General features: G+C 65.7%; 55 protein-coding genes and 1 tRNA gene (2 of these 56 running past the window's edge). 13 read left to right on the top strand and 43 right to left on the bottom strand.

What is annotated here, in order from left to right; genetic code table 11:
- The 12 genes from IFE19_RS08240 to lipA form a co-directional block, all read right to left on the bottom strand.
- Window positions 1-1,261 carry the 5' portion of a pyruvate dehydrogenase complex dihydrolipoamide acetyltransferase gene (locus tag IFE19_RS08240; RefSeq protein ID WP_207827146.1) on the bottom strand. It extends 20 nt beyond the left edge of the window, so the window shows 1,261 of its 1,281 coding nt (coding positions 1-1,261); its start codon is at window positions 1,259-1,261; its stop codon lies beyond the left edge, outside the window.
- Entirely contained in the window at window positions 1,258-2,595 is a 1,338-nt protein-coding gene (locus IFE19_RS08235; protein ID WP_207827144.1) for a pyruvate dehydrogenase complex E1 component subunit beta, read from the bottom strand. The genes IFE19_RS08240 and IFE19_RS08235 overlap by 4 nt, the downstream gene beginning before the upstream one ends.
- Window positions 2,596-2,598: 3 nt before the next feature.
- The gene (gene pdhA, locus IFE19_RS08230) at window positions 2,599-3,630 is read right to left on the bottom strand and encodes a pyruvate dehydrogenase (acetyl-transferring) E1 component subunit alpha (RefSeq protein WP_207827142.1); all 1,032 of its coding nucleotides are present in this window, start codon (window positions 3,628-3,630) and stop codon (window positions 2,599-2,601) included.
- 114 nt (window positions 3,631-3,744) lie between these two features.
- A complete protein-coding gene (locus tag IFE19_RS08225; protein ID WP_207827483.1) occupies window positions 3,745-4,065 on the bottom strand; it encodes an FtsB family cell division protein in 321 nt (106 codons plus the stop codon).
- Window positions 4,066-4,213: 148 nt separating this feature from the next.
- Window positions 4,214-5,491, bottom strand: a complete 1,278-nt coding sequence (eno, locus tag IFE19_RS08220; protein WP_207827140.1) for a phosphopyruvate hydratase — start codon at window positions 5,489-5,491, stop codon at window positions 4,214-4,216.
- 98 nt (window positions 5,492-5,589) lie between these two features.
- On the bottom strand, window positions 5,590-6,204 hold the full coding sequence (locus IFE19_RS08215; RefSeq protein WP_207827138.1) for a hypothetical protein: 615 nt from the start codon (window positions 6,202-6,204) through the stop codon (window positions 5,590-5,592).
- Between the two features lie 116 nt (window positions 6,205-6,320).
- Window positions 6,321-6,503, bottom strand: a complete 183-nt coding sequence (rpmF, locus tag IFE19_RS08210) for a 50S ribosomal protein L32 (protein ID WP_105564516.1) — start codon at window positions 6,501-6,503, stop codon at window positions 6,321-6,323.
- Between the two features lie 122 nt (window positions 6,504-6,625).
- Window positions 6,626-7,186, bottom strand: a complete 561-nt coding sequence (locus IFE19_RS08205; RefSeq protein WP_225910457.1) for a sugar O-acetyltransferase — start codon at window positions 7,184-7,186, stop codon at window positions 6,626-6,628.
- Window positions 7,183-8,298, bottom strand: a complete 1,116-nt coding sequence (locus tag IFE19_RS08200; RefSeq protein ID WP_207827478.1) for an NAD(P)/FAD-dependent oxidoreductase — start codon at window positions 8,296-8,298, stop codon at window positions 7,183-7,185. The genes IFE19_RS08205 and IFE19_RS08200 overlap by 4 nt, the downstream gene beginning before the upstream one ends.
- Window positions 8,295-8,531, bottom strand: coding sequence for a hypothetical protein (locus IFE19_RS08195; protein WP_207827136.1), 237 nt, complete (start codon window positions 8,529-8,531; stop codon window positions 8,295-8,297). The genes IFE19_RS08200 and IFE19_RS08195 overlap by 4 nt, the downstream gene beginning before the upstream one ends.
- Window positions 8,532-8,636: 105 nt before the next feature.
- Window positions 8,637-9,083 carry a type II toxin-antitoxin system RatA family toxin gene (locus tag IFE19_RS08190; RefSeq protein ID WP_207827134.1) on the bottom strand — a complete coding sequence of 149 codons (447 nt, stop codon included), beginning with the start codon at window positions 9,081-9,083 and terminating at the stop codon, window positions 8,637-8,639.
- A 7-nt stretch (window positions 9,084-9,090) separates the two neighbouring features.
- On the bottom strand, window positions 9,091-10,062 hold the full coding sequence (gene lipA, locus IFE19_RS08185) for a lipoyl synthase (RefSeq protein WP_207827132.1): 972 nt from the start codon (window positions 10,060-10,062) through the stop codon (window positions 9,091-9,093).
- A gap of 198 nt (window positions 10,063-10,260) precedes the next feature.
- Here lipA and IFE19_RS08180 point away from each other — a divergent pair, with 198 nt between their 5' ends.
- Together IFE19_RS08180 and IFE19_RS08175 are read left to right on the top strand one after the other, a co-directional pair.
- Window positions 10,261-11,817: an AMP-binding protein gene (locus tag IFE19_RS08180; protein WP_207827130.1), complete on the top strand. Its 1,557-nt coding sequence runs from the start codon at window positions 10,261-10,263 to the stop codon at window positions 11,815-11,817.
- 106 nt (window positions 11,818-11,923) lie between these two features.
- Window positions 11,924-12,334 (top strand): DoxX family protein, encoded by a 411-nt coding sequence (locus IFE19_RS08175; protein ID WP_207827128.1) that lies wholly within the window; start codon window positions 11,924-11,926, stop codon window positions 12,332-12,334.
- Between the two features lie 21 nt (window positions 12,335-12,355).
- Here the strand turns inward: IFE19_RS08175 and ygiD are convergent, their stop codons facing one another.
- From ygiD to IFE19_RS08155, 4 genes are all read right to left on the bottom strand, one after another.
- Complete coding sequence (gene ygiD, locus IFE19_RS08170; protein ID WP_207827126.1) at window positions 12,356-13,111, bottom strand: 4,5-DOPA-extradiol-dioxygenase; 756 nt, start codon at window positions 13,109-13,111, stop codon at window positions 12,356-12,358.
- A gap of 4 nt (window positions 13,112-13,115) precedes the next feature.
- The gene (gene wrbA / locus IFE19_RS08165) at window positions 13,116-13,718 is read right to left on the bottom strand and encodes an NAD(P)H:quinone oxidoreductase (RefSeq protein ID WP_207827124.1); all 603 of its coding nucleotides are present in this window, start codon (window positions 13,716-13,718) and stop codon (window positions 13,116-13,118) included.
- 88 nt (window positions 13,719-13,806) lie between these two features.
- The gene (locus IFE19_RS08160; RefSeq protein ID WP_207827122.1) at window positions 13,807-14,274 is read right to left on the bottom strand and encodes a hypothetical protein; all 468 of its coding nucleotides are present in this window, start codon (window positions 14,272-14,274) and stop codon (window positions 13,807-13,809) included.
- Window positions 14,249-15,082, bottom strand: coding sequence for a M15 family metallopeptidase (locus IFE19_RS08155; RefSeq protein WP_225910456.1), 834 nt, complete (start codon window positions 15,080-15,082; stop codon window positions 14,249-14,251). The genes IFE19_RS08160 and IFE19_RS08155 overlap by 26 nt, the downstream gene beginning before the upstream one ends.
- Before the next feature lie 145 nt (window positions 15,083-15,227).
- On the opposite strand from IFE19_RS08155, the gene IFE19_RS08150 reads away from it, so the two are divergent.
- Entirely contained in the window at window positions 15,228-16,592 is a 1,365-nt protein-coding gene (locus IFE19_RS08150; RefSeq protein WP_207827117.1) for an MFS transporter, read from the top strand.
- Window positions 16,593-17,387: a nucleoside triphosphate pyrophosphohydrolase gene (gene mazG / locus IFE19_RS08145; RefSeq protein WP_207827115.1), complete on the top strand. Its 795-nt coding sequence runs from the start codon at window positions 16,593-16,595 to the stop codon at window positions 17,385-17,387.
- Here mazG and IFE19_RS08140 read toward each other — a convergent pair.
- The 8 genes from IFE19_RS08140 to dusB all read right to left on the bottom strand — a co-directional run bounded on the left by IFE19_RS08140 (window position 17,378) and on the right by dusB (window position 27,055).
- Entirely contained in the window at window positions 17,378-19,006 is a 1,629-nt protein-coding gene (locus IFE19_RS08140) for a Na+/H+ antiporter (protein WP_207827113.1), read from the bottom strand. The genes mazG and IFE19_RS08140 overlap by 10 nt on opposite strands.
- 4 nt (window positions 19,007-19,010) lie before the next feature.
- Window positions 19,011-20,324, bottom strand: coding sequence for a GTPase HflX (hflX, locus tag IFE19_RS08135; RefSeq protein WP_207827111.1), 1,314 nt, complete (start codon window positions 20,322-20,324; stop codon window positions 19,011-19,013).
- Window positions 20,325-20,570 carry an RNA chaperone Hfq gene (gene hfq / locus IFE19_RS08130; RefSeq protein WP_105563529.1) on the bottom strand — a complete coding sequence of 82 codons (246 nt, stop codon included), beginning with the start codon at window positions 20,568-20,570 and terminating at the stop codon, window positions 20,325-20,327.
- A 128-nt stretch (window positions 20,571-20,698) separates the two neighbouring features.
- Window positions 20,699-21,463, bottom strand: a complete 765-nt coding sequence (locus IFE19_RS08125; protein WP_207827109.1) for a class I SAM-dependent methyltransferase — start codon at window positions 21,461-21,463, stop codon at window positions 20,699-20,701.
- Between the two features lie 7 nt (window positions 21,464-21,470).
- The gene (locus IFE19_RS08120) at window positions 21,471-22,331 is read right to left on the bottom strand and encodes a D-amino-acid transaminase (RefSeq protein ID WP_207827107.1); all 861 of its coding nucleotides are present in this window, start codon (window positions 22,329-22,331) and stop codon (window positions 21,471-21,473) included.
- A complete protein-coding gene (gene ntrX / locus IFE19_RS08115) occupies window positions 22,331-23,740 on the bottom strand; it encodes a nitrogen assimilation response regulator NtrX (RefSeq protein WP_207827105.1) in 1,410 nt (469 codons plus the stop codon). The genes IFE19_RS08120 and ntrX overlap by 1 nt, the downstream gene beginning before the upstream one ends.
- A 10-nt stretch (window positions 23,741-23,750) precedes the next feature.
- Complete coding sequence (locus IFE19_RS08110; protein ID WP_207827103.1) at window positions 23,751-26,003, bottom strand: sensor histidine kinase NtrY-like; 2,253 nt, start codon at window positions 26,001-26,003, stop codon at window positions 23,751-23,753.
- Window positions 26,003-27,055 carry a tRNA dihydrouridine synthase DusB gene (gene dusB, locus IFE19_RS08105; protein ID WP_207827102.1) on the bottom strand — a complete coding sequence of 351 codons (1,053 nt, stop codon included), beginning with the start codon at window positions 27,053-27,055 and terminating at the stop codon, window positions 26,003-26,005. Before dusB ends, IFE19_RS08110 begins: the two co-directional genes overlap by 1 nt.
- A gap of 64 nt (window positions 27,056-27,119) precedes the next feature.
- On the opposite strand from dusB, the gene IFE19_RS08100 reads away from it, so the two are divergent.
- Complete coding sequence (locus IFE19_RS08100) at window positions 27,120-28,256, top strand: bifunctional 2-C-methyl-D-erythritol 4-phosphate cytidylyltransferase/2-C-methyl-D-erythritol 2,4-cyclodiphosphate synthase (protein WP_207827100.1); 1,137 nt, start codon at window positions 27,120-27,122, stop codon at window positions 28,254-28,256.
- Here the strand turns inward: IFE19_RS08100 and IFE19_RS08095 are convergent.
- Window positions 28,253-29,557 (bottom strand): diguanylate cyclase domain-containing protein, encoded by a 1,305-nt coding sequence (locus IFE19_RS08095; protein ID WP_207827098.1) that lies wholly within the window; start codon window positions 29,555-29,557, stop codon window positions 28,253-28,255. The two genes, IFE19_RS08100 and IFE19_RS08095, sit on opposite strands and share 4 nt — an antisense overlap.
- Before the next feature lie 282 nt (window positions 29,558-29,839).
- Between IFE19_RS08095 and IFE19_RS08090 the strand changes: the two genes are divergently transcribed.
- Window positions 29,840-30,670, top strand: a complete 831-nt coding sequence (locus tag IFE19_RS08090) for a YihY/virulence factor BrkB family protein (protein WP_207827476.1) — start codon at window positions 29,840-29,842, stop codon at window positions 30,668-30,670.
- Here the strand turns inward: IFE19_RS08090 and IFE19_RS08085 are convergent.
- Together IFE19_RS08085 and IFE19_RS08080 are read right to left on the bottom strand one after the other, a co-directional pair.
- Window positions 30,636-30,878 carry a sulfurtransferase TusA family protein gene (locus tag IFE19_RS08085; protein WP_207827096.1) on the bottom strand — a complete coding sequence of 81 codons (243 nt, stop codon included), beginning with the start codon at window positions 30,876-30,878 and terminating at the stop codon, window positions 30,636-30,638. The genes IFE19_RS08090 and IFE19_RS08085 overlap by 35 nt on opposite strands.
- Window positions 30,875-31,369: a CinA family protein gene (locus IFE19_RS08080; protein ID WP_207827095.1), complete on the bottom strand. Its 495-nt coding sequence runs from the start codon at window positions 31,367-31,369 to the stop codon at window positions 30,875-30,877. Before IFE19_RS08080 ends, IFE19_RS08085 begins: the two co-directional genes overlap by 4 nt.
- An 85-nt stretch (window positions 31,370-31,454) precedes the next feature.
- Here IFE19_RS08080 and IFE19_RS08075 point away from each other — a divergent pair, with 85 nt between their 5' ends.
- Entirely contained in the window at window positions 31,455-33,731 is a 2,277-nt protein-coding gene (locus tag IFE19_RS08075; RefSeq protein WP_207827094.1) for a spermidine synthase, read from the top strand.
- Between the two features lie 90 nt (window positions 33,732-33,821).
- Here IFE19_RS08075 and mfd read toward each other — a convergent pair whose 3' ends face one another.
- Together mfd and IFE19_RS08065 are read right to left on the bottom strand one after the other, a co-directional pair.
- Window positions 33,822-37,271 (bottom strand): transcription-repair coupling factor, encoded by a 3,450-nt coding sequence (mfd, locus tag IFE19_RS08070; RefSeq protein ID WP_207827093.1) that lies wholly within the window; start codon window positions 37,269-37,271, stop codon window positions 33,822-33,824.
- Complete coding sequence (locus IFE19_RS08065) at window positions 37,271-37,585, bottom strand: FAD assembly factor SdhE (protein ID WP_207827092.1); 315 nt, start codon at window positions 37,583-37,585, stop codon at window positions 37,271-37,273. The genes mfd and IFE19_RS08065 overlap by 1 nt, the downstream gene beginning before the upstream one ends.
- An 83-nt stretch (window positions 37,586-37,668) precedes the next feature.
- On the opposite strand from IFE19_RS08065, the gene recG reads away from it, so the two are divergent.
- The gene (gene recG / locus IFE19_RS08060) at window positions 37,669-39,759 is read left to right on the top strand and encodes an ATP-dependent DNA helicase RecG (RefSeq protein WP_207827091.1); all 2,091 of its coding nucleotides are present in this window, start codon (window positions 37,669-37,671) and stop codon (window positions 39,757-39,759) included.
- Here recG and IFE19_RS08055 read toward each other — a convergent pair.
- From IFE19_RS08055 to kdsA, 5 genes are read right to left on the bottom strand one after another with little or no spacing between them, the layout of a single operon-like run.
- Complete coding sequence (locus tag IFE19_RS08055) at window positions 39,756-40,544, bottom strand: glycosyltransferase family 25 protein (protein WP_207827090.1); 789 nt, start codon at window positions 40,542-40,544, stop codon at window positions 39,756-39,758. The two genes, recG and IFE19_RS08055, sit on opposite strands and share 4 nt — an antisense overlap.
- Window positions 40,534-41,637, bottom strand: coding sequence for a DUF3089 domain-containing protein (locus IFE19_RS08050; protein ID WP_318780470.1), 1,104 nt, complete (start codon window positions 41,635-41,637; stop codon window positions 40,534-40,536). Before IFE19_RS08050 ends, IFE19_RS08055 begins: the two co-directional genes overlap by 11 nt.
- The gene (rfaD, locus tag IFE19_RS08045) at window positions 41,634-42,635 is read right to left on the bottom strand and encodes an ADP-glyceromanno-heptose 6-epimerase (RefSeq protein ID WP_225910454.1); all 1,002 of its coding nucleotides are present in this window, start codon (window positions 42,633-42,635) and stop codon (window positions 41,634-41,636) included. Before rfaD ends, IFE19_RS08050 begins: the two co-directional genes overlap by 4 nt.
- Window positions 42,632-44,092 (bottom strand): D-glycero-beta-D-manno-heptose 1-phosphate adenylyltransferase, encoded by a 1,461-nt coding sequence (gene rfaE2, locus IFE19_RS08040; RefSeq protein WP_207827089.1) that lies wholly within the window; start codon window positions 44,090-44,092, stop codon window positions 42,632-42,634. The genes rfaD and rfaE2 overlap by 4 nt, the downstream gene beginning before the upstream one ends.
- Before the next feature lie 18 nt (window positions 44,093-44,110).
- Window positions 44,111-45,013 carry a 3-deoxy-8-phosphooctulonate synthase gene (kdsA, locus tag IFE19_RS08035; protein ID WP_404822160.1) on the bottom strand — a complete coding sequence of 301 codons (903 nt, stop codon included), beginning with the start codon at window positions 45,011-45,013 and terminating at the stop codon, window positions 44,111-44,113.
- A 124-nt stretch (window positions 45,014-45,137) separates the two neighbouring features.
- Here kdsA and sseA point away from each other — a divergent pair, with 124 nt between their 5' ends.
- Window positions 45,138-45,989 (top strand): 3-mercaptopyruvate sulfurtransferase, encoded by an 852-nt coding sequence (gene sseA / locus IFE19_RS08030; protein ID WP_207827086.1) that lies wholly within the window; start codon window positions 45,138-45,140, stop codon window positions 45,987-45,989.
- A 4-nt stretch (window positions 45,990-45,993) separates the two neighbouring features.
- Here sseA and IFE19_RS08025 read toward each other — a convergent pair whose 3' ends face one another.
- Both IFE19_RS08025 and IFE19_RS08020 read right to left on the bottom strand, forming a co-directional pair.
- Window positions 45,994-47,298 carry a dicarboxylate/amino acid:cation symporter gene (locus IFE19_RS08025; RefSeq protein ID WP_207827084.1) on the bottom strand — a complete coding sequence of 435 codons (1,305 nt, stop codon included), beginning with the start codon at window positions 47,296-47,298 and terminating at the stop codon, window positions 45,994-45,996.
- Between the two features lie 31 nt (window positions 47,299-47,329).
- Window positions 47,330-48,433 (bottom strand): amino acid ABC transporter substrate-binding protein, encoded by a 1,104-nt coding sequence (locus tag IFE19_RS08020; protein ID WP_207827082.1) that lies wholly within the window; start codon window positions 48,431-48,433, stop codon window positions 47,330-47,332.
- Between the two features lie 78 nt (window positions 48,434-48,511).
- Between IFE19_RS08020 and metC the strand changes: the two genes are divergently transcribed.
- Window positions 48,512-49,705, top strand: coding sequence for a cystathionine beta-lyase (gene metC / locus IFE19_RS08015; RefSeq protein ID WP_207827470.1), 1,194 nt, complete (start codon window positions 48,512-48,514; stop codon window positions 49,703-49,705).
- Here metC and IFE19_RS08010 read toward each other — a convergent pair.
- From IFE19_RS08010 to IFE19_RS08000, 3 genes are all read right to left on the bottom strand, one after another.
- Window positions 49,664-49,740, bottom strand: a tRNA-Arg gene (locus IFE19_RS08010). The genes metC and IFE19_RS08010 overlap by 42 nt on opposite strands.
- A gap of 26 nt (window positions 49,741-49,766) precedes the next feature.
- Window positions 49,767-50,072: an ETC complex I subunit gene (locus IFE19_RS08005; RefSeq protein WP_207827081.1), complete on the bottom strand. Its 306-nt coding sequence runs from the start codon at window positions 50,070-50,072 to the stop codon at window positions 49,767-49,769.
- A 79-nt stretch (window positions 50,073-50,151) separates the two neighbouring features.
- Entirely contained in the window at window positions 50,152-50,454 is a 303-nt protein-coding gene (locus IFE19_RS08000) for a sel1 repeat family protein (protein WP_207827079.1), read from the bottom strand.
- 222 nt (window positions 50,455-50,676) lie between these two features.
- Here IFE19_RS08000 and IFE19_RS07995 point away from each other — a divergent pair, with 222 nt between their 5' ends.
- The gene (locus IFE19_RS07995) at window positions 50,677-51,231 is read left to right on the top strand and encodes an RcnB family protein (RefSeq protein ID WP_207827077.1); all 555 of its coding nucleotides are present in this window, start codon (window positions 50,677-50,679) and stop codon (window positions 51,229-51,231) included.
- 163 nt (window positions 51,232-51,394) lie between these two features.
- Window positions 51,395-52,324, top strand: coding sequence for an RcnB family protein (locus tag IFE19_RS17605; protein ID WP_225910453.1), 930 nt, complete (start codon window positions 51,395-51,397; stop codon window positions 52,322-52,324).
- Between the two features lie 77 nt (window positions 52,325-52,401).
- Here the strand turns inward: IFE19_RS17605 and gatB are convergent, their stop codons facing one another.
- Genes gatB through IFE19_RS18095 form a run of 4 tightly spaced genes read right to left on the bottom strand, consistent with a single transcriptional unit; the run spans window position 52,402 to window position 55,769 of the window.
- Entirely contained in the window at window positions 52,402-53,895 is a 1,494-nt protein-coding gene (gene gatB, locus IFE19_RS07985) for an Asp-tRNA(Asn)/Glu-tRNA(Gln) amidotransferase subunit GatB (protein WP_207827075.1), read from the bottom strand.
- Window positions 53,896-53,897: 2 nt separating this feature from the next.
- Window positions 53,898-55,376 (bottom strand): Asp-tRNA(Asn)/Glu-tRNA(Gln) amidotransferase subunit GatA, encoded by a 1,479-nt coding sequence (gene gatA, locus IFE19_RS07980; RefSeq protein WP_207827073.1) that lies wholly within the window; start codon window positions 55,374-55,376, stop codon window positions 53,898-53,900.
- Window positions 55,377-55,379: 3 nt separating this feature from the next.
- The gene (gene gatC, locus IFE19_RS07975) at window positions 55,380-55,667 is read right to left on the bottom strand and encodes an Asp-tRNA(Asn)/Glu-tRNA(Gln) amidotransferase subunit GatC (protein WP_207827071.1); all 288 of its coding nucleotides are present in this window, start codon (window positions 55,665-55,667) and stop codon (window positions 55,380-55,382) included.
- A gap of 15 nt (window positions 55,668-55,682) precedes the next feature.
- Complete coding sequence (locus tag IFE19_RS18095; RefSeq protein ID WP_404822166.1) at window positions 55,683-55,769, bottom strand: hypothetical protein; 87 nt, start codon at window positions 55,767-55,769, stop codon at window positions 55,683-55,685.
- Between the two features lie 17 nt (window positions 55,770-55,786).
- Here IFE19_RS18095 and ruvX point away from each other — a divergent pair, with 17 nt between their 5' ends.
- A protein-coding gene (gene ruvX / locus IFE19_RS07970; RefSeq protein WP_207827069.1) for a Holliday junction resolvase RuvX crosses the window boundary here: on the top strand, window positions 55,787-55,911 show its start. Its footprint extends 340 nt past the window's final position; only the first 125 of its 465 coding nucleotides appear in the window; the start codon lies at window positions 55,787-55,789; its stop codon lies off the right edge, out of view.

Raw genomic sequence — 55,911 nt, 5'->3', positions numbered from 1 at the left:
GATCTTCGATCAGCGGCTTGAACGCCTGCAGGAAGCGGGCGCCCGTCGCGCCGTCGACCACCCGGTGATCGCAGGTCAGGGTCACGGTCATGACCGTGGCCACGCCCAGTTGCCCGTCCTTGACGACAGCTCGTTGCTCGCCGGCGCCCACGCTCATGATGCAGCCCTGCGGCTCATTAATGATCGAGCTGAACGACTTGATGCCGAACATGCCCAGGTTGGACACCGAGAAGGTGCCGCCCTGGAACTCTTCGGGCTTCAGTTTGCGTTCGCGGGCGCGCTTGGCCAGGTCCTTGGACTCGGTCGCGATCTGGGCCAGGCCCTTGGTCTCGGCCTTCTTGATGATCGGGGTGATCAGGCCGCCGTCGATCGCCACCGCCATCGAGACGTCGGCGTTGTGGTGCATGGCGATGCCTTCGGGGGTGTAGGAGGCGTTCGCCTCCGGCACCATCTTCAGGGCCAGAGCGGCGGCCTTGATGACGAAGTCGTTCACCGAGACCTTGATGCCCTGCGGCTCCAGCATCTTGTTCACCTTCGCGCGGACGGCCATCAGCTGGTCGATCTCGACGTCGATGAAGAGCGGGAAGTGTGGAACGTTCTGGATGCTGTCGACCATGCGACGCGCCACGGCCTTCTTCATCCCGTCCAGCGGGATCAGGTCGTAGCTGCCGTCCGGGATGCCCATCTGGGCCAGCGACTGAACCTGACGCGGGGCGATGCCCGGGGTCGCAGCGGCGGTCGCCGTCGAGGCGGCGGGTTGAGCAGCGCCCTTCGGCGCGCCCTCGACGTCGCGCTTGACGATACGGCCATGCGGGCCGGTGCCCTTGATCGACTTCAGATCGACGCCGTTCTGGGCGGCGATGCGACGGGCCAGGGGCGAAGCGAAGATACGTTCGCCGCTATCCGACTTCGGCGCCGCCGGAGCCGGGACAACAGGCGCCGCAGCCTTCGACGCTTCAGCCTTGACCGGAGCAGCTTCAACCTTCGGAGTTTCTGCCTTGGAGGCAGGCGCAGCGGCGCCGCCCTCGTCCTTCAGGCGGGCGATAGGGGTGTTGACCTTCACGCCTTCGGTGCCTTCGGCGACCAGGATGTCGGTGACTTCACCCTCATCGACGGCTTCGACTTCCATCGTCGCCTTGTCGGTTTCGATCTCGGCGATGACGTCGCCGGCGGAGACGACGTCCCCGACCTTGACGTGCCATTTGGCCAGGACGCCCTCTTCCATCGTGGGCGACAGGGCGGGCATCAGGATGTCGGTCATGCCATCACCTGCTTCACGGCCGCGATGATCTTGTCCACACCGGGCAACGACAGGGCTTCCAGGTTGGCGGCATAGGGCAGCGGCACATCTTCCTGGTGCACGCGCAGCGGCGGAGCGTCCAGGTAATCGAAGGCGTGTTCGATCACGCGAGCCACGACCTCGGCGCCGACGCCCATTGGGCCCCAGCCCTCTTCGGCCGAGACCAGGCGGCTGGTCTTCTTGACACTCTCGACGATGGTTTCGTGATCCAGCGGACGCAGGGTGCGCAGGTCCACGACCTCGGCCGAGATGCCTTCCTCGGCCAGCTTCTCGGCGGCTTGAAGGGCGAAGCCGACCATGCGGCTGTGCGCCGTGATGGTGACGTCCGTGCCTTCGCGACGAACCTTGGCCTTGCCGATCGGCACGACATAGTCCTCGACGTCCGGCACGTCGAACTCGGTGCCGTACATCATCTCGTGTTCGAGGAAGACGATCGGGTTCGGATCGCGGATGGCGGCTTTCAACAAGCCCTTGGCGTCAGCCGCATCATAGGGCGCGATGACCTTCAGACCCGGAACCTGGGCATACCAGGCGGAATAGTCCTGGCTGTGCTGAGCGCCGACGCGGCTGGCGGCGCCGTTGGGGCCACGGAAAACGATGTCCGCACGGATCTGACCGCCCGACATGTACAAGGTCTTGGCCGCCGAGTTGATCACGTGGTCGATGGCCTGCATGCCGAAGTTCCACGTCATGAACTCGACGATGGGCTTCAGGCCCGCCATGGCGGCGCCAACGCCGAGACCGGCGAAACCGTGCTCGGTGATCGGGGTGTCGACGACGCGACGGTCGCCGAACTCCTGCAGCAGGTCGCGGCTGACCTTGTAGGCGCCCTGATACTGGGCGACTTCCTCGCCCATCAGGAAGACGCGGTCGTCGCGACGCATTTCCTCGGCCATGGCGTCGCGCAGGGCGTCGCGGATGGTCGTCTTGACCAGCTTGGCGTCGGCGGGGATTTCCGGGTCGCGCAGTTCCGTCTTGGGCGCAGCCGAAACGGCAGCGGCGACCGGTGCGGCGGCAGGCGCGGCCTCGGCCTTGGGCGCAGGCGCAGGAGCCGCGTCCTCACCAGCCAGACGTGCGATCGGCGTATTGACCTTCACGTTCTCGGAGCCTTCCGGCACCAGGATTTCCAGCACTTCGCCTTCATCGACGGCTTCGACTTCCATCGTCGCCTTGTCGGTTTCGATCTCGGCAATCACCTGGCCGGCCGACACGGTGTCGCCTGCCTTGATGTGCCACTTGGTCAGCGTGCCCTCTTCCATCGTGGGGGACAGCGCCGGCATCAGAATGTCGGTCACGGATCAGGCCTCCACGTAGACGTCAGTATAGAGCTCGGACGGATCCGGCTCAGGGCTTTCCTGTGCGAACTGCACGGCTTCGGCGACGATGGCCTTCACCTCGTTGTCGATGGCCTTCAGCTCTTCCTCGGTCGCCTTGGCGGCGGCGAGCAGCATCTTCAGGTGGTCGATCGGGTCACGGGTCTTCTTGACCTCGTCGACCTCTTCCTTGGTGCGGTACTTGGCCGGGTCCGACATGGAGTGGCCGCGATAGCGGTAGGTCTTCACCTCGAGGATATAGGGACCTTCGCCGGCGCGGGCGCGGGCTACGGCGCGGGCGGTGGCGTCACGCACAGCCAGGACATCCATGCCATCGACCTGCTCGCCCGGAATGCCGAAGCTGGCGCCGCGCATGAACAGTTCAGTCGTGGACGACGAGCGTTCGATGCTCGTGCCCATGGCGTACTGGTTGTTCTCGATGATGTAGATGGCTGGCAGCTTCCACAGCTGGGCCATGTTGAAGCTCTCGTAGACCTGACCCTGGTTCGAGGCGCCGTCGCCGAAATAGACGAAGGCCACCGAGTCATCGCCGCGATACTTGCCGGCGAAGGCCAGGCCGGTGCCCAGCGCCACCTGGGCGCCGACGATGCCGTGGCCGCCGTAGAAGCCGGTCGGCACGTCGAACATGTGCATCGAGCCGCCCTTGCCCTTGGACGAACCGCCGATGCGACCGGTCAGTTCGGCCATGACGGCGTTCGGGTCCATGCCGGCGGCCAGCATGTGGCCGTGGTCGCGGTAGCCGGTGATGATCTTGTCGTGGCCCTGCTTGACGCTCTCCTGAACGCCCACCGCCACGGCTTCCTGGCCGATGTACAGGTGGCAGAAGCCGCCGATCAGGCCCATGCCGTAAAGCTGGCCTGCGCGCTCCTCGAAGCGGCGAATGAGGACCATCTCTCGGTAAAAGCGCAGCAGGTCTTCTTTCGAAGCCTGAGGCGTATTCGGAATCTTGGTATCGCCCGTGCTGGACGAGGATTTCTGAGCGGCGGCTTTCGCCATCCGGCATCTCCCGGCTGCGCCCCGATTGTCAGGGACTCTTATCGTTACGGAAAGGGGCTTTAGCAGCCTTCGTTCCCGAAACGCAAAGCGCGCCGGTCTAGCTGTAACAATAGTTCAGGAGGCGCGGATCGCGTCAGGGTTGCGCGATGCCGGAGCGCTCAGTCGAACTACGTAGTCACGCGGGTCGGCGAAGCCGAGCACGGCCCTCGCCCGTTCTTCCAGAAGATCCCGGGAAAGGCTCTCGGTCCGCAGATAGCGCACACGGACCTCCAGGTCCCGCCTTTGCTCGGTCAGACGTGCCAGCTGAGCCTCGCGCTTGGCGAGAAGCGCATCTCGCTCACCCCCGCTCAGCAAGCCACGCTGCCCGGTCAGGGCCTGAACGCCAAGGTAGACGATCAGGAAAAACAGGAAGGCGGACGGAAGGTAGGGCTTCATCTGCTCGGGCACGACTGACGCTCCTTCTGAGCGTGAACACGGTTTCCCGATCCTCAGCGAAAATGCCTAACGAACCGTAGCTTGGCCGTAATTGCGAACGCCGCCTCCGAGGTCGGAGACGGCGTCGCGCACTTCTTCGTGAGAAGGTCTATTTCAACAGCATGCCGTCGCCGAAATAGGCGGCCTGGTCGCCCAGCATCTCTTCGATGCGCAGCAGCTGGTTGTACTTGGCCGTGCGGTCCGAGCGGGCCAGCGAGCCAGTCTTGATCTGACCGCAGTTGGTGGCGACCGCCAGGTCGGCGATGGTCGAGTCTTCGGTTTCGCCCGAGCGGTGGCTCATCACCGAGGTGTAACCGGCGCGGTGCGCCATATCCACGGCGTCCAGCGTCTCGGACAGGGTGCCGATCTGGTTGACCTTGATCAGGATGGAATTGGCCAGGCCCTCGCCTATGCCCGCGGCCAGACGGCGCGGATTGGTCACGAACAAGTCATCGCCCACCAGCTGAACGCGATCACCCAGACGGTCCGTCAGCAGCTTCCAGCCATCGAAGTCGTCCTCGGCGCAACCGTCCTCGATCGAGACGATGGGGAAGCGCTCGACCAGATCGGCCAGGTAGCCGACCATGCCGTCGGCGTCGAAGGACTTGCCCTCGCCCGTCAGGTCGTACTTGCCGTTCTTGAAGAACTCGGTCGAAGCGACGTCGAGGCCCAGGTGGAAGTCCTCACCCGCCAGATAGCCAGCCGACTGACCCGCCTTGGTGATGAAGGCCAGGGCTTCTTCAGCCGAGGCCAGGTTGGGGGCGAAGCCGCCCTCGTCGCCGACGTTGGTGTTGTGGCCGGCGTCCTTCAGCGCCTTCTTCAGGGCGTGGAAGATTTCAGCGCCCATGCGCAGAGCGTCCGAGAAGCTGTCGGCGCCGGTCGGCAGGATCATGAACTCCTGGATGTCGATCGGATTGTCGGCGTGAGCGCCGCCGTTGATGATGTTCATCATCGGGGTCGGCAGAATACGGGCCGAGACGCCGCCGATGTAGCGGTACAGCGGCAGGTTCGAACTGATGGCGCTGGCCTTGGCCGCGGCCAGGGAGACGCCAAGGATGGCGTTGGCGCCCAGACGGCCCTTGTTCTCGGTGCCGTCCAGTTCGATCAGGGCTTCGTCCAGACGGCGCTGGTCCTCGGCGTCCATGCCGCTGAGCGCGTCGAAGATTTCGCCGTTGACGGCGTCGACCGCTTTCTGGACGCCCTTGCCGCCCCACATGTCCATGTCGCCGTCGCGCAGTTCAACGGCTTCGTGCGCACCCGTCGAGGCGCCCGAGGGCACGGCGGCGCGACCAAAGCTGCCGTCTTCCAGGGTAACGTCCACCTCGACCGTCGGATTACCCCGGCTGTCGATGATCTGGCGGGCGACGATGTCGGCGATGTCGGTCATGAGGTAGGCGCTCTGTCAGGAGGAGAAGTTCTGCTTCCGGTTTAGACCAGCCATCGCCGAATCGCCAACCGGCGACGCAGCTTCCTTCTGACGGGGCGTCAGCTGCAGCCCTCGACATACTGAATGCTAGGCCCGCCGGCATGTATGGAAGCGACCTTGCCGTCCTGTCCGATCTCGAACACCAGACCGCGTGCAGCCGGATCGGCGACATAGGTCCCCAGCAGATGCCCTGCCCCTGGCCAGGTGGTCAGATAGCCAGCCGGCGCTTCCACATACTTGTGAGGACTGAATCGAGCCGCCGCGCCGTAGTTCGTCTTCAGTTGCTCGCCGTCATAGCCGATCCCAACGCCGTCCGCCGTCTTGAAGGTCGAGCCCTTGATCGCCGTCAGACGCGTCAGCACGCCCTTCTCCGTCATGACCAGCAGCCCCTCGGGCGCACGCGGCGGATGGTATTGGCGACATTCCGAGGGTTCGGCTTCGGCGACGTTCGCAGGCGGCGGGCCGACCGCGGCGTCCACCTCCGCCTGGGTCATGCCGATCCTCAGGGGACCATAGCCTTGAGCCGTCAGCACCTCGGCTGCAGCGGCGTCGGGTGCAGCCGCGGGAGCAGCTGATTCGGGAGCTTTCTGTTCAGGCGACTTGGCGGCTTCCGGGGCGTTGCAACCAGCTAGGGCCAGCAGGGCGACGGAACTGAGGACGGCGTTGCGGATCATGCGGAGCGCTCCAAGGGGTCAGCTTCACCGCTCATAACGCACGAAAACGGCGCGCGATGACATCGCGCGCCGCTGAATTCTATCGTCCGGCCGAAACCGGGACCGTCGTGAAGAGCTTAGTCTTCCTTCGGGGTCATGACCTGACGGCCTTTGTACATGCCGGTCTTCAGGTCGATGTGGTGCGGACGGCGCAGCTCGCCGGTGTCCTTGTCTTCCACATAGGTGTTGGCGCCCAGGGCGTCGTGTGCACGACGCATGTTGCGACGCGAGGGGGATACTTTGCGCTTCGGAACGGCCATGTCCGTCTCAATCTCTAAGTCGGTGCGCCGTGAAGACGCGAAAACAACAGCGGCGGCCCCCCGATAAGAGCCGCCACGCGAGGGCGGGCTTATGCATGAAGCCGCAACCGATTTCAAGGGTGTCAGTCGGATGACAGCCGCTTGATGATCCTGGCGGGATTTCCAGCGACCACGACATCGGCCGGAACATCCTTCGTCACGACCGATCCGGCGCCGATCACAGACCGATCTCCGACGGTCACGCCGGCCAGAACGATCGCCCCGCCGCCGATCCAGACATCGTTCCCAATGCGGATCGGGCGCGCGCTTTCCACGCCAGAACGCCGCTCCGCCGCATCCAGCGGGTGTTCTGGCGTCAGAAGCTGGACGCCAGGGCCGCACTGGAAGTCGTCGCCGATGACGATTTCGGCGCAATCCAGAAAGACGCTGTTGGCGTTGACGAAGGCTCGCGCGCCGAAGCGGATGTTGACGCCATAGTCGCAAAAGAAGCCGGGCATGATCGCGGCGCGCCCGTCGCTGGCACGCACCAATTCATTGACCAAGTCGCGGCGCTGCTCGCGATCCGGCGCCTGATTGATTCGCATGGTCAGGCCGACCGCCCGCGCCCGCCCCGCGACCAGTTCGGGATCGCCAGGGTCGTAGTTCAACCCGGCGAGCATCTTCTCGCGCTCCGTCATGCTCATGCCTTGCACAACGCCTCAGCCACGGCTTCGCCAATCGCTAGCGAACTGGTCAGGCCCGGACTCTCGATCCCGAACAAGGCCATCAGGCCGTCGATGCCATGGTGTTCGCGCGCGTGAAGCTGAAAATCCGGCTGAGGTTCATCCGGTCCGTGGATCTTGGGCCGGATGCCGGCGTAATCGGGCGTCAGGCGCTCGACCGTCACGCCCGGCCAGAAACGGCGGATGTAGTGGGCGAACTCATCCGCCTTGGCCGGATTGACCGAATAGTCTTCGGTCTCGACATAGGCCAGGTCCGGGCCGAACACCCCCTGCCCGCCCAGATCCTTGCGGTAGTGGGTGCCCAGCGCTCCGGCGATGGGCGGCGGATAGATCAGGCGATTGAAGGGGGCGGGTCCCGTCAGGCGGAAATAGATTCCCTTGCCCAGATGCCGGGCGGGGATGTCCGCGGCCGGATAGCCATCGATGGCGGCCGCCACGCTCTGCGACGACAAACCGGGCGCGGTGACCAGCAGCCGGCTCGTCAGCACCGCCCCGCCTTCCCCGCCCGCCGTGATCCTGAAGCCACCACCCGGCAGGGGCTCGGCCCGCTCGAACGGCGTCGAGAGGACGACCGAGCCGCCCGCGTCCTCGATCTCGCCCTGCAGGGCCAGCATGTAGTCGTGGCTGGCGAAGACCCCGCTCTCGGGCGACAGGATGGCGGCGTGGGCGTTCAATTCCGGCTCCAGCGCCCGCGCCTGGGCGCCAGTCAGGTGCTCAAGCCCCTCAACGCCGTTGGTCGTCGCCTGCTCGAAGATGGCCTCGATGCGTTCGACCTCGGCTTCCTCGGTGGCCACGACCAGCTTGCCGCACTTCCAGTGGTCGATCTTGTGGCTGGCCAGAAAGTCATAGAGCGCCCGCCGCCCCTCGACGCAGAACTTCGCCTTCAGCGAGCCCGTCGGATAATAGAGCCCGCCGTGGATGACCTCGGAATTGCGCGAGGACACGCCCTGACCGATGTGGGGTTCGCTCTCCAGCACCAGCACCGACAGGCCGCGCTTAGCCAGCGCCCGCCCGCAGGCCAGCCCCACAGCCCCCGCCCCTACGACCGTCGCGTCGAAGTCGAACTCCGTCAGCATACGTCAGGCGCCCTTACGCTGATAAATACCGCCAACGGCCACAAAACCAGGGTCAGAAAGCCCCACCATGCCCGAGGCTCGTTACGGACAATGAAGGCATTCCATCCGTTTACCAGAACGCCGATTATGGCGACCGGCAAAGTCACGCCCGCCAAGACGAAGAGATAAGCTGGCCATCCCGCGCAGGCATCGCTCCCCATTCCCGACATGGCTGCAAACAGCAGCAACATGGGAGAGCCTAGGATAAAAGCGGCCGTCGACAGAATGAGAGCCGTGAGCAAGAGCCAGCTACGACGTTTGATCAAGACAGACCCGCGTTCCGACATCGCGCCCCCTCAGCGAAAACGTCGAGCCGCTTCGCCTTCGAAACAACCTATCAGCTTATCGACCGCCCGGTCGAAATTCGCCTGCAGCATCATGTCCAGCATCCGCGACTTGAAGGCGAAGTCGATAGAAAATTCCAGCCGCGTCCCCTCGGGGTGCGGATGGAACTCCCATCGGTTCTTCAGGTGCTTGAACGGCCCGCGGATCAGGCCGACCTCGACCTTGGGCGCATGGATGTCATGACGAACCCAGGTCGAGAAACGCTCGGTCAGGAAGGCGAAGCCCACGCCAGCCTCGGCGTCCAGCAGGCGGACGCCGGGCGCCTCGTCCCGCTTGTTCCAGATGCGCATGGAGGTGATCCACGGCACGAAGGCCGGATAGGCTTCCACGTCCGCGACCAGGTTCGCCAGTTGCTCGGGCGCATAGGGAAGAATGCGTGTAACGCGATGGACCGCCATTCAGGGCTTAACGCGCCGAGCGGCCTGCCTGCGCCAGACGCGCGGCCTTCAGACGGGCGAAATCGTCCCCAGCGTGGTGCGACGAGCGCGTCAGCGGCGACGACGACACCATCAGGAAGCCCTTGGCCCTGGCGATCGCCTCATAGGCCTTGAACTCTTCCGGCGTGACGAAGCGGTCGATGGCGGCGTGCTTGCGCGTCGGCTGCAGGTACTGGCCGATGGTGATGAAATCGACGCCAGCGGAACGCATGTCGTCCATCACCTGCATGACCTCTTCCTTGGTCTCGCCCAGACCGACCATGATGCCGGACTTGGTGAACTGGTTCGGGTCGCGCTCCTTGACCATCTGCAGCAGTCGCAGACTGTGGAAGTAGCGGGCGCCGGGCCGGATCTTCAGATAGAGGCGCGGGACGGTCTCGAGGTTGTGATTGAAGACGTCGGGCGTGGCGTCGATCATCACCTCGGCCGCACCGTCCTTGCGCAGGAAGTCGGGCGTCAGAATCTCGATGGTGGTGTTCGGCGCTTGCAAACGGATCTGGCGCACCACTTCGGCGAAGTGGGCGGCGCCGCCGTCGGCTACGTCATCGCGGTCCACCGAGGTGATGACCACATGGTTCAGACCCATCTGCTGGACGGCCAGACCGACCTTGGCCGGCTCTTCCGGGTCCAGGGCCTGCGGCAGGCCGGTCTTGACGTTGCAGAAGGCGCAGGCCCGCGTGCAGGTGTCGCCCATGATCATGAGCGTGGCGTGCTTCTGGCTCCAGCACTCGCCGATGTTCGGGCAGGCCGCCTCTTCACAGACCGTCACCAGCCCCTTGGAGCGAACGATGTCCCTGGTCGCATTGTACTGGCCCGAGCCGGGCGCCTTTACGCGCAGCCAGTCAGGCTTCTTCAGCACCGCCGATTCCGGGCGATTCTGTTTCTCCGGGTGACGCAGCTCAGAGGGCTTTTTCGTCAGGGTGTCGATCAGCGTGACCATAGCCGGCGGTCTGGCTCCTGTGCAGAAGGGCGGTATGTCGGCTTTCCGACCGCCGATGGCAAGCCACAGACGGTTTCAGTCGGTGCGCGGAATGGCCTCACGCCACGTTACGCATCTTTTCAAGGCGGCTTTGGGTCACTAGTTTCCGGCCTCTTGTAACCGAGAGGGCCGCTGAGAGCTCTCCGAAGGAGGACGTGCTTGCGGGCTGCCCTGGACCCCAAGGTCTATGATGAATCCCTGTTCGACGCGCTGATCGATGCGCGCGCCCGTTTTGGCGACAAGGAGATCCTGGAAGATCAGGATCGTCACCCCCTGACCTATACCGGCCTGATCCGCGCCGCCTTCGTGTTGGGCCGCAAGATCGCCGCCATGACCAAGCCGGGCGAGCGCGTCGGCGTCCTGCTGCCGTCCAGCGCGGGCGTGGTCGTCACCTTCTTCGGCCTGCACGCCTTTGGCCGCGTGCCCGTCATGCTGAACTTCACCTCGGGCGAGGCCAATCTGAAGGCCGCGCTGAGAACGGCGGGCGTCAGCAAGATCCTGTCGGCCAAACGCTTTGTCACCCAGGCCAAGCTGGACGACCTCATGGAAGCCCTCGGCGAGGTCGCCGAGATCATCTGGCTGGACGACGTACGCAAGACGATCGGCCTGGCTGACAAGCTGTACGGCCTGAGCGCCGGCATGGCCCCGCGTCGCTTCCGCACCAAGACCGACCCGGATTCGCCGGGCGTGGTCCTGTTCACCTCGGGCAGCTTCGGCGCACCCAAGGGCGTGGTGCTGAGCCAGCGCAATCTGGTCGCCAACGCCCGTCAGGTCGCCGCCCACATCGACCTGAAGCCTGAGTGGGTGATGTTCAACCCGCTGCCGACCTTCCACTGCTTCGGCCTGACCGGCGGCGTCATCCTGCCGCTGCTGCAAGGCATGAAGGCTTTCGAATATCCCTCGCCCCTGCACGCCAAGCAGATCACCGACCTGCTGCCCCAGGTGAAGGCGTCCATCCTGTTCGCGACGGACACCTTCCTGAACCAGTACGCCCGCGTGGCGGAACCGGGCGACTTCGCCACCCTGCAGTTCGCCGTCGCCGGGGCCGAAAAGGTCCGCGACGAGACGCGTCAGATGTTCAACACCAAATTCGGCGGCGTCGAACTTCTGGAAGGCTATGGCGCGACCGAGGCCGCGCCCGTCGTCGCCGTGAACCATCCTGATCGTAACCGACCGGGTTCGGTTGGACAGATCATGCCGGGCATGGAATACCGTCTGGACAAGGTCGAGGGCATCGAGGGCGGCGGTCGTCTGTATCTGCGCGGCCCCAACGTCATGGCCGGCTATATCTCACCTAATAATCCCGAGGGCATCGAACCTCTGGAAGGCGGCTGGCACGACACCGGCGACATCGTCGATATCGACGACGAGGGCTACATCACGATCCTCGGCCGGGTGAAGCGCTTCGCCAAGGTTGGAGGGGAAATGGTCTCCCTGCTGGCGGTCGAAGACATGGCCGGGGCCGTCTGGCCCGAACATCGTCACGCCGCGGTCTCCGTGCCCGACAGCAAGAAGGGCGAGCGCCTGATCCTGGTCACCGACCATGCCGGGGCCGAGTCGGCCCTCCTGTCGGAATGGGCGCGCGAAAACGGTGCGCCGGAACTGGCCGTGCCCAAGAAGATCATCAAGCTGGACGCCATTCCGGTCCTGGGAACCGGAAAGACGGACTATGTCGCCATCCAGAAGCTGGTCGAGGATGCGTTGAAGGCGGCCTGATCGGGACGCTTGCAGAGCCCGCGACTTCGCCTAACCTTCACCTTCGCGCCTTGCGTCGATCCGGTTTGCGGACACGACGGTCGTGCGTCATCGGGAGGAAAACAGAATGGCGAGTTCAACGTCTCTTTCGAGCTGGGCCCCACGGTTCCAGAGCATCTTGCGGATCGTGGCCGGCCTGCTGCTGCTTCAGCATGGCGCGCAAAAAATCCTGGGCTTTCCGCCCGGCGGACATGGTGGAGGCGTGGATCTGTCGACCCTCGCCGGCTGGTCCGGTCCGATCGAGTTGGTCGGCGGCGTCCTGATCATCCTGGGTCTGTTCAGCCGCCCGACGGCCTTCATCCTGTCCGGCTTCACCGCCGTGGCCTACTGGATGGTGCACGCGCCGCAGGGCCCCTACCCGATCAACAACGGCGGCGAGCTGGCGGCGCTCTACTGCTTCGTCTTCCTCTACCTGTTCTTCGCCGGTCCCGGCCCGATCGCCCTGGACAGCATGATGCGCGGCGGTCGCCGCCGCTGACGGCCCGAGACGGCGCCTGGATCAGCCGATCCGGGCGCCGGTCATCGAGATCGAGCCGCCTTCGATAGCGTCGGTAAAGAAGCTGACCGCCTCGCCCGGCGCCTGCTGAGCCGCCACATAGAGCAGCGGCAGATAATGCTCGTCGGTCGGCACGCTGAGCTGCGCCTGTTCGGCCAGGTTCACCCAGTCGATCAGGGCCTCATGGTCCCCATTCACGAAGGCGCGCTTCACCGCCTCGTTGAAGTCGACGGCCCAGTCATAGGGCTCGCCGCCCGCGCGCTTCCAGGTCCGCAGATTGTGCACGAAGTCGCCGGAACCGGCGATCAGGACGCCCTCGTCCCGCAAGGGCTGCAGCTTCTTCGCCAGTTCATAATGGGCGCGTGCGTCGATGGTGCGATCCAGCGACAACTGCACGATGGGCACGTCGGCTTCGGGCCAGACATGAGCCAGCACCGACCAGGCGCCGTGATCCAGACCCCACTGCGTCGTCGCTTGCGCGCCGGTCAGTTCCGCCACCCGGGCCGCCAGCGAGGGCGAGCCGGGTGCGGGATACTGCATGGCGTGAAGTTCGGGCGGGAAGCCTCCGAAATCATGGATGGTTTCCGGCCGTTCCTGCGCCGTCACGCCCAGCCCGCGAGTCTCCCAGTGGGCCGAGACCATGACCACGCCCTTGGGCTTGCCGATCTCCTCTCCCAGCGCGCGCCAAGCGTCCGCATAGGGGCCGCCCAGGGCGTTCATCGGAGAGCCGTGTCCAAAGAAGATGGCGGGCTGGCGCATGATCTTAACCGTGCAGCTTCTTGGCGATTTCAGCGATATGCTGACCCTGATAGCGGGCGCCGTCCAGTTCGTTCTCACTGGGCATGCGCGAGCCGTCGCCCTTGGTCAGGGTGGTGGCGCCATAGGGCGAACCGCCGGTGATCTCGTCCATGTTCATCTGGCCCTGGAAACCGTAGGGCAGGCCGGCGACGACCATGCCCTGGTGCAGGAAGAAGTTGTGCAGGCCGCTGAAGGTGGTTTCCTGACCACCATGCTGCGTCGCCGAGGCGGTGAAGGCGCCGCCGACCTTGCCAATCAGCTTCCCGGTGAACCACAAGCCCCCCGTTTGATCCAGGAAGGCGCGCATCTGCGAGGCGGCGGTGCCGAAGCGCGTGCCCGCGCCGATGATGATGGCGTCATAGTCGGCCAGGTCGTCGACCGTGGCGATCTGCGCGGCCTGATCCAGCTTGTAGCCAGACTTCTGGGCCAGCTCGGTCGGGACGGTTTCGGGGACGCGCTTGATGTCCACCACTGCTCCATCCACCCGGCGAGCGCCCTCGGCGACGGCTTCAGCCATCTGCTCAATGTGGCCATAGGTCGAATGGTAAAGGACGAGAATCTTGGGCATCGAACGCTCCGCTAAATCTGACTGACACAAAAGCAACTGCATCAGTTCCTGATTTAGCGAGATGTTGCGGCGCCGCAAGTCCCGACGGTCAAATTTCCATACGTCGCGCCAAGGGGCAGACGCGGTCGTAAAAAGCCTGACCGGCCGGCGCCCGACCGCCGCGCGACAGGATGAAGCGGTGTTCGACCACCATGGCCTGCTGCTCGATGTTCAAGCCCCCCCAGTCGCACAGGTCATCCAGCGGATAGGCATAGGCGGCGGGGCCGTCGCCTGCGCGTAGCTTGCTCATCAGCAGGTTCAGCCCGTTCTGCGCCTGCCAGACATGAACCAGTTCATGAACGAAGACGGCCTGGGTCCGCAACGACGCGCGCGACAGGTCCGGCTCCAGAGATTTTTTCGGCCAGACGATCCAGTCGCGACCGAACCAGCTGCCGGGCACGAAGGCCCGGTCGAACGGCCAGGGCGAGGCCAGGAAGCGGATGTCGTCCAGCCGCAGGGCCGCGCCAAAGACCTCGCGCGCCAGCGCCGCCTCACCGTCCGCCAGCGGTCGTACCATCGCCAGTCCATTCCCAATGCCAAGGCTCAAACACATAGGGGGTGAAGCCGAAACGGGAAGCATTGGCCACCAGCCAGCGATAGGCCGGCCCCTGGGCCATATGACGACGGCTCAACGGATCGGTCGAATCCACCCCCATGCCCGCGACATGGCCCACGTGGATGTCGATCGCTGTTCCTGTCCTGTGCGGCGAACAGGCCGCGCGGCGCACACCGTCGCAATTGCCCTGGGCGGCGCAACGGGCGGCGTCGGCTTCCGGGTCGCGAAAACCCGAGAAGATCTGCATCAGTTCCGGATCAGCGGCGATGGCCGGAACCTCGGCGCGGGCGGCGGCGGCCATGCGGCGATAGGCGTCCAGCACGTCGCGCCGCAGCAGGCGGGTCATCCGTTGGGCATGTTCTTCAGCAGGGTCGAGATAGCCGAGCATGCTGATGGGCGGCGGCTCGGGACATTCGCCCCTCACCCGCGCCATGACGAAGGGGCGCCGCTCCTGCCACAGGCCGCGGAACACCTGAAAGGTCGCCTGATCGAACTGGCCTGTGGCCGTCAGGCCGTAGCGCGCCTGAAACCCCGCCAGGGCCTCGGCGAAGGCAGGTGAGGCCGGATCGCAGGGGGTGCCGATCTCGCGCTGGATCAGCGGCGTATAGGTCTCCCACCCCCATTCGGCCGAACCGAACGGCGACCATTCCAACGTATAAAGCGAAATGCCGTTGGCTTGGGCTGCGCCATCCCAGGCGCTGGTCGGCCGGTCGCAAATCTGGGCATCCTTGGCCTGAGCCGCTCCGGCTCCACCGAGGATTGCGACCAAGGCCGCCGCAAGGATCGCAAATCGCACTGACATGGCGTCAGCAGGCCCTAGCTTGCCTTGAACCGCAAGGCCCACTTCGCCTGTTCGGAGAAAACCGGCATGGTGAAGCTGCGGCCGACTCAGGCCGACCATGCCTGGACGCCCGATGTCATCTGTCGCCGCTGCCGACGCCCCTCGCCGCTCCAACGCCGTTCTGGCCGCCTTTTCCGGGCCCTGTCTGCCGCTGGCGGCCTTTGGGGTGGCTCTGCCCGTCACCCTGCCCGAGTTCTACGCCACCCACGTCGGCCTTGAGCTGGGCGTGGTGGCCGCCGTCTTCATGGCCGTGCGGCTGATCGACATCGTTTTCGACCCCTTCATCGGCTGGGGGATGGACAAGACGAAGACGGCCTTTGGCCGCTATCGCCCATGGATGCTGCTCTCGACGCCAATCCTGATGCTGTCGGCGCTGATGATGTTCGTTCTGGTCCAGCCCGGCGCCGGTCCCGCCTATCTGTTCGCCTGGCTGCTGGTTCTCTATCTCGGATTCTCGATCGGCACCCTGGGCCAGTTGGGCTGGGCGGCGGTGCTTGCGCCGCAGTACGACCAACGCAGTCGCGTCTATGGCTGGTGGCAGGTGTTCAATATCATCGGCGTCATCCTGATCCTGATCCTGCCGACCGTGGTGGTCAAAACGGGCATCGGGAACTACGCCGACGGCGTGCGGATCATGGGCTGGGCCATCCTGATCGCCCTGCCCGTCACCATCGGCCTGGCCATGCTCACCGTGCCGGAACCCGTCAACGTCGGCGCCGCGCCGCATGGCGGGCCTGGGGCCTATCTGGCCCTGTTCAAAATGAAGACGGTGCGCAAGCTGCTGATCGCCGACCTGCTGCTGGGCGTGGCGCCGGGCATCACCGGCTCGCTGCTGTTCTTCTTCTTCGGCCAGATCAAGGGCTACGACCACACCCAGGCGTCGCTGTTCATGCTCTTCTATTTCGTGGCGGGTCTGGTCGGGGCGCCGATCTGGGCCTGGCTGGCGACGAAGATCGGCAAGGACAAGGCTCTGGCCGTCGCCAGCCTGATTTTCGCCGTCCTCTATATCGCCGCCACCCTGGTACCCGGCGGCAACTTCGCCCTGACCGCCGTGGTCATGTTCATCGCCGGCCTACCCTATGCCGCGGGCCTCTTCCTGCTGCGGGCCATGATGGCCGACGCGGGCGACGAGGTCCGGCTGGAGACCGGCGTGGACCGCACCGGTCTGATGTTCTCCATCCTGTCGGCCACGACCAAGATCGGTCACGTGGTGGCGCTGATCCCCTACCTGATCCTGCAATGGGTGGGGTTCAAGGCGCTGCCAGGTCCGGCCGGGAACAGTGAATTCTCCCTGCTGATGCTCCAGATCCTGTTCATCGCCGTGCCGGGCCTGCTACTGGCGAGCGCCGCCTGGGTGCTGAAGGGCTATCCCCTGACGCCCAAGCGGCATGATGAAATCCGCGAGGCGCTGATGGCCCGCGACGCCGGGACCGCCTGAATGACCCACTCCGTCGACCGCCTGAAAGAGATCATGGTTCGCCTGCGCGATCCGAACGGCGGTTGCCCCTGGGACGTCGAACAGACCTTCGCGACCATCGCCCCCTATACGATTGAGGAAGCCTACGAGGTCGCCGACGCCATCGAGCGCGCGGACATGGAGGAGTTGAAGATCGAACTGGGCGACCTGCTGTTCCAGGTCGTCTTCCACGCCCGCATGGCCGAGGAAGCCGGGCACTTCGCCTTTGACGACGTGGCCGAAGCCATGGCCGACAAGCTGGTCCGCCGTCACCCCCACGTCTTTGGCGAGGAAGCCGCCAAGCCTAGCGGTTCGGCTCAGAAGGCCCGCTGGGAGGACATCAAGGCCGCCGAGCGCAAGGCCAAGGCACAGCACGGCGTACTGGACGACGTGCCGGTCGGTTTGCCCGCCCTGACCCGCGCCGCCAAGCTGACAAGGCGCGCCGGTCGCGTCGGCTTCGACTGGCCCTCGACCGATGAAGTCTTCGACAAGCTGGCCGAGGAGGTCGAGGAACTGCGCGTCGAGATCGCCGCCGGCGACAAGGAAAAGGCGCGCGAGGAACTGGGCGACCTGCTGTTCGTCGTCGCCAACCTGGCCCGCAAGCTGGAGGTCGAACCCGAAGACGCCCTGCGCGCCGCCAACGCCAAGTTCGTTCGCCGCTTTGGCTTCATCGAGGGCGAACTGGCCAAGGACGGCCGCACGCCGGAACAGTCGAACCTGGCCGAGATGGACGCCCTGTGGAACGCCGCCAAGGCGGCCGAGAAGGCTCAGACGTAGCGCAGTTCCTGCAGATCAACTTCGCGGATCAGCTTACGCGCCGTTTCCTCATCGACCAACCGCATCCGGCCCAGTCGCACCAGTTCGGCGCGTTCAGCCGCCAGTCCAGCCAGGCGCAGGTGGCGTTCAATCTCGTCGGACTGACGAGCCAACACCACGTCGTCGCCCTCGACATGGGTGCGCGTCTCGATACGATGGCGGTACAGCTCCATCAGCCGCGCGGCCGTCTCGGCATAGAGGTCGGGGTTGCTCTTGCCCTCGGCCATGGCGTGCTGCGTGTCCTCGATCGCGCGCATGGCGGCGGAGGCGGCAGCGACGCGTGAGCGGTCTTCCTCTTCCAGATGCGATGGCTCCGGCGGCAGTTCGATGCCCTTCAGCAGGCGCGGCAGGGCCACGCTGGCCAGCACCAGAGAGACGATGATTACCCCCGCCGCCAGGAAGATAGCCAGATTGCGTGCTGGCATGGGCGTGCCGTCACCGAGTACGAACGGCAGGGTCAGGATGCCCGCCAGCGTGATGGCGCCGCGCACCCCCGCCAAAGACATGACGGCCACCAGTCGCAGACCCACCTTCGGCGGCGCATGCTTGCCGCGCTTGCGGAACAGGGTCAGCTTCAGCGAGGCCCACACCCAGACGAAGCGCAAGGCCGCCAGCGCCCCCACAATGGCGAAGACATAGACGGCCAGCCACCAGATCTCCTTGTGTTGGGTTGACTGGATGACTTCCGCCGCGCGAGCCATGATCGACGGCATCTGTTCACCAAGGATGACGAAGATCAGGCCGTTGGCGACGAACTGGACCGTGTCCCAGACCACGGCGCGACGGATGCGCGTGGCCGCCATGGCCGAGCCCTGACGCTCGGTGAAGCTCATGGTCACGCCGGCGGCCACCGCGGCCAGAATACCCGAGGCATGGATGGCTTCGGCCGCCAGATAGGCGGCGAAGGGCATCAACAGACTGATCAGGATCTGTCCGCCGACATCCTCGCCCCAGCGGCGACTGATCCAGCCCTTGATCAGACCGATCGCGAGGGTGACGGCAATGCCCACCGTCACGCCAGCAACCGCCAGCCAGGCGAAGGTCCCCACCGCGCTGGTCAGCGAGAAGGCCCCGGTCGTGGCCGCAATGACGGCGATCCGCATGCAGGTCAGGCCCGTCGCATCGTTCAGCAGCGACTCGCCCTCCAGGATATGCATCAACCGCTTGGGAATAGGCGCACGCGAGGCGATGGCCGAAACCGCAATCGGATCAGTCGGCGACAGGATGGCCGCCAGGGCGAAAGCCACCGCCAGGGGCATGGCCGGGATCATCCAGTGAATCAGGAAGCCCAACCCCACAACGGTAAAGACCACCAGGCCCAGCGCCAATTCCAGGATAACGGCCCGGTCACGTCGCAGCGCCTCCTTGGGGATGCGCCAGCCGTCCACGAACAGCAGGGGCGGCAGGAACAGCAAGAAGAAGATGTCGGGCTTCAGATCAACCGCTTCACCCGTGATCAGAACGACCGTCGCCCCCAGGGCGATCTGCACCAGCGGCAAGGCGATCCGCGTGATCCGCGCCACCCAGCCTGACAGCACCACGGCCAGCAACAGGAACAGAGTGGTCTCGATCAGGTGCATGGGCTCAGTCGATGATGTCCGGGTAGAGGCGCTCCAGCCGCCCCAGGGCCGCCGGGTGCAGGCGCGCCACCAGATGGGTCCGACCGTGCTCGTCCGTATCGCGGAAGGTCACGCGGCCGTTCTCATACAGCCAGGCCAGGGCCTCGCCCTGATGTGGTTCAAGCGTCAAACGCGTCTCGGGATCGTCGTCGATCAGACCCGCGATGGCTTCGCGCAAGGCCTCAACCCCCTCGCCCGTCCAGGCCGAGACGGCTACCGCCTTGCCCTCGCGCGCCAGACGCTCGGCCTGGCCCAGAACGGCCTCTCGCACATCGGCGTCCAGAAGGTCGGTCTTGTTCCAGACTTCCAGAATCCGACGGGTCTTGCCCTCAGGCGTGGGAATTTGCTCCAGCACCGCCTCGACGTCCTCGGCCTGGGCGTCGCTGTCGGGCGATGCGATGTCGCGGACATGCAGGATCAGATCGGCCTCGCCCACCTCTTCCAGAGTGGCGCGGAAGCTCTCGACCAGTTCGTGCGGCAGGTCGGAGATAAATCCCACGGTGTCGGCGATGATGGCCGGACGCCCCTGCGGCAGGCGGATGGTGCGCTGGGTCGTATCCAGGGTGGCGAACAGCAGGTCCTTGGCGAAAACCTCGGACCCGGTCAGCCGATTGAACAGCGTCGACTTGCCCGCATTGGTGTAGCCGACCAGGGCCACCGAGGGGAAAGGGACCTTCTTGCGCGCCTTGCGGTGCAGGCCGCGCGTGCGACGCACATCTTCCAGTTCGGCCTTCAGGCGCACGATCCGGTCGGCGATCAGACGTCGGTCCAGCTCGATCTGGGTTTCCCCCGGACCGCCGGTCGAGCCGGTGCCGCCGCGTTGGCGCTCCAGGTGGGTCCAGGTGCGGACCAGGCGCGAGCGCTCATAGTCCAGACGCGCCAGTTCGACTTGCAGCCGGCCTTCTTTCGTGCGCGCGCGACGGCCGAAGATTTCGAGGATCAGGCCGGTGCGGTCGATGACCTTCACCTCCCACGCCTTCTCCAGATTGCGCTGCTGTACCGGAGACAAGTCATCGTCGATGACCACGGCCTCGGCATCGGCCGCGCGCACCAGGGCGGCCAGTTCCTCGACCTTGCCGGTTCCGAACAAGGTGGCGGGCGTGGTCGAGCGCAGGCGCACGATCTCTTCGGCGCGCACGTCGAGGTCCAGCGCCCGAGCCAGGCCCGCGGCTTCCTCAAGGCGTTCAGAGGCCAGTCGTGGACTATCCGAACGGCGATCGGGGTGGATGACGACCGCCCGGATCAGCGGAACGGCGTGGTCGATGAGCTTGGAGGTCAATCAGTCTTCTTCGGCATCGGGCTCGTACATCTGTACGGGCGCGGACGGCATGATGGTCGAGATGGCGTGCTTGTAGACGAGCTGCGACTGGCCATCGCGACGCAGCAGCACACAGAAGTTGTCGAACCAGGTCACAATGCCCTGCAGCTTGACGCCGTTGACCAGGAAGATGGTCAGCGGGGTTTTGGTCTTGCGGACGCTGTTGAGGAAGGTGTCCTGAAGGTTCTGGCGTTTGTCTTGCGACATGGCAGGTTTTTTCCTGTTCTTGGTTATTCGTCGCCGTGAGGCGCGGGCCGGGAAGGCGCGATGACCTTAACCGCCGTCGGCTCAAGGTCGCAATGGGTTTCCCTCAGCCTTTCCGCGGAAGCATGCGCTTACGATGCAGCACGCCGGCCATATAGGAAGGCGCCGTGGAAACCGCCATGGTTGGTGTGAACCAGGTCCAGATCTGTCACACCGCCTGCCGCCAGGATGGCGACGATCACTGTCAGATCATAGTCGAACATCACCATCTCCCCCTTCGGCAAATCGTGCAGAACGGGGGCGTTCACCGCACGGGCGGTCCCGCCATCCACCACAATGCGCCCGCCTAGAGCCCCGGCATGCACGGGATCGCGATAGAGCGCGAACTGCAAGGTCACAAAGCCCCCTGGCGCCAGACGCTGCAAAAGGGCTTCCAGCAAACGATAGCCACGCTCTGGCGGAATGTGCTGAAAGACGATCAACGACACGATCCAGTCGAAGGCTCGCTCCGGCAACTCACGCCCGAAGGCGGCGCTCGTCGGAGCATGCTGGCGTGCTTCGGCCAGCATGGCTTCGGCGACGTCCACCCCATAGGCGTCGCCGGTCATGGCGGCCAGGGCGCGGGTCAGACGTCCGACGCCGCATCCGAAATCCAGCGCAGAGGCAGGGGCGAAATCCGCATGGCGGCTCTTCAGGCGCTTTGCGGCCTGCTTCACAGCGCCCTCGCCGCTTTTGAAGAATTCGGCCAGAGCCTCCTTTGTCAGGTTTTCAGTCCTGAACCGGGGATCTGTCAGCACCCCGTAATAGGGATCGGACCGCGCGATCCGATCCCAGTCCGCATCGGTGTCACGGAGCGGAGCGACGGAACTGTCACGCTGAAACAGGCGTCTGAACATCAGGATATCAGACCGCGTCGCGCCTTGCCTGCTCCAGATAGACCTGACGCAGACGGGTCGCGACCGGGCCCGGCTTTCCGTCTGCGATCTTCGACCCGTCCAACGACACGATGGGCATGACAAAAGAACTGGCGGCGGTGACGAAGACCTCCTTGGCGCGCTTAGCCTCGTCCACGCTGAACGGGCGTTCGTCCAGTTCGATGCCTTCCGCCTCGGCCAGCTTCAGGATCGCCGTACGGGTTATGCCGCGCAAGATATTGGCCTGGGTGTCGCGGGTCCGCAGCTTGCCGTTCTCATCGACGATCCAGGCGTTGGTGGACGAGCCTTCCGTTACCAGACCCATATCGTCGACCATCAGACACTCATAGGCGCCCTTCTCGCGCGCCGCTTGCTTGGCCAGGACATTAGGGAGCAGACCCACGGTCTTGATGTCGCAACGGCCCCAGCGGATGTCGGGCATGGTCACGCCCGCCGCGCCCTTGGCGGCCAGGGCCTCGCCCTTGCCCAGGTCAATGGTCTTCGACGTCACGATGACGCTGGGCGGGGTGTCTTTCGGGAAGGCGTGGTCGCGCGGCGAGGTGCCGCGCGTGACCTGCAGATAGACGATACCATTGCGAACGCGATTGCGACGGATGGTTTCCTTGAGCACGCGCTCGAGGGCCTGGGCCGTCATCGGAATCGGGATGCGAAGCTCTGTCAGGCTGCGGGCCAGACGGGTCATATGGCCTTCAAAGTCGGCCAACCTGCCGTCGAACACCGACCACACTTCATAGACCCCGTCAGCGAACTGGAAGCCGCGATCCTCGATGTGAACCGTGGCGCCGTTGTGCGGCTGATAGGTTCCGTTGACGTAGGCGATCCTGGACATCAGGCGCCCTCTCCTTCTTCGTCTTCGCCGCCGCGGGCGGGCGAAACGCCCAGCGACTTCAGTTTGCGGTGCAGTGCGGATCTTTCCATGCCGATGAAGGCGGCCGTGCGCGAGATATTTCCGCCGAAACGCATGATTTGCGCGGCCAGATACTCCCGCTCGAACACTTCGCGCGCCTCTCGCAAAGGCAGGGCGATGATCCGATCAGCGCCCAGTGAGGCCGATGACCCGTTGGACGCCACTTCCTGCGGCAGCATGTCAGCCGTAATCGGTTCCTCGGGATCGCCGATCGCCAGAATAAGCAGACGCTCGACGTTGTTCCGAAGCTGACGCACGTTTCCCGGCCAGGGATGCACCTGAAGCACGGCAAGGGCGTCGTCAGCGACCCGGCGCCGCGGCAAGCCCTGCGAAACCGCCAGGCTCTCCACGAAATAGTCGATCAACTCCCCAATGTCCTCGCGGCGCTCGGACAGCGGCGGGACGCGGATCGGCACAACGTTCAGGCGATGGAACAGGTCCTCACGGAACCGTCCTTCGGCGATCTCCACCTTCAGGTCGCGGGCGGTCGAGGTGACGACTCGGACATCCACCTGAACGTCCTGTTCACCGCCAACCCGGCGAAAACGCTGCTCGACCAGAACACGCAGGATACGGCTCTGACTTTCCCGCGGCATATCGCCCACATCGTCCAGGTAGAGGGTGCCGTTATGGGCGCGCTCGAACACGCCGATCTTGCGCGGACGACCGTCCCCCCCCTCTTCGCCGAACAGTTCGACGTCCAAACGCTCCGGCGTCATGCCTGCGGCCGAGATCGCGACAAACTCGGCCTTGGAGCGAGGGCTGGCGTCATGAATCTGGCGGGCGACCAATTCCTTGCCGGAGCCCGGAGGCCCCGAGATCAGGACGCGGCTGTTGGCCGGCGCCACCTTGGCTATGGTGCCGCGCAGCAGCTGGGCCGCCGCCGATTTTCCAATCAGACCGGATGGCGCCATGGTCTGGGCGCGCAGACGGCGATTTTCCCGCTTCAACGCGGCGGCTTCCAGCGCGCGCTCGACCACAACCACCAGGCGATCCGATTTGAAGGGCTTCTCGATGAAGTCATAGGCGCCGCGTTTCAAAGCGCTGACGGCGGTTTCGATATTGCCGTGCCCCGAGATCATGACGACCGGCAGATCCTCATCCAGCCCCTTGACCACGTCCAGCAGTTCCAGCCCGTCCAGACCGCCGCCCTGCATCCAGATATCCAGCACGGCCAACGAGGGCTTGCGCGCCCGGATCGCCGCCAGGGCCTCGTCCGAATTGGCGGCCACGCGGACCGAGTGGCCCTCGTCCTCCAGCAGGCCGGAGACCAGCTCGCGGATGTCCGCTTCGTCGTCCACGACCAGAATATCGGCACCGGTGTTTCGCATGACGCCTCTCTTACTCCGCCGCTCGCGCCGCGCCGGGGGCACGGTGAGCAGCCTTGCTGTCTTGGGTCAGGGGGAAGGTCAGGCACACGCGGGCGCCCGACAGGGTTTCGGCATCCGCCAGCTTGAGCTCGCCGCCATGGTCTTCACAGATGCGTTTGACGATGGCCAGGCCCAGGCCCGTGCCCTTCTCGCGCGTCGTCACATAGGGCTCGGCCAGGCGATCGCGATCCTTGGCCGGCAGGCCGACCCCGTCGTCTTCTATGGCGAAGGTGGCGACGCCCCCCTCGACAGTCAGCCGGGCGATGATGCCGTTCGCGCCCGCCGGGACTGGCTCCCGTGCTCGCCTGGCGCTGACAGCCTCGCCCGCGTTTTTCAGAATATTGGCAAGGGCCTGTCCCACCATGCGACCGTCGCATTGCAGGACCACGTCCGGTAGGGGCTCGACCAATTCGACGCCGATGTCCGCCGCTGCAACACGCTGGGCGAAGACCGCTTCGCGCAACATTTCAGCCGGGTTCTCACGAGTAAAGCGTGGCGCGGGCATGCGGGCGAAGGAGGAAAACTCATCCACCATCCGCCCGATATCGCCAACCTGACGGATGATGGTCTCGGTGCAGCGGTCAAAGACCTCGACGTCGTCGCCGACCTGCGAGCGATACTTGCGGCGCAAGCGTTCCGCCGACAGCTGGATCGGTGTCAGCGGGTTCTTGATCTCATGGGCGATACGGCGAGCCACATCACGCCAGGCGGCGTTTCGTTGCGCCGTCACAAGGCGGGTGATGTCGTCGAAGGTCAGCACCATCTCACCGCCCTGTCCGCCTTCGATACGGACCCGCAGGCGGCGTGTCTCGCCATCGCGACTGACGTCGATATCTTCCTCGATGTGGGCCTCGGCGCGCTCGGACAGTTCAGCCAACTCCGGCGCGACCTCGGCCAGCAGGCGACCCTGGACATCCGCCTCGCTGATCGCCAGCAACTGACTGGCGCTGTCGTTGATGGCCGAGATACGCCCCAACCGGTCCAGACCAATGACCCCCGCGCTGACGCCTGACAGAACGGTCTCGATGAACCGGCTACGTCCCTGAGCGTCGTCGCTGGCGGCCTTTAGCGCCGCCTGTTGGGTCATGATATCCCCCGTCATGCGATTAAAGGCCTCGGACAGGACAACCAGGTCGGATGGCGCACCTGCGTTATCAACCCGCGCACTCAAATCGCCGCCAGATACCTGATCCGCCGCCTTTACCAGACGGCCGATGGGCGCCGAGATTGAACTCGCGGCCGACATAGCCAGCCACACAGCGCCCACAAGCACCAGCAGCGCCGTCTCCAGATAGCTGAGAGCGAAGGCGGTCTGAATTCGCGCCCGGCTTTCCTCGGCGGCCCGATAGGCGGCGATGGATTCCTCGCCGTTGCGCATCCGTTGGATAAGGCCGGGCGCCAGAGGCCGTACGACATAGAGGTAGGCGTGGCCGTAGTCGGGCAGCGGGTAGAGCGCCCGCACCATGTCGGGATTCTCGGTAACCGTCGTCGGCGCGACCTCACCGGCGGCCACCGTCTCGAAGGCCTCGCGTGGCGGCGCGACGTAAGGAGGCGCTCCAGGCTGCTCGCCGCTGGCCAGCACCTCGCCGTCGTCATTCAAAATGTAGAGAGCCGGATAGCCGAAGAACTCACCGATCTGCGCCAGGGCGCGCGAGAACTGGATGCGATTGTCGAACAGGGAACGCACGCCGCCCAGTTCAGTCGACATGGTCTCAAGGTCGACTTCCAGCCCTGCGCCGACATCGGCGACGTAGGCCCTCCCGATCTCGGCGCCGTTCTCGACCGCCGAGCGGACATTGGTGCTGAACCACTGATCCACGCCGCGGTTGACCAAGACCCCGAACACCAGGGCGATCAGAACAGCCGGGACGACCGCAACCAACGAGAACAAGGTGACGAAGCGCAGATGCAGCCGCGCGCCGGGATCGTTCCGGTTCCGCGTCAGACGCAAGACCCGCATGCCGATGACCGCCGCGAGCCCCCCGATAAGCACCAGATTGGCCAGAAGGATGAAGAGAACCGCCCGGCTGGCCGCAGTACGCGCATCTCCGCCCGTTGTCGCACCCGGCGCAATAGCCACCAACCAGATGGCCGCCGCCGTAGTCAGGAAGGCAACGGCGTAGGCCGTGCCGAAAAGAGCCCGAACACGGCTGCCGGAAAGACGCCCCCAGAGCGAACGCTCGGGGCTCTGGCCTTCAGTCTGCGCCGCGGGGAGTTCCGTCATCACCTCGCAGCTTCAACCAGCTGTGGCAGGTTTTCAACACCAGAGTTGCTGAATTGATCCACCGCAGGTCGCCAAAGCGCGGAAAGCGCCTGCTCGACTTCCAGCGGCGTCTCCAGCCGGCAAAGCCGCGCCTTGGCGGCGCGACGCTCCAGAGGATCATCGGGCCACGGCGCCTGCTCAATATACCAGCCCAGATGCTTGCGGAACATCTTGAGACCCAGAGGCAGGCCATAGAAGGCGACCGACCCGCGCAGATGCTCGATGACAATAGCCAGTCGCTCTTCGCGACCAGGCTCCTGCAATCGCGTCCCGTCGGCCAGCGCCTGTTCCAGATGGGCCGCTAGCCACGGGCGGCCATAGACCCCGCGCCCCAGCATCAGACCATCGGCCCCGGACAGGGTCAGGGCCTCTCTAGCCTGTTCCGCCGTGATGATATCGCCATTGACGATGACCGGAATAGACACCGCCTGCTTGACCTCAGCCACGGCTCCCCAGTCGGCGATGCCGGTGTAGAACTGTTTGCGGGTGCGGCCGTGCACGGTGACCGCCGCCACGCCAAGGTCCGCCGCCCGCCTCGCCAGTTCAGCGGCGTTGTGACTGTTCTCGTCCCAACCCAGGCGCATCTTGACCGTGACCGGTCGGCTGACCGCTGCGACAACCGCCGCCATGATGGCCGTTGCTCGTTCCGGCGTTCGCATGAGGGCCGAACCACAGGCTGCGCCGGTCACCTCTTTCGCCGGACAGCCGAAATTCAGGTCGATGATGTCCGCCCCGGCCTTCTCGGCCATGCGCGCGCCCTCGGCCATGACTTCCGGATCGCCGCCGACCAACTGGATCACGGTCAAAGGCAACCCCCCGCCCACGGCGGCGCGACGCACCACGTCAGGCCGTCCGCGCGCCAATTCAGCGGAGGCGACCATCTCGGTCGCCACATAGGCCGCGCCCAGCCTTGAGGCGAGCACGCGGAACGGCAGGTCGGTGATCCCGGTCATCGGGGCCATCAGCACCCGTCCGGCGATCCGCACGTCTCCAATTTGCAATCCTGCGTTCATGCCGCCCTTACCGCCGACTGTTCAGCCTCTCGTCAAGCGGAACTGGGGCGCTTAGAAGGCCGACATGGCATTCTCAGCAATCGTAGTAGCGGCCGGTTCGGGCTCCAGGGCCGGTGGCGACAAGCAGTGGCGGGTCGTCGGCGGCCGGCCCGTAGTGCGCTGGTCGGTCGAGGCTCTGCTGAAGGCGGGCGCCGATTCGGTCGTCGTCGTGGTCACGCCCGGCGCCGAACCACGCGCCGCCGAGGCCCTGGCCGGTCTGGCGGGATGGCGAACGGTCGCCGGCGGCGCCACACGCGCCGCCTCGGTTCAAGCCGGCCTCGCCGCGCTTGACGTCGCCGACGATGCGCCGGTTCTGATCCACGACGCAGCGCGCCCCTTCCTGAGCGCATCCGTAGTCAACCGCCTGCTCGACGCCTTGAGTGACGCCGACGGCGCCGTGCCCGGCCTGCCCGTGGCCGACAGCCTGCGTCGCGGCGCGGATGACCTGGTGGTGGGTAGTATCGACCGCGAAGGCTTATGGCGCGCCCAGACGCCGCAAGCTTTCCGCCTGAACACCATCCGTGACGCCTACGCCGCCTGGCGCGATACCGACGCCCCTACCGACGAAGCCGCCGTTGTCGAACGCGTCGGCGGTCGTGTGCGCCTGGTCGAAGGCGACGCCCGTTTGATGAAACTGACCTATCCTGAGGATTTCGCCATGGCCGAGGCCCTGCTGCCCAAGACTCTCCGCATCGGCCAGGGTTATGACGTTCATCGCTGGGGACCAGGAACCTCGGTCTGGCTATGCGGCGTCGAGATCCCGCACGACCAGACCCTGATCGGCCACTCGGATGCCGACGCGGGTTTGCACGCCCTGACCGACGCCATCCTGGGGGCCATCGCCGAGGGCGATATCGGCGACCACTTCCCGCCCAGTGATCCGAAATGGAAGGGCGCCTCTTCCGACCGCTTCCTGGCCCATGCGGCAGAGCGCGTAACTGCGCGTGGCGGACGGATCGTCAATGTCGACGTCACGCTGATCTGCGAGCAGCCCAAGGTAAAGCCGCATCGGCTGGCCATGCGCGAACGCCTGGCCGAACTGCTGAACCTTCCGCTCGACGCCGTCAGCGTCAAGGCGACCACGACCGAGGCCCTGGGTTTCACCGGCCGCGGCGAAGGCCTGGCTGCCCAGGCGGTGGCTTCGGTGGAACTGCCCGCCTAAACCTTGATGAGATTGGCGGACGCCCGCTCCAGAACAGCGGCGGGCGTTTCACCATCCTGCATCTCGGCCACGCCGACATCGAACTCAACTACGAAGGGCGAGCGGTCCTTGCCGGCGTCGAATGCGGTGCAGGCGATAACCGCCGAAATTCGCTCCGCCGCCATCCGCGCGGCCGCTGCTCCCGTCGCAGGCAACACCAGAGCGAACAATTCCGGCCCCAGACGCGCCGCCGTGTCTTCGACCCGCACCAGACGCGACACCATAGCGCCGATCTGAGGCATGGCGCGATCCAGCCAGCCGCCGCTACGAGCCTGGATGACCTGTTCGCGTTCGGCCACCCGCAGGACGCAGACTGACAGCGCCCGGTTGCGCAGCCGTGCGCCCTCGGCCACGCGCGCCAGATGCGAGGCGAACAGATCGCGCGTGAACAGTCCGGTCGCGGCATCCATAAGATCCGACCCGCGCACCGAATCCAGCGCCCGGCGAATGGCCTGCCGTCGACGATGGTTGCGCGCCAGAGCCAGCACTCGTTCAGCGGTTTCATCCTCAGGCGTTTCGGCCGCTGCAACGTCGGCGAAGCCGCGGCGGAACAGGTCGGCCAGTTCGACCCCGGCCGCGCCTCGCAGGTAGAGGATCAGTGGAATATGATAGAGACGGGTGTTCCGTTTCATGCCCGATGCAATCGACAGAGCGGGCGCATGATCCTGCCCCCCCCACAGCACGGCGGCGTCAAAGGCTCGCTCATGCAGATAGTCGAACGCCGTGTAGGGCGTGGGTGCTGCGACGACCTCGGCGCCCGCCGCCGCGAGAGCGTTGGCCATGGCCAGGAAACGACGATCGGCCGCGCCCGCCGTCAAAATTTGCAGGGGTGTTTCCCCCACATCGGGCGCTTGCAGCGAAACGCCATGAGCGGCGAAAGTCGCCTGTCTCAGGCGGAATTCCTCCTCGGCGATCCCGGCCCGGGTCAACTGCTCCAGCCGCAGGGCGGCCTGGGCCGGGTGTGGGGGTGACGACATCATCAGGTCGACATCGCCGCCCTCGACAGCGTCGCCTCCGATCATCAGGATTGGCAGGTAACGCGGCGCTGCGGCGTCCCGTAGCCGGGCGACCGTCGCCTGCCCTTCCAGCCCGCGTAGCGCCACTACAGCAGCGACGACCGCGGTATCCTTCAGCGCCAGGACGGCGGCGTCCGCCGTCCGCGCCGTGATCGTGGGCCACCCCAACTGGTCCAGTCCCTCGCACAGAGGGCCGACCAGGACGTCATCAACAGCGACGACCAGTACGCGCGGATCGGGATCCAATCAGTCTCTCCTAGGCCTGGTCGGTTCGCCCCCGACGCCGATGTTCCAAGCCGCTTCGATGATACCGACCACCTCGCTGCTCTAGCAATGGGGCGCGTATCGCCAGCGTTACAAATTCAACCCGAGCTCCGGGGTTTCCCCTTAGGGCGAATGAGGTTAATCGGTCGCTTTGAAGACTGCCGAGGCGAAGGCTTGAACCAGGAAACCCGTTTGACGGCCCTGCCCCTGTTCTGGGGCAAGCTGGCGGTTCGCGCGTTCACCCGCAGTTGGGGACGCGACGTTATGCTCTATACGGGCGGCGTCTCCTTCTTCGCCCTTCTGGCCGTCTTTCCCGCCATCGCCATCCTGATCGGCTTCTATAAGGTCGTCCTTTCCATCGGACAGGTCAGTGAACAGGCTGCGGCCCTGGCCGATGTCGTTCCTCACGCCGCGCGGTCCATCTTCCTGAACGAGATCAACCGCCTGGCGAACGCCTCGGCGCGCACGGTCTCGGCCCAGAGCGCCCTGGCCCTGATCATCGGCGCCTATGCCGCGCATCGCGGTTTCAAGGCCTTGCTAGCCGGGCTGAACCTGATTCACGACGAGACGGAGCCGCACGGCTTCTTCAAGTTCAACATGCTCGCCTTCCTCGTCGCCCTGGCCGCCTTCGTCCTGTTCACCGTGGTGTCAGGCGCGGTCGTGACCTCGCGACTGATGGAACACGCCCACGCCGAAGACCCGGTCGGTCTGCTGGTCCTGCCGCTGGACGGGCTGTGGCCAGCTCTGGGACTATGGCTCGGGCTGGCCATGCTCTATCGCTACGCCATGTCCCATGCGACGCGGGTTGCATGGAAGCCGGCCATTGTGGGCGGACTGATCGCCACCGTCATGTCCACCTTCTTCTCGTGGCTGTGCGCCATCTATGTCGAACAGATCGCCCAACTCGGGGCCACCTATGGCTCGGTCGGCGCAGTGGTGGTCCTGCTGATCTGGCTGTCGTGGAACGTCAACGCCATCTTCTATGGCGGCGCTTTCGCCACGGAACTGGAAATCGCCTGGAAACCTGAGGAACCCGAGGTCGAAACCGGCGCGTCAGTCGTCAACCTCTCGGAACGGCGCCAATCTCGACAGTAATGCGCAGGATTCCGTCCAGCTCCTCGATCTCGCATACAGTCCCGCCCAGATCCCCCATCAGATAGGGTACGTCGATCCGCGCCATCGGATCCGTGGCGAGCAGGATCAGGCGCACACCCGGAGCCTGCCCCGCCATCGCCTTGCGCAGCCTCAGACTGGGCACCGGGCAGCGGTGCCCTCGCGCATCGACCAGGACAGGCGCCGTCATGCGCTCACCGCGTCCATCAACAGGGCCAGGGCCACGCGAACACTTTCCAGCCTCACCGCCTCGCGCCCGATCTCGCCGAACTGACGCTCCACGTGAACAACGCCGCCCCTGGGTCCAACGGCGGCGAAATGCACCAAGCCGACAGGCTTTTCCAATGAACCGCCGCCTGGACCCGCTACCCCTGTGATGGACACCGATGCAGCGGCCCGAGAACGATCAACCGCCCCAAGCGCCATCGCCCGCGCCACGGGTTCCGACACCGCTCCGAACTGGGTCAACAGCCCCTCGGACACGCCCAGCAGTTCGGCCTTGGCCTCATTGCTGTAGGTGATGAAGCCCCGGTCCAGCGCCGCCGACGAACCAGCGACCGCCGTCAGCGCCCCGAACACCAGACCGCCGGTGCAACTTTCCGCCGTGGCGATCAGAACGCCCGCCTTGATCGCCGCCTGGACCACATTTTCGGCAGCAGCCTGAATATCCTCAGGGAACATGACTATGCGCTCCGTCTGCGAGTCGGGCTAAACCCGTTGAACAAGGGGTGGTCCTTTCGACCGCGCCGATGCCAGCGGATCGCGAATGACCGATTCCACCATGACGACGGCCTTTCGCAAGGTCGACGCGATAACACCCGCGCTGTTCGCCGTCGCCATATTCACGTCGGCGTCGCTGGTTTTTGTCATCCAGCCCATGGTGACGAAACTGGTCTTGCCCATGCTGGGAGGATCACCGTCGGTGTGGAACACCTCGATGGTCTTCTTCCAGACGGCGCTTCTGGTCGGCTATGGCTACGCCCACCTGCTGCAAAGGGTGCGATCCCTGAAGTGGCAGGCCGCCATTCATCTGACCCTGCTGCTGGCGGCGGCCCTGTTCCTGCCGTTGCAGATCAGCGGCCTGCTGGGCGAGCCGAACCCCGCCGCGCCTACCGCCTGGCTACTGGCCACGCTGGCCTTGTCGGTCGGTGCGCCGTTCGCCGTCCTGTCGGCGACCGCACCCCTGCTGCAGGCCTGGTATGCGCGGGTTCGCGCGGGCCATGCCGATGGCCAGAACCCCTATGTCCTCTACGCCGCCTCCAATCTCGGCAGCTTCCTGGCTCTGCTGGCCTACCCGGCCCTGATCGAACCCCTGATGTCCCTGTCAGGCCAAAGATCGACATGGACCGGAGGCTATGGCCTGTTCGTCATCCTGGTGATCGTGCTGGCCGCCGCAGTCTGGCGACGACGCGTTCGGGATACTGCCGAGCCCGCGCCCCTGGCTGTCAGCGCGCCCATCCCCTGGCGCGAGAAGTGCATACTGGTTCTTCTGGCCGCCGCCCCATCCAGCCTCATGCTGGGCGTCACCGCTCACCTCTCGACCGACGTGGCCTCGGCCCCCTTCCTCTGGGTTGCGCCTCTGGCCCTTTATCTGCTGACCTTCGTCATCGCCTTCCAGGCGAAGCCGTGGATCAGCTTGCCGACGACGCTCGTGCTGCAGGCCGCGCTCGGCGCTGTCGTGGTCAGTCTGGTGGGTATGAATACGGGCCAGTGGCTGCTGCTGTTGCTGGCACATCTGGCCGCCTTCTTCTTCACCGCCCTGATGTGTCACCAGCGGTTGGCCGCACGACGACCCGCGCCAGACCGACTGACCGAGTTCTACCTCCTGCTGTCTCTGGGCGGCGTGGTCGGCGGAGCGTTCAACGCCCTGATCGCCCCGACAATCTTCAACGTCGTGTGGGAATATCCGCTGGTTATGGTCCTTGTCGGCCTGGCCCGCCCGTGGGGCGAAGGTCCGCTGTCACGTCAGGACATACTCATTCTTCTGCTCGGCATCGGCATTGCCGCTGCACCGCCGATTATCCTGGAGTTCATGCGCTATAATCCCGACTTCCGTGCCTTGCTAAGCGACCAGGCGAGGTTGCAAATGGTGCAGGTCATACTCGGTGGCGCGGCGATCTGCGCCTTCCTGGTGCGTGATCGCGCGGTTCTGTTCACCATCATCATCGCTGTCATCACCCTGTCCGCCCATCACGTCGGGCGCGGTTATGACTGGAGCCTGTCCGAGCGCAGCTTCTTCGGCGTGATGCGCGTGGCGGTGACGCGCGACGACGGCATGGGCGGCGATGTGCATGTCCTGATGCATGGCACGACCCTGCACGGCGCACAGGCCCGCGCCCCCGGATTCGCCTGCAGCCCGACCATGTACTACGCCACCGCCACGCCCTTGGGTCAGGCGGCGCAGCGCATTCAGGCCCGCACGCCGGCGGCCAAGATCGGCATCGTGGGCCAAGGCTCCGGCGCCATGGCCGCCTACAAGCGCGCCGAAGACGAAATGACCTTCTTCGAGATCGACCCCATGGTGGACCGCGTGTCGCGCGATCCGTCCTGGTTCACCTATATCTCGCACTGCGCCGACGGCCCGATCCGCACCGTTCTGGGCGACGCGCGACTGACCATGGCCAAGGAAGCGCCAGGCACATACGACCTGTTGGTCATCGACGCCTTCTCGTCCGACGCTGTGCCGACGCATCTGCTGACGGTCGAGGCCATTGAGGGCTATCTGAACCTCCTGAAGCCCAACGGCGTCGTGGTTCTGCACCTGTCCAACCGCAACCTCGAGATCACCATGCCGGCCGTCGCCGCCGCACGCCAGTTGGGCGCCGCCGACCTGCATCAGATCTATATCGAGCAGCCCAATGCCCCCGAGATGTCCGAGGCCTCGACCGAAGCCCTGGCCATTTCACCGACCGCCGAGGGGCTCGCCGACTTCAAGGGCGACGGCCGCTGGCGCAAGCTGGCCCCGACCGGGGTACGGCCCTGGACCGACGACTACGTCAACCTGTTCGGCGCCCTGATCCGGCAGATGAAGGGCCACGGCTAGAGCCTGATCTGCAGACGCCGGATCAGGCTCATCGCTGTGTCTTGAGCGAATATCTGGGTTCGAATGCAATCGCATTCAGACCGATTTCGCTTAGGCCGCCCCCGCCACCCGCGCCAGATCGGCGGTGATCCGCTCGGCGACCTTCAGGCGGTCGTCAGGCGTGGGCCACTCGCCCTTCACCACGATCTTCTGATCGGGGCGGATCTTCCAGAAGGCCTGGTTCTTCTGGATCAGCCCCACCAGCCCCATCGGGTTGGGGAAGCTATTGTTGCGCAGGGTCAGCACCGCGCCCTTGGGCCCGATGTCGATTTTCTCGATCGAGGCCGTGCGGCAATTGGCCTTGATGCCGACGATCCGCAGAAGCTGTTGCGCCTCGTCCGGAAGCGGGCCGAAGCGGTCGATCAGTTCGGCGGCCATGGCCTCGCGGTCCTCCATCTTCTCGGCGTCCGACAGACGGCGATAGAGACTGAGGCGAACATTCAGGTCTGGTACGTAAGTCTCTGGAATTAGGACCGCCGCGCCGACATTGATCGACGGCGACCAGCCGCGGTCGGCCACTTCCTCGCCCTGCTCGCGCAGTTCGGCGACGGCGTCTTCCAGCATCTGCTGATACAGTTCGACCCCAACCTCGCGGATATGGCCCGACTGCTCGTCGCCCAGCAGGTTGCCGCCGCCGCGCTGATCCAGGTCGTGGCTGGCCAACTGGAAACCGGCCCCCAGGTTGTCCAGCGACTGCAGTACCTGCAGCCGCCGCTCGGCCGACAGGCTCAGCGGCCGCTTGGGATCGGTCGTAAGGTAGGCGAAGGCCCGTGCCTTGGACCGGCCGATGCGGCCCCGGATCTGGTGAAGTTGGGCCAGCCCGAACATATCGGCGCGGTGGACGATCAGGGTGTTGGCCGTCGGAATATCGATGCCGCTCTCGACAATCGTGGTCGAGACCAGGACGTCGTACTGCCCGTCGTAGAAGGCGCTCATCACCTCCTCCAGTTGGGTCGGGCTCATCTGGCCGTGGCCGACGACGAACTTCACCTCGGGCACCTGCTCGCGCAGGAACTTCTCGATTTCCGGCAGGTCCTTCAAGCGCGGCGCGACATAATAGGCCTGCCCGCCACGATACTTCTCGCGCAGCAGGGCCTCGCGCACCAGCACCGGGTCCCAGGGCGTGACATAGGTCCGCACCGCCAGACGATCGACCGGCGGCGTGGCGATGATCGACATCTCGCGAATGCCCGACAGGGCCATCTGCAGGGTGCGCGGGATCGGCGTGGCCGTCAGGGTCAGCAGGTGAACATCGGCCCGCAGGGACTTCAGCTTCTCCTTGTGCTTGACGCCGAAGTGCTGCTCCTCGTCGACGATCACCAGGCCAAGGTCCTTGAAGCCGACCTGTTCGGCCAGCACGGCGTGGGTGCCGACGACGATCTCGAACGTCCCGTCCTTCAGGCCCACGCGGGTCTCGTTGGCGTCCTTGGCCGTGACCATGCGCGACAGGTGCCGCACGGTGATCGGCCAGCCGGCGAAGCGCTCGCTGAAGGTCTTGAAATGCTGGCGCGCCAGGAGGGTCGTCGGACAGACGATCGCCACCTGCTGGCCTGTCATGGCCACGACGAAGGCCGCGCGCAGGGCCACCTCGGTCTTGCCGAAACCGACGTCGCCGCAGATCAGACGATCCATCGGCGTGCCCTTGCCCAGGTCTTCCAGCACGTCGCCGATGGCGTTCAGCTGGTCGTCCGTCTCCTCGTAGGGGAAGCGGGCGCAGAACTCGTCGAACAGGCCGGACGGCGGCGTGATGGCGTCGGAGACGCGCAACGCCCGCTTGGCGGCCAGGGCGATGAGGCCCTCGGCCATGGCGCGCAGGCGCTCTTTCGCTTTCGCCTTGCGCGCCTGCCAGCCTGCTCCGCCCAGACGATCCAGCTGAACCCCGTCGGCGTCCGTCCCGTAGCGGGTCAGAAGGTCAATGTTTTCAACCGGCAAGTAGAGTTTGCTGTCACCGGCGTAGAGCAGTTCCAGGCAGTCGTGCGGCGCCTCCTGGATCTCCAGCGTCTTCAGGCCCTCATAGCGCCCGATGCCGTGATCCAGATGGACGACCAGATCGCCCGCCGTCAGCGCCGAGGCCTCAGCCAGGAAGTTCGACGCCCGCCGCTTGCGCTTGGGCCGCGCCAGGCGGTCGCCCAGGATGTCGGTCTCGGAAATGACTGCGACCTCGTCGGTGACGAAGCCATGTTCGACCGGCAGGACGGCGCGCAGATAGATGTCCTTCGGCGCCGCCAGAACATCGTCCCAGTCGCGCACCGGCAGGACGTGGGTCAGGCCGTGGTCGCCCAGCATGGCCGCCAGACGCTCGGCCGAGCCTTCGGTCCAGGAGGCGAACAGCACCCGCTTGCCCTGCCCCTTCAAGTCCTCGGCGTGCTGGGCCACGGCGGCGAACAGGTTGACGCTGTCCTGCGAGCGCTCGGCGGCGAAGCTGCGGCCCAGACGGCCGCCGGCGTCCTCGCCCGTGCCGCCCGACAGCGGGGACAGGCGGCGCACGGCGCGGCCGGCCAAGGCGCTGTTCCAGTCGCCTTCGTCCAGATAGAGGCTCTGGGGCGCCGCGGCGCGATAGGCCGCGCCGCCCTTGCCCTTAGCCGCCTCCTTGCGCGCCTCATAGGCGTCGGTCGTCAGGTTCCAGCGCTCGGCGCGGGCCTGCTCCACCTGACTGTCGAGGAAGACCGGCGCGCTGTCCGGCAGGAAGTCGAACAGAGTGTCAAGCCGGTCGTAGAAGAGCGGCAGCCAGTGCTCCAGCCCCTGACGGCGCGCGCCCTCGCTGACGGCGGCGTACATGGGCTCGTCGCCCGGCGCGCCGAACAGGTTCAGATAGCCGCTGCGGAAGCGCGAGATGCTCTCGGCGTCCAGCAGAACCTCCGACACCGGCAGAAGCGCGACCTGCTTCAGTTGCTTGGTCGAGCGTTGCGTCTCGGGATCAAAGGCGCGGATGGATTCCAGCTCGCTGCCGAACAGGTCCAGACGCACGGGCTCGTCAAAGCCCGGCGGGAAGACGTCGATCACCCCGCCGCGAATGGCGTATTCACCCCGCTCCGACACGGTCGAGGCCCGCACATAGCCGTTGGCCAAGACATAACGTTCCAGCGCCGCCGTATCCAGATCGCGACCGACCCTGGCCTCGAACCCGGCCCCAGTGACGGCCTGACGCGGCGGCGTGCGCTGGGTCGCTGCGGCGATCGTGGCGACCACCAGCAGGGGCCTGTCGTCCGCCGGATCGCGTTGCGCCAGCCGGGTCAGGGTCGCCATCCGCTGCGCTGCGACCGAAGCGGTCGGGCTCAGTCGGTCATAGGGCAGGCAGTCCCAGGACGGATATTCAAGGACTTCAATATCCTTGGCGAAGAAGCTCAGCGTTTGCGTAAAATTGCCCGAGCGCTGATAATCACGCGCCACCAACAGGCCGACCCCGCCCTGCGCCTTCAGTCGTTCGGCGACGACCAACGCGTCCAGCCCCTCGGGCGCGCCGCCCAGTTCAACGTCACGCCGCGCCATCGCCTCGCCCATCAGCCGATACCCTTGGCCACTTCCGCCGCGACGTGTTCGCGCATGAAGGCCCGGATGCGCGCCAACATCGGCCCGTCGAACTCGGGCGGGGTCGGCTCCTTCTCGATGATCCAAGCGTAGAGGTACTGGTCCTCCTCGTTCAGGAGGTGCTCCAGCTGATCCAGCTCACCGTCGTCCATTGACGGACCGACCTGATCGACGAACGGCCCCAGCACCATGTCGGCCTCGCGGAAGCCGCGTCGCCAGGCGCGATACGAAATTCGACCGAGTCTTTGTTTCCGGGCGTCCTCTGGACGTGCATCAATATCGGCCACGCGGTTCCTTGCCCGGTCCGTTCATGTGAAGAGTTGGATCAGATAGCGTTCCCGTTCCGTTTTCGCCAGCTATGCTGAGGCTAATGCGGCCCGAGATTCTCTTTCCCCTGTTCGCGGACGTCTCCACCCTGAAGGGCGTGGGGCCGCGAAGCGCGCCCCTGGTTCACAAACTGGCCGGTCCGCTGGTGCGCGACGTTCTGTTCCTGTCGCCGTCCGGGATCATCCAGCGCCGCCGCACGACCGCCGCCGCCGCTGTCGAGGGCGAGATCGGCGTCTTCGACGTCCTGATCGACCGGCTGATCCCGCCGCACAAGATCGGCGCGCCGCTGAAGATGCGGGCCTCAGACGACACCGGCTTCGTCCACCTGATCTGGTTCGCCGGCTCGCCGCGCCATATCGAAAGCCTGGCGCCGCGCGGCGAGCGGCGGCTTGTGACCGGCAAGGTCGAACGCTTCAACAACGAGGTGCAGATCGCGCACCCCGACTACATCCTGCCGCTGGAAAAGGCGGACGAGATCCCGCTGTCCGAACCCGTCTATCCGGCGACGCAAGGGTTGACCTCGCGGGTGGTCAGGAAGCTGGCGCAGGGCGCGCTGGCGGCGACACCAGAGCTTGAGGAATGGCAGGACGCCGCCTGGCTAGCGGCCCGACGCTGGCCCGGCTGGCGCGCGGCGCTGGAAACCCTGCACGCCCCGACCTCTGAAATGGACCTGACGCCCGAGGCCCCGGCGCGTCAGCGTCTGGCCTATGACGAGTTGTTCGCCCACCAACTGGCGCTAGCCCGTCGTCGCCGGACGCGTCACGCCACACCGGCCCCGCGCATCGCGCCTGGCGAGGCCTCGGAACGGATGCTGGCCGCCCTGCCCTTCACCCTGACCGGCGCCCAGGCCCGCGCCATCGAGGAAATCCGCGCCGATCTGGCTTCCGGCGAGCAGATGGGGCGGCTGCTGCAAGGCGACGTGGGCTCGGGCAAGACCGCCGTCGCGGCTTTGGCCCTGGCTGACGCGGCCTCCAGCGGCTTCCAGTCCGCCCTGATGGCCCCGACCGAGATCCTGGCCCGCCAGCACTATCAGCGGCTGGCCCCAATGCTCGAAGAAGCCGGCATCACGACAGTCCTGCTAACCGGCCGCGACACGCAAGCCGAGCGGCGCAAGCGGCTGGCCGCCCTGGCTTCCGGCGAGGCTCAGGTCGCCATCGGCACCCACGCCCTGTTCCAGGATGCGGTGCAGTTCAACCGGCTGGCATTGGCCGTCATCGACGAACAGCACCGCTTCGGCGTCAACGAGCGCCAGCGGCTTCAGGCCAAGGGCGATCCGACCGTTGGCGGCGTCCACCTGCTGACCATGTCGGCCACTCCGATCCCGCGCACGCTGGAACTGATCCAGTACGGCGAACTGGAAGTCAGCCGCCTGATGGAGAAGCCGCCGGGTCGCACCCCCGTGGCTACCGCCGTCGTGCCGCTGGTGCGCATCGGCGAAGTCGCCAAGCGGTTGAAGGCGGCGATCGACAGCGGGGCTCAGGCCTATTGGATCTGCCCTCTGGTGGCCGAATCCGAAGCCATCGATCTGGCCGCCGCCGAGGAACGCGCCAACGACCTGCGCCGCATCCTTCAGGTCGAGGTCGGTCTGGCCCACGGCCAGATGCCCGGCGCTGAGCGCGAAGCCGTCATGGCCGAGTTCGCCGAGGGCCGCATTCCGCTTCTGGTCGCCACCACGGTCGTCGAGGTCGGCGTGGACGTGCCCAACGCCTCGATCATGGTCATCGAACACGCCGACCGTTTCGGCCTGGCCCAGTTGCACCAACTTCGTGGCCGCGTCGGACGCGGGGCCAAGTCAAGTTCATGCATCCTGCTGTACGGCGGTCAGGACGGCGCACTTGGCGAAACGGCTCGCGAGCGTCTGGAGACCCTGCGGCGCACCGAGGACGGCTTCGAGATCGCCGAGGAAGACTTCCGTCTGCGCGGCGGCGGCGACCCTCTAGGCCTGAAACAAAGCGGCTTCCCCGCCTATCGCTTCGCCGATCCGATCAAGCACCGCTCGCTGATGCTGGCGGCCTCCGACGACGCCCGCCTGATCCTGGGCCGCGATCCCGACTTGACCAGCCCACGCGGCGAGGCCGTTCGGGTGCTGGAAGCCCTTTTCGACTGGCGCAACGACCGGCCAGGCGTGGATTAGAAGCCGACCACCCGCTTCACGGCAGCCCGAACGCGATCGGCCGCCACTTCACCAGCGCGCGCGACTTCCGATGGGCGTGGTTTTGGGCGCGGCGTGGTCGCTATATCGGGACAGGCGACATAGGACGCGGCGCGTCTCTGAGTGATGTCTGACAGACACTCCTTCTGGGTCGCTACTTGCGGCTGACAGAGCTTGACCCGAAAGTTCCGCCCAACTTCGCGACGCATCCAGCGGTCCACAGCACGTTCACGTGCAATCCACGGCCATATGCTTGCTTCCTCCGGAAGTCGCCTGATCATCCAGTCTCTCAGGGTCTCCGTAACGGCATAGGCATGGGCGTCCAGCGCGCCGTGCACGGAGACAAGCCCGTCGCACGTCTCCTGGACCCCTACAGGCTCGCGCGCTCCCAGATACAGCAGGTCCCATCCCGGAGAATTCAGCGCAGACAAGAGTGCACCAGCGTCCCCAGCAGGGATCGCATCATCTTCCATGATCAACACCCGCGCCCACCCGCGTTCATGAGCTTCTCGCAGGGCGCGGGCGTGGGACAGGGCGCAACCTGCGCGCCCCGCCCAGGTCCGGTCGCGCTTGCGCCCCCTGAACCAGGGCGACCGCCCGTAACCGGTCAACTGCTGACCATCCGACGCCGAAAGTCGCACGACCTGATCCCAGGGCAACAGGTCGCGCCAGGCCACCTGAAACGCCTCCCATCGATCCGGGCGACGATCCAGATTCACGACGATCACGCCATCGACGCCAAAAGTCCGGGAACCGTCAAACGCCATCGATCTTTTCCCAAGCCTCGATCCGATTCAGGGCATCAGCTTCTATATCGGCATAAAACAGGTTGAATGACGGCGCCTTTCGACGATCCGCCCAAGACCCCTTGGGCCTGAAGGATTCTGAATTCAACGGGGAACGCCACAGTATACCCGCACGACACTCCGCCGCCACGATGCGGCTCTGAAAGGCCGGGCGCGCGCCCCACTCCAGATTTGTGGCATTGGTGGCGCCGCGACTGTCGCGCATTGCCGAAACAGGCTGATCAACAGAACCGGTCACGGGATTGACGCAGGCGGTCGGCGCCCCATCGGCGCCGTCAAGCGCGCCACGCTCGTTCCAGACCAGGGCGCGGCGCAACAAGCGCTTGGCCTCGGCGTCGTCCCCTTCCTGCACAGATTTCCAGGCCAGGACACAGCCGACCTGATCGGGTCTCTCACACAGCGGAATGTTACGCGCGCGCTCTGCCGGAACCAGACCCTCCATAAGGTATGCCGCTACAAGTCTTTGTTTTAATAGCGGATCAATAGCTACCCGGTCATGCAGCAGATGATCAACAAGGTCCGCCCCCTGTTCCACGCCAGCCAGGATAATGGGCCCTGTCGGATGTGCCTGAAGCCAGTGCGTGAAGGCGGCGTCGATGTCCTTGTAGGCGAACGCCCGCGCCTCTCGCGCGTCCTCCCGCATTGTCAGACGCGTATAGAGGTTCGCCTGGCGATAGTACGGGGCGCTGACATCGCCGGCCCGAGCAAATGGCCCGGCGTAGTTGGGAAGGACGCTGCGTCGCAGCTCCGTCGCCGAGTCACGATGGTCGATCGGGCCATTCCAGTCCCTGCCGCCTTCATAGGTCGTTGAATGGACAAAGAAGATGTGCGCGGAACCCGCACCAGGCGCGCGCGCGTCGTCAAGCGCCCAGGACGCAGCCTGTTCATAGTTCGGGGCAGGCGGCGGATCATAGGTCTGAAACGGCACCTGGGGGTCCAGTCCAGCCTTGAGAATATCGCCTCTCCAGACGGCGACGGCGGCGACCAGAATGAAGACCAGCACAAATCCCGTGTAGCCGACCCACTGGCGCAAGGTCAGGCTGGGCATCTTCATCGATAGGAATCCGGCTGGGCCAGGAAGTCCTGGACGTAGCGGCGCACGCCTTCTTCCAGCGGCGTCGACTGGCCGCCGTAACCGAGGGCACGGATGCGGTCCATGCTGGCCTCGGTGAAGTACTGATAGCGGTCGCGGATCGCCTCGGGCATGTCCACATAGGCGATGGACGGCTCCTTGCCCGCCGCCGCGAAGGTGGCGCGCGCCAGGTCGGCGAAGGAACGCGCCTGACCCGATCCGGCGTTGAACACGCCCGAGATATCCTCGCGCTCCAGCAGCCACAGGATGATGCCGACCACGTCGTCGACGAAGACGAAGTCGCGCAGCTGGCCGCCGTCGGGGTAGTTCGGGTTGTGCGAGCGGAACAGGCTGACCGTCTCGCCCGCCTGCACCTTGGGCCAGATCTGGGCGACGACAGACTTCATCCCGCCCTTGTGACCCTCGTTCGGGCCATAGACGTTGAAGAACTTCAGCCCGGCCCACTGACGCGGCGCCTCGCCCCGATCGGCCTGACGTACGGCATACTGGTCGAACAGATATTTTGAGAAGCCATAGGCGTTTAGCGGACGCAGAGCATTCAGGTTCTCAGGATCGTCGCGGTCCTCGAACCCGGCCTCGCCGTCGCCGTAGGTAGCCGCCGAGGAGGCGTAGATCATCCGCACATTACGCACCGCGCACCAGTCCCAGATGTCGCGCGACAGGCTGAAGTTGGTGTGCAGTATCAGGTCGGCGTCCGGCTCGGTCGTCGAGGAGATGGCGCCCATGTGGATCACCGCCTCGATGCGGTCGGCGTGACGCTCCAACTGCTCGAACAGTTCCTCCGGCGCCCACAGGTCGGCGATCGGATGTTTGGCGATGTTCTTCCACTTGGCGAGATCGGCCGTCTCCAGCCGGTCGCAGACAACCACGTCCCAGGCGCCGGCTTCACAAAGCCGGGCGACGATGTTCGAGCCGATGAAGCCCGCGCCGCCCGTGACGACAATCATGCGCGGCGTCATGCCATGTCCCCGGTCATCTTCTCAATCGTCTTCGTGGTCGAATAGCCGTCGGCGAAATCGGCCAGGCGGACCACGCCGCCCCAGCTCTCGACCTCGGCAGCGCCAACGACCTTGTCCTTGGTGTAGTCCGAGCCCTTGATCAGCACGTCGGGCTTCAGTCGCTCGATCAGGGCGATGGGCGTCGGGTCATCAAAGGCCGTCACACGATCCACGCTGGCCAGACCGCCGATGACGGCGGCGCGGCTATCCAGATCATTGACGGGGCGCCCCTCGCCCTTCAGGCGGCGCACCGAGGCATCGGTGTTCAGCGCCACCACCAGCCGGTCGCACCAGTTGCGCGCCTGGGCCAGATAGGCGACGTGGCCGCGGTGCAGGATATCGAAGCAGCCGTTGGTGAAACCAACCTTCAGGCCCTGACGCTTCCACGCCTCGACCTGATCAGCCAGTTCGTCCAGCGGCGTGACCTTGGAGTGCGCCAAGGCCGCATGCTGGCTCATCTCGGCCTCGATCAGTTCGGCGGGGGTGACCACGGCCGTGCCGCTCTTGCCCACGACGACGCCCGAGGCGAGGATGGCGAACTGCACGGCCTGTTCCAGCGTCGCGCCCGCGCCCAACGCCAGCCCGAGCGCGGCGAGACAGGTGTCGCCGGCGCCCGAGACGTCGAACACTTCGCGCGCCCGGCCGGGAAAGTGGCTGACGCCGCCCCCGCGCCTCGCCAGGGTCATGCCCTTGCCTGCGCGGGTGACGATGACGGCCTTGGCCGTGGTGGCGGCCAGCAGGGCGGCCAGCGCCGCCTCGACCTGTTCGTCCGTCTCGGTCGGCAGACCGGTGGCGCCCGCCAGTTCGCTGGCGTTCGGCTTGATGACGTCAACCGCGCCATAGCGGGCGAAGTCGCGGCCCTTGGGGTCGACGATGACCGGCGCGCCGTATTCGGCCCCGGCCCACAGCGCCGCCTGAATGGCGCCGTCGTCCACCACGCCCTTGGCGTAGTCGGACAGGAGGATGGCGCCCGCGCCCTGGAACACCGCCTTGTCGTCATAGCCGGAATGGGTCGCGGCCTCGTCGTCCAGACGCAGCAGTTGCTGGCCGGCGGCGACGAAGCGCGTCTTGACGATGGTGGCTGCGCCTTCCGGTCGGATCAGGGCGTCGTCGATCCGGTCCTCGGCGGCGATCAGCTCGGCCAGTTCGGCGCCCGCCGCGTCATCGCCCGCCACGGCGCCCAGACGGGCCTGACCGCCCAGGGCTGCGACGTTGCGGGCGACGTTGCCCACGCCGCCGGGCATGGCCACGGTGCGGCGCGCGCGCAGAACGGGGATCGGCGCCTCGGGCGAGATGCGGCTGACCTCGCCATAGACATAGCGATCCAGCATCAGATCGCCGACGCAGGCGACCTTCAGGTCGCGCACGCGCTCCAGCAGGGACTGCAGGGCGCCGAGATCAAGAGAACGTTCAGCCATGACGCCGAACTAGCGGATTCACGCCGTCTTCGCCATCGGCCCCTTGTGACCGAGCTTGATGGCCAGGTCGTCGAAGGCGATCAGTTCGGCGGCCAGGGCCTCGAACTGGCTCAGCGGCACCATGTTCGGACCGTCCGACGGGGCGTTGTCCGGGTCTTCGTGCGTCTCCATGAAGACGGCGTCGACGCCGACCGAGACGGCCGCGCGGGCCAGCACCGGCACGAACTCGCGCTGACCGCCCGAGGACGTGCCCTGCCCGCCCGGCTGCTGGACGCTGTGGGTCGCGTCGAAGACGATCGGGCAGCCGATCTCGCGCATGATCGGCAGAGAGCGCATGTCACTGACCAGGGTGTTGTAGCCGAAGCTGGCGCCGCGTTCGCAGGCCATGACGTTCGGATTACCCGCGCCCACCACCTTGGCGATGACGTTCTTCATGTCCCAGGGCGCCAGGAACTGACCCTTCTTGATGTTGATCGCCTTGCCCGTGGCGGCGGCGGCCAGCAGCAGGTCGGTCTGGCGCGACAGGAAGGCCGGGATCTGCAGCACGTCCACGACCTCGCCTACCGGGCCGCACTGGGCCTCGGAGTGGACATCGGTCAGGGTCGGCAGGCCGGTGACTTCGCGGATTTCGGCGAAGATCGGCATGGCGTCCTTCAGGCCGATGCCGCGCGCGGCGCTGGCGCTGGTGCGGTTCGCCTTGTCGAAGCTGGTCTTGTAGATGATGCCGAGGTTCAGCCGCTCGCCGATCTCCTTCAGCGCGTGAGCCGTTTCCAGCGCGTGCTGGCGGCTCTGCATCTGGCAGGGGCCGGCGATGAAGACGATGCGGGCGCCGCCGCCGATGACGACGGGCGTCTTTAGGCCTTCGGACAGGGTGATGACGGCGTTCGGAGAGGTCACGGCGGCGCTTTCGACTGGTTTCAACGGCGGTTCGCGAGCCTATGCCGCGAATTCAAGGCGGACAGGTGGCGTCGCGGACGCATTTGCGCAACCTACCCGGCGACTCAGCCCCTGACCACCAGCCGCGTGATCATGGTAGCCTGACGGCATGACCCAGACCGCCCCGACTGCCAGTCCCCTGATCTCGACCGAAGCCTTGGCGGCGATGCAGCGGAGTGGCGCCGACTTTCGCATCATCGACGCCAGCTGGTGGTTAGACGGGCGTGACGCGCACGCGGACTTCGATCGCGAGCGACTGCCGGGCGCAGTCTTCTTCGACCTGGACGCCCTGTCCGACCGCAACAGCCCCTACCCGCACATGCTGCCGACGCCCCAGGCCTTCGCCGAAGCCATGGGGGCGCTGGGCGTCCGCGACACGGATGACATCATCGTCTACGACGCGCAGGGCTTGTTCTCGGCGGCGCGTGTCCGCTGGATGTTGCGGATCATGGGCGCTCGTCACGTTCAGATTCTGGACGGCGGCCTGCCGAAATGGCGAGCCGAGGGGCGCCCACTGGAGCATGGCCCTGTCGACCCGAAACAGGCCGCTATCTTCCAGCCGACCTTCCAGGGCGACCGCGTCGTCGATCTGAAGCAGGTCAGACAGGCCCTGGCCGGCTCAGCTCAAGTCGTGGACGCACGCGGCGCCCCGCGCTTTCGCGGCGAGGCGCCCGAGCCTCGCGCGGGCGTCCGATCAGGTCACATGCCGGGCGCGCTCAACCTGCCCTTCGGAAAGGTGCTGAATGCGGATGGAACACTGAAACGCGGCGTCGCGCTGGAAGCCGCCTTCCTTGAGGCGGGTGTCGATCTGGATCGCCCCGTGATCACCAGTTGCGGGTCGGGCGTGACCGCCGCCATCCTCAGCCTGGGCCTGGAGGTGCTGGGGCGGCCATCACAGCTATATGACGGCTCCTGGGCCGAGTGGGGCGCCCGTCAGGACACCCCCGTCGAGGTGAACTAGAGCCTCAGGCCGAAGCGGGAAGCGCAGCGTCCGTATCCTCCTCGCCGCGCGACACCACCGTCGCGACGACCAGATCGCCGGTCACGTTCAACGTGGTGCGGCACATATCCAGGAAACGATCCACGCCCAGGATCAGGCCTATGCCTTCCGGCGGCACGCCCACCATGGCCAGGATCATGGCGATGACCGGCAGGCTGCCCGCCGGCACGCCCGCCGTGCCGACCCCGCCCAGAATACAGACCAGCATGACGATGAACTGCTGGCCCAGGCTCAGGTCAACGCCGAAGAACTGGGCCAGGAACAACACCGTCACGCCCTCAAACAGGGCCGTGCCGTTCTGGTTGGCCGTGGCCCCGACGGTCAGGACAAAGCGGGCGATCTTGCGCGGCAGGCCCAGGTTCTGCTCGGCCACCCTTAGCGACACCGGCAAACTGGCGTTGGACGAGGCAGTCGAGAAGGACACCACCATGGCCTCGCGAATGTCGCGAAAGAACTTCAGCGGCGACATGCCGCCCAGCGTGGCGATGCAGATCGGATAGACCACGAACATGTGGATCGCCATCGCGCCCACGGCGACAGCGACAAAGGCCGCCAGACGCAGCAACAGATCCCACCCGAACAGAGCCGCCAGATTGAACATCAGACAGGCGATGGCGATGGGCGCCAGGCGGATGACCAGGTTGATGAGCTTCATCATCACCTCGAACACGCCCTCGATGGTCTTCTGCAGGTTCTCCGTCGCCGGCCCCCTGGCCAGCACCAGCCCGATCCCGAACATCAGGGCGAAGACCATGACCGGCAGAATTTCGTTCTGCGCCGCCGCCGTGAAGACGTTGGACGGCACCAGATCAAGGAAGAAGTCACCCGCCCGGACCGAATCCGGCGCGCTGCCGACGATGGAGGCCGCCCCGCTGCGCCCTTGCTCCAGCAACTGCTGCGCCAGCACCGGATCAACCCCGTCGCCCGGACGGAAGACATTGACCATGACAAGGCCGATGATCACGGCCACGGCGGAAATGAAGACAGTGAACAGCAGGCTCTTGGTTCCGGCCCTCCCCAGGGTCTTCAGGTCGCCCATCTCCGCTACGCCGACCACCAGGGCCGAGAACAGCAGGGGCAGCACCAGCATGAACAGCAGACGCAGGAATATCTGCCCCGCCGGCCCGGTGATGTTCGCCGTCACCCATTGAACCCAGGGCGTATCCCCGCCAACCGTAAGATTGACCAGGAGCCCGCCTGTCAGCCCGACCAGAAAGCCGATCAACATCAGGACGTGCAGCGGAAGCTTCTGTCTGGTCGTTGCGGTCATGTGTCCCCCGATCAGGCGGCCGACCGACGCCCTATCGGATCGGCAGGGCGTAGATCAGGCCGCTGGGCCGCGCGCTCCATTGCGCGTTCAGGCCCCTGGCCAGATTCAGCGCCGATTGCTGGCCAAGGTTCCGCTCGAATATCTCGCCATAGTTGCCGCCTGCCGCGATGGCGTCCCGCGCCCAGGTCCGGGGCAGGCCCAGAGACGGGCCGAACTCGCCCTCCTCACCCAGAAGGCGTCGGGTGCGCGGCTCCTGACTGTCGCGCGCCAGAGCCGCGACATTGGCCTTGGTCACCCCCAGTTCCTCGCCCAACATCAGAGCGTTCAGCGTCCACCTGATCACCGCCGTCCATTGGTCGTCGCCACGTCGCACGACCGGTCCCAGCGGCTCCTTGGAGATCACGTCCGGAAGGATGGCGTGCTGTTGCGGATTGGCCAGGGTCGTCCGCGCCGCCGCCAGTGCGGAAATGTCAGCGGTGAAGGCGTCGCATTCCTCGCGCGCATAGGCCTGACGGGCCTCTTCCTCGGTCTTGACCATGACCGGTCGGAACTCGATCCCGCGCGTGCGGAAATAGTCCTCGACATTCAGTTCGGTGGTCGAGCCGGTCTGCACGCAGATGCGGGCGCCGTTCAGCTCGGATGCGCTGTTCAGGTTCAGGGAGCGACGCACCAGAAAGCCCTGACCGTCGTAATAGTTGATCCCGGCGAAGCTCAGTTCGCCGCCGGTATCGCGGCTCATGGTCCAGGACGTATTGCGCCACAGCACGTCCACGCGACCATCGCGCAGGGCCTCAAACCTCAGTTCTGCAGTCAGGGGCACGAAGCGGACCGCATCCGGGTCACCGAAGATGGCCGCCGCCGTCGCCCGGCAGAAGTCGACATCAAAACCGCGCCAAGCTCCACGATTGTCGGTGAAGGCGAAACCCACCAGGCCCTGATTGACGCCGCAGTTCAGGTGGCCGCGCTGTTTGATCGCCGCCAGTGTCGGGCTGCTCACATCGGCCGGCATCGTGGCTGTGGTCGGCCGCGAAGTCGGCGTCGTTTCGGCGTGATCGGTCCTGGCCTGGCGGTCGCAGGCCGCCGTCGCCAGCAGCAGCGTCAGCGATATTCCCGTCACGATCTTCGACGCCCGCATTCCGGCACCCTCTCCAGCTTGCGCCCCCGCCTTCTTTAGAGCCCTCTAGGGCCAGAACCGCAACCCGCCGGAGCCGTCATGCCTCGCCTTTCCGACCGCACCCGCCTGATCGCCTCCGCCACGCGACGCGGTGAGGGACGGCGACCGGTCAATCCGCCGATCGAACGCGCCTCGACCATGCTCAGCGACGATCCGGCCTCCATGCAGGATGCGACGCCCGGCCCGATCTATGGCCTGGACGGCACCAGCGCCGCCCGCGAGCTTCGCACCGCCCTGGCCGACCTGGAGGGGGCCAGCGAGGCCTTCCTGGTCCCGTCGGGACTGGCGGCCGTCACCGTCCCCCTGCTGGCCCTGCTGCGCCCCGGCGACGAGGTGGTGACTAGCGACGCCATCTACGGCCCTACCCGACGTTTCCTGACGCGCCACCTGGCCGCGCGTGGAATCGCCACGCGTTTCCATCCGGCGGACTCCTCGACCGCCGACATTCTGGCCTTGTGTGCAGAACGAACCCGCGTTCTGCTGATTGAATCGCCATCGTCCCTGACATTCGAGATCGTCGACATGCCCGCCCTGACCGCCGCCTGTCGGACGCGCGGCGTGCTGACAGTGATGGACAATACCTGGGCGGCGGGTCTGGCCTTGCGCCCGCTGGAACACGGCGTCGACGTCAGCGTCCAGGCCATAACCAAATACGTCGCGGGCCATTCCGATCTGCTGATGGGCGCTGTCGCGGTTCAGGACTGCGAAGTCGCCCGCGCCATCCTGCACACGATCGAGGACATGGGCTGGCACGTCTCGCCCGACGACGCCTGGCTGGCTTTGCGTGGCCTGCGCACCCTGCCGCTACGCTACAACGAAGCACTCAAGTCTGCGCTTCTGGTCGCCGAATGGCTGCAGATCCAGCCAGAGGTTGAAAGGGTCCTGTTCCCGCCCCTGCCCGGCTCGGTCGGCCACGATCTGTGGCGGCGCGATTATTCCGGCGGCGCGGCCCTGCTGGGCGTCGTGATGAAGGGCGGCGACAAGGCCTCGGCCCACGCCCTGATGAGCGCGCTCGACCTGTTCGGCATGGGCTATTCCTGGGGCGGCTTCGAAAGCCTGATCACCCACGAAACCCCGCAACTGGCGCATCGCCTGTATAAGCCCGACCTGCCTGGTCAGTTACTGCGCCTGCATATTGGACTTGAAGATCCGGCGGACCTCATTGCCGACCTGGAAAATGGTCTGGAGGCATGGCGCGCCCTGCAGGACTCGAACCTGCAACATCCCGCTTAGAAGGCGGGTGCTCTATCCGGTTGAGCTAAGGGCGCCTCGGCCTTGCGCCGCAGCAGGGACCTTAGTGGGTCCAGGGCTGCTTGCGGTTGGTGGCGAAGTTGTCGGCATAGGCCTTGAGGATCAGCGGCGCGTCCTGCGGCTCGTGCAGGCGGAAGGCGATGCCGTGACGCTCGGCATATTCGACCGCTTCTTCCTTGGTTTCAAAAGTCAGACGAACCTGGCCGTTCATGTCGGTGGTGCTGGTCCAGCCAGTCAACGGGTCCTGCGTGCGCGCCGAGGCCGGTTCGAACTCCAGACGCCAGTCATTGGACTTGGCCTTGCCCGACTGCATCGCGGTCTTGGCCGGGCGATAGATGCGAGCGAGCATGGGCGGAATCCTTCGGCGACTGGTCTTCGCCGGGTCCATAACCCGCCCTCGCCGCCCGGTCCAGCCGTCGCCCGCGACTTCAGGCGGCCAGAGTGCTGGAACCGGCGTCGATCCAGCGGCGCGCTGCGCGTTGGGCCTCGGCGATCTCGTCGTGCTCCATCTCCTGGCTCAGGTCGCGGCGATATTCGCGCGCCTCGACCGACCCCTTCATGGCCGCCAGATTGAAGATCATGTGAGCGGAAACCCGGTCCATCGGACACCCGTCCAGTCCGGCCGAATAGGCCAGCCCCAATCGGAACAGGGCGTCCCCGTCCATATCGACGGTCGGCAGCGGCAAGGCTGCGGTTGCGATAGCCTCAGGCGCGGTTTCTTGCGCAGTCATAGCCAGTCCTCCGGGCGTTGGTCCTTCTGACCGTGCCGTTCGACCTTCATTCAAATACCGGCGATTTGAAATTAGAGTTAACGCAGAAGCGGCGCTCCAACCCGGGGCTCGAAACCTGACATCGCCGTTCAGGACGAGTTCATGCGCCGGGACCGACCTTGACCGCCTGTTCAACGGGCCGTCCGCAGCTTTCTTCGGCGCCCAGACCATGGAGACATGCAGATGAACCGCCTTACCAAGGCCGCCATCGTCGCCCTGGCGCTGACCACGACGGCCGCGCCGCTGGCGGCCCAGGCCGAGGACCGTCACGACCGCCGCGAATGGCGCCAAGATCGTCGCGACGACCGCCGGGACGACCGCGACGATCGTCGCGAGTGGCGTCAGGAACGCCGTGAAGATCGCCGTGACTGGCGCCAGGATCGCCGGGACGACCGTCGTGACTATCGCCATGATCGCCGCGCCGACCGTTGGGACCGCAACAACCGCGACTGGTGGCGCGGCCGACCCGAGTTCCGGGACTATCGCGGCGCGCGCAACGGCTACTGGTATGCGCCAGGCCGCGGTTACTATCAGGTCGAGCCGCGCTACTACAGCTATCGCTGGCGTCAGGGCGGCTATCTGCCCTCGGCCTATCGCGGCTACTATGTGGACGATCCCTATTATTATGGATTGCGTCCGGCCCCGCGTGGCTATCGCTACGTCCACGCCAACAACGACATCCTGCTGATCGCGGTCGCCACCGGCCTGATCGCCAGCGTCCTGCACGACGTCTACTAGAATCCCACTCAGGACTTGAAATCGGCCCCGCAGAGCTCGGCTTTGCGGGGCTTTTTTCAGAGATTTCTGCAGATTTCCATAGATCAGCGTTCAGCCATGGTTCATGGCGCCCGCGTCAGTCTGATGATCAAGCCGCCCCTCTCGGCGTGCGAGGAAGAAGACCATGAAACGTTCCCTGATGGTGTTCACGGCCATCGCCAGCTTCGCCCTCCCTGCCCTCGCGCCGGTGGCGACCCTGGCCCAGTCGCGACAAGCGCAATCGGAAGAAGGGCGCACCGAACGACCTCAACGCCGTGGCGAACGCCAGGAGCAAGCGCCAAGACGCGAACCTCGCCCCGAGTTCCAGCGTCCGCAGATACGTCCGGACGTCCCGCGGCCCTCTCGTCCTCCCTCGGCTGGCGGCGAGCAACCGCAACCGCCGGCAAGCCGCCCGCAGCCCCCCCGCGTCGATCGTCCCGATGTCCGGCCTGATCGGCCCGGCTCGCAGCGGCCCGACCGTCCGGGCCGTCCGGATGAAAATCGTCCTGATTGGAACCGTCCGGGTCGACCGGAAAATCAGCAACCGAACAGACCGAACCGTCCCGAGCGCCCTGACTGGAACCGCCCGGATCGGCCGGACCAGCCCAATCGCCCCAACCGGCCAGACAGGCCAGACAGGCCTCAGCGTCCGGATCGCCCTGACAGGCCCGATAGGCCTGACCGGCCGAACTGGAACAACGATCGGGATTATCGTGACTTCCACAACCGCTGGAACCGCGACCAGTGGCGGCGCGACTGGGACCGTCGTCACCGCAGCGACTGGTGGCGCAACGACAGCCGCTTTCGGGGTTGGAACGGGGTCCGGCTCGGCTTCTATTTCGCACCGGGCTACGGCTACTACAGCGTGCCGCGGACCTACTGGAACCGCCAGTACTACGTCGGCCAGTACCTGCCCGAGGTTTTCTGGCGTTATCAGGTCAACGACTGGCGGACCTATGGCCTCGGCTATCCGCCTCCCGGAACCCGCTGGGTCTATGTCGACAACACCATCTATCTGATCGACGAATACGACGGCTACATCATCGAAGTCGTTCGCGACGCCTGGAACTGGTAGCTGGCGCTGAAATGAAAGAGGCCCCGGAGAGCGATCTCCGGGGCCTTTTCCATGGTCTGCGATCCGAAGGCTGAGCCCTACAATCCCAGCTTGGCCTTCAGGATGTCGTTGACGGCGGCCGGATTGGCCTTGCCGCCCGTGGCCTTCATCACCTGACCGACGAACCAGCCGATGGCCTGAGGCTTTTCGGCCACGGCTGCGGCCTTGTCCGGGTTGGCGGCGATGATGTCGTCGACGGCCTTCTCGATGGCGCCGGTGTCGGTCACCTGCTTCAGGCCGTGCTTCTCGACCACCTCAGCGGGGCTGCCCTCACCGTTCCAGACGTAGTCGAACACCTCCTTGGCGATCTTGGACGAGATGACATTCGTCTCGATCAGTTCGACCAGCTGGGCCACGTGTGCCGCCGGCAGCGGGTTCTCGCTGAAGTCCTTGCCGTCGGCGGCCAGGCGCGCCGAGACCTCGTTCGTGACCCAGTTGGAAACCAGCTTGGCGTCGCGTCCCTTGGCCGCAGCCTCGAAATAGTCGGCCTTGGCCTGTTCCGAGATCAGCACCACGGCGTCGTATTGCGACAGGCCATAGTCGGCCATCAGGCGACGGCGCTTCTCGTCCGGCAGTTCCGGCAGATCAGCCTTGATCTCGTCGATCCAGGCCTGCTCGATCTCGAGCGGCAGCAGGTCAGGATCGGGGAAGTAACGATAGTCCATCGCCTCTTCCTTGGAGCGCATCGAACGCGTCTCGCCCGCCGTCGGATCATACAGGCGGGTTTCCTGGATGATCGAACCGCCATCCTCGAGGATCTCGATCTGGCGACGCGCCTCGTAATTGATCGCCTGAGAAATGAAGCGGAAGCTGTTGACGTTCTTGATCTCGCAGCGCGTACCCAAGAAACCGAAGTCGCCCGTTTCCTTGAACTTGTCGTAGTTGCCGACACGGCAGACCGAGACGTTCACGTCGGCGCGCAGGTTGCCCTTCTCCATGTCGCCGTCGCAGGTGCCCAGATAGATCAGGATGGTCCGGATCTTCTTGACGTAGGCGACCGCCTGTTCCGGCGAACGGATGTCGGGGCGCGAGACGATCTCCATCAGCGCCGTGCCGGCCCGGTTCAGGTCGACGTAGGAGTCGGTCGGCGACAGATCGTGAATCAGCTTGCCCGCGTCCTGCTCCAGGTGCAGGCGTTCGATGCCAACGTTGAAGAAGCTGCCGTCTTCGGCCTCGACCTCGACCACGCCCTCGCCCACGATCGGGTGATACAGCTGGCTGATCTGATAGCCAGTCGGCAGGTCGGGATAGAAGTAGTTCTTGCGGTCGAACTGACTCTTCAGATTGATCTGCGCCTTCAGGCCCAGACCAGACTTCACCGCCTGCTCGACACAGTGCCTGTTCAGGGTCGGCAGCATGCCCGGGAAGCCGGCGTCAACCAGCGACACCTGCTCGTTCGGGCCCGCGCCGAAGCCCACGGCCGCGCCCGAGAACAGCTTGGCGTTCGACGCCACCTGGGCGTGGATTTCCAGCCCCATGACGATTTCCCAGTCGCCCGTGCGACCTTTGATCACTGTTTTGTTCTCAGACATGCTCACCACCACTTGGCCGGTTTGGCGACGAAACCGGCGGAGTCTTCCAGTGCGGCCGCGACCTGGAAGACGGTCGCCTCATCAAGGGCCTTGCCGATGACCTGAAGGCCCAGCGGCAGACCATCGCTGCTCAGACCCGCAGGCACCGAGATGCCCGGCAGACCGGCCAGGTTGGTCGTCACCGTGAAGACGTCGTTCAGATACATGGTCAGCGGGTCGATCTGCTTGTCGCCCAGCTTGAACGCCGCCGTCGGGGTCGACGGGGTCAGGATGGCGTCCACCTTGCCCCAGACGTTGTCGAAGTCCTCGGCGATGCGACGACGCACCTTCAGAGCCTTGACGTAGTAGGCGTCATAGAAACCGGCCGACAGCACATAGGTGCCGATGGTCAGGCGGCGCTGGACCTCCTTGCCGAAGCCCTCGGCGCGCGAGGCGGCGTAGAGGTCGTCCAGCGACGAGAAGTCCTCGGCGCGGTGACCGAAGCGCATGCCGTCATAGCGGGCCAGGTTCGACGAAGCCTCGGCCGGAGCCACGATGTAATAGGCCGGCAGGGCGTATTTGGTGTGCGGCAGGCTGATCTCGACGATCTCGCAACCGGCGGCCTTCAGCCATTCGACGCCCTGTTGCCACAGCGCCTTGATCTCTTCAGACATGCCGTCGATCAGGTATTCCGCCGGAACGCCGATGCGCAGGCCCTTGACCGACTGGCCGATCGACTGGGTCCAGTCGGGGGTCGGGATGTCGAGGCTGGTCGAGTCCTTGGCGTCGAACGAGCACATGGACTTCAGCAGGATGGCGGCGTCGGTCACCGTCTTGGTGATCGGGCCGGCCTGATCCAGCGAGGAGGCGAAGGCCACCATGCCGAAACGGCTGGCGCGGCCATAGGTGGGCTTGATGCCGACCGTGCCGGTGAAGGCGGCGGGCTGGCGGATCGAGCCGCCGGTGTCCGAGGCCGTCGCGGCCAAGCACAGATCAGAGGCCACAGCCGAAGCCGAACCGCCCGACGAGCCGCCCGGCGTCAGCTCGGCGTCCGAACCCTTGGCCTTCCACGGGTTCTTCACCGGACCGAAGGCCGAGGTCTCGTTGGCCGAGCCCATGGCGAACTCGTCCATGTTGAGCTTGCCCAGCATGACCGCGCCTTCGCGCCACAGATTGGCGGTGACGGTGGATTCATAGGGCGGCACGAAGCCGCGCAGCATGTTGGAGCCGGCGGTCGTCTGCACGCCCTCGGTGCAGAACAGGTCCTTGATGCCCAGCGGCGCGCCTTCCAGGTCGCCGCCCTCGCCCTTGGCCAGCTTGGCGTCGGAGGCCCGCGCCTGTTCCAGCGCCTTGTCCGCCGTCACCTCGACATAGGCGTTAAGGCTCGGGTTCGAAGCTTCGATGTTCGTCAGGAAGGCCTTGGTCAGTTCCTCGGACGAGAAGGTCTTGGCCTTCAGGCCCTCGACAGCATCCTTGAGCGTCAGTTTGGTCAGATCGGTCATGGCTTAATCGACCACCTTGGGCACGACGAAGAAGCCGTCAGCCGACTTCGGGGCGTTCGACAGGACCGCGTCCACCTTGGCGCCGTCGGTGACGACGTCTTCGCGCAGGCGCAGCGGTTGGGCGACGTTGGAGGTCATGGGCTCGACACCCTGCACATCGACCTCGTTCAGCTGTTCGATCCAGTTCAGGATGCCGTTCAGCTCCTGGGCCAGCGGCTCCAGGCGGTCCTCGGGGGTCTTGATGCGGGCGAGGTGGGCGACACGCCTCACCGTCGCGGCGTCGATAGCCATGGAAATCTCCGAAATTCATCCAGTCAGGGCGCAAGGGAGTCGCCCAGACTGACTCCTGTCGTGGGTTAACCGCCCGATGCGGCTTCGACAAGCGTTCCGCATTGCAATATGGGGAGGCCGTGCCCGTATTCGACCTCACCGACCTGCCCGCCGCCTGCCCGCCCGACACCCCGTGGATCGGGCTGGATCTGGGAGAGAACACCATTGGCGTGGCGGTGTCCGACACCAGCCGCATGATCGCCAG

It is taken from the genome of Brevundimonas pondensis (assembly GCF_017487345.1).
In the GTDB taxonomy this organism is placed as follows: domain Bacteria; phylum Pseudomonadota; class Alphaproteobacteria; order Caulobacterales; family Caulobacteraceae; genus Brevundimonas; species Brevundimonas pondensis.
Note: the sequence above shows the minus strand (reverse complement) of the source record. Positions and strands in the feature narration are given on the sequence as shown.

Coding starts and splice junctions, on each gene's coding strand:
- pdhA (WP_207827142.1), bottom strand. CDS start 3,630: ATGGCGAAAGCCGCCGCTCAGAAATCCTCGTCCAGCACGGGCGATACC.
- IFE19_RS08225 (WP_207827483.1), bottom strand. CDS start 4,065: ATGAAGCCCTACCTTCCGTCCGCCTTCCTGTTTTTCCTGATCGTCTAC.
- eno (WP_207827140.1), bottom strand. CDS start 5,491: ATGACCGACATCGCCGACATCGTCGCCCGCCAGATCATCGACAGCCGG.
- IFE19_RS08215 (WP_207827138.1), bottom strand. CDS start 6,204: ATGATCCGCAACGCCGTCCTCAGTTCCGTCGCCCTGCTGGCCCTAGCT.
- rpmF (WP_105564516.1), bottom strand. CDS start 6,503: ATGGCCGTTCCGAAGCGCAAAGTATCCCCCTCGCGTCGCAACATGCGT.
- IFE19_RS08205 (WP_225910457.1), bottom strand. CDS start 7,186: ATGAGCATGACGGAGCGCGAGAAGATGCTCGCCGGGTTGAACTACGAC.
- IFE19_RS08195 (WP_207827136.1), bottom strand. CDS start 8,531: ATGTTGCTGCTGTTTGCAGCCATGTCGGGAATGGGGAGCGATGCCTGC.
- IFE19_RS08190 (WP_207827134.1), bottom strand. CDS start 9,083: ATGGCGGTCCATCGCGTTACACGCATTCTTCCCTATGCGCCCGAGCAA.
- lipA (WP_207827132.1), bottom strand. CDS start 10,062: ATGGTCACGCTGATCGACACCCTGACGAAAAAGCCCTCTGAGCTGCGT.
- IFE19_RS08175 (WP_207827128.1), top strand. CDS start 11,924: ATGGCGAGTTCAACGTCTCTTTCGAGCTGGGCCCCACGGTTCCAGAGC.
- ygiD (WP_207827126.1), bottom strand. CDS start 13,111: ATGCGCCAGCCCGCCATCTTCTTTGGACACGGCTCTCCGATGAACGCC.
- wrbA (WP_207827124.1), bottom strand. CDS start 13,718: ATGCCCAAGATTCTCGTCCTTTACCATTCGACCTATGGCCACATTGAG.
- IFE19_RS08160 (WP_207827122.1), bottom strand. CDS start 14,274: ATGGTACGACCGCTGGCGGACGGTGAGGCGGCGCTGGCGCGCGAGGTC.
- IFE19_RS08150 (WP_207827117.1), top strand. CDS start 15,228: ATGTCATCTGTCGCCGCTGCCGACGCCCCTCGCCGCTCCAACGCCGTT.
- mazG (WP_207827115.1), top strand. CDS start 16,593: ATGACCCACTCCGTCGACCGCCTGAAAGAGATCATGGTTCGCCTGCGC.
- IFE19_RS08140 (WP_207827113.1), bottom strand. CDS start 19,006: ATGCACCTGATCGAGACCACTCTGTTCCTGTTGCTGGCCGTGGTGCTG.
- hfq (WP_105563529.1), bottom strand. CDS start 20,570: ATGTCGCAAGACAAACGCCAGAACCTTCAGGACACCTTCCTCAACAGC.
- IFE19_RS08125 (WP_207827109.1), bottom strand. CDS start 21,463: ATGTTCAGACGCCTGTTTCAGCGTGACAGTTCCGTCGCTCCGCTCCGT.
- IFE19_RS08120 (WP_207827107.1), bottom strand. CDS start 22,331: ATGTCCAGGATCGCCTACGTCAACGGAACCTATCAGCCGCACAACGGC.
- ntrX (WP_207827105.1), bottom strand. CDS start 23,740: ATGCGAAACACCGGTGCCGATATTCTGGTCGTGGACGACGAAGCGGAC.
- IFE19_RS08110 (WP_207827103.1), bottom strand. CDS start 26,003: ATGACGGAACTCCCCGCGGCGCAGACTGAAGGCCAGAGCCCCGAGCGT.
- dusB (WP_207827102.1), bottom strand. CDS start 27,055: ATGAACGCAGGATTGCAAATTGGAGACGTGCGGATCGCCGGACGGGTG.
- IFE19_RS08100 (WP_207827100.1), top strand. CDS start 27,120: ATGGCATTCTCAGCAATCGTAGTAGCGGCCGGTTCGGGCTCCAGGGCC.
- IFE19_RS08090 (WP_207827476.1), top strand. CDS start 29,840: ATGCTCTATACGGGCGGCGTCTCCTTCTTCGCCCTTCTGGCCGTCTTT.
- IFE19_RS08085 (WP_207827096.1), bottom strand. CDS start 30,878: ATGACGGCGCCTGTCCTGGTCGATGCGCGAGGGCACCGCTGCCCGGTG.
- IFE19_RS08080 (WP_207827095.1), bottom strand. CDS start 31,369: ATGTTCCCTGAGGATATTCAGGCTGCTGCCGAAAATGTGGTCCAGGCG.
- IFE19_RS08075 (WP_207827094.1), top strand. CDS start 31,455: ATGACCGATTCCACCATGACGACGGCCTTTCGCAAGGTCGACGCGATA.
- mfd (WP_207827093.1), bottom strand. CDS start 37,271: ATGGGCGAGGCGATGGCGCGGCGTGACGTTGAACTGGGCGGCGCGCCC.
- recG (WP_207827091.1), top strand. CDS start 37,669: ATGCGGCCCGAGATTCTCTTTCCCCTGTTCGCGGACGTCTCCACCCTG.
- IFE19_RS08055 (WP_207827090.1), bottom strand. CDS start 40,544: ATGGCGTTTGACGGTTCCCGGACTTTTGGCGTCGATGGCGTGATCGTC.
- IFE19_RS08050 (WP_318780470.1), bottom strand. CDS start 41,637: ATGAAGATGCCCAGCCTGACCTTGCGCCAGTGGGTCGGCTACACGGGA.
- rfaD (WP_225910454.1), bottom strand. CDS start 42,635: ATGACGCCGCGCATGATTGTCGTCACGGGCGGCGCGGGCTTCATCGGC.
- rfaE2 (WP_207827089.1), bottom strand. CDS start 44,092: ATGGCTGAACGTTCTCTTGATCTCGGCGCCCTGCAGTCCCTGCTGGAG.
- sseA (WP_207827086.1), top strand. CDS start 45,138: ATGACCCAGACCGCCCCGACTGCCAGTCCCCTGATCTCGACCGAAGCC.
- IFE19_RS08025 (WP_207827084.1), bottom strand. CDS start 47,298: ATGACCGCAACGACCAGACAGAAGCTTCCGCTGCACGTCCTGATGTTG.
- IFE19_RS08020 (WP_207827082.1), bottom strand. CDS start 48,433: ATGCGGGCGTCGAAGATCGTGACGGGAATATCGCTGACGCTGCTGCTG.
- metC (WP_207827470.1), top strand. CDS start 48,512: ATGCCTCGCCTTTCCGACCGCACCCGCCTGATCGCCTCCGCCACGCGA.
- IFE19_RS08005 (WP_207827081.1), bottom strand. CDS start 50,072: ATGCTCGCTCGCATCTATCGCCCGGCCAAGACCGCGATGCAGTCGGGC.
- IFE19_RS08000 (WP_207827079.1), bottom strand. CDS start 50,454: ATGACTGCGCAAGAAACCGCGCCTGAGGCTATCGCAACCGCAGCCTTG.
- IFE19_RS07995 (WP_207827077.1), top strand. CDS start 50,677: ATGAACCGCCTTACCAAGGCCGCCATCGTCGCCCTGGCGCTGACCACG.
- IFE19_RS17605 (WP_225910453.1), top strand. CDS start 51,395: ATGAAACGTTCCCTGATGGTGTTCACGGCCATCGCCAGCTTCGCCCTC.
- gatB (WP_207827075.1), bottom strand. CDS start 53,895: ATGTCTGAGAACAAAACAGTGATCAAAGGTCGCACGGGCGACTGGGAA.
- gatA (WP_207827073.1), bottom strand. CDS start 55,376: ATGACCGATCTGACCAAACTGACGCTCAAGGATGCTGTCGAGGGCCTG.
- gatC (WP_207827071.1), bottom strand. CDS start 55,667: ATGGCTATCGACGCCGCGACGGTGAGGCGTGTCGCCCACCTCGCCCGC.
- IFE19_RS18095 (WP_404822166.1), bottom strand. CDS start 55,769: ATGCGGAACGCTTGTCGAAGCCGCATCGGGCGGTTAACCCACGACAGG.